At 71.4% G+C, this 57671-nt stretch carries 47 protein-coding genes and 1 tRNA gene (2 of these 48 cut by a window edge); 23 read left to right on the forward strand and 25 right to left on the reverse strand.

All coding sequences use genetic code 11. The annotated features are described in order from the left end of the window. Positions 1-39, reverse strand: the beginning of a protein-coding gene (locus ACZ67T_RS28020; RefSeq protein WP_469987750.1) for a dihydrodipicolinate synthase family protein. The gene continues 846 nt to the left of window position 1, outside the view; 39 of the gene's 885 nt are visible here — the first part of the coding sequence; the start codon lies at positions 37-39; its stop codon lies beyond the left edge, outside the window. A gap of 160 nt (positions 40-199) precedes the next feature. Here ACZ67T_RS28020 and ACZ67T_RS28025 point away from each other — a divergent pair, with 160 nt between their 5' ends. From ACZ67T_RS28025 to ACZ67T_RS28035, 3 genes are all read left to right on the forward strand, one after another. After that, positions 200-1189 carry a 2-hydroxyacid dehydrogenase gene (locus ACZ67T_RS28025; RefSeq protein WP_469987751.1) on the forward strand — a complete coding sequence of 330 codons (990 nt, stop codon included), beginning with the start codon at positions 200-202 and terminating at the stop codon, positions 1187-1189. Positions 1190-1247: 58 nt separating this feature from the next. After that, a complete protein-coding gene (locus ACZ67T_RS28030) occupies positions 1248-2606 on the forward strand; it encodes an MFS transporter (RefSeq protein WP_469987752.1) in 1359 nt (452 codons plus the stop codon). Positions 2607-2685: 79 nt separating this feature from the next. Beyond that, on the forward strand, positions 2686-3357 hold the full coding sequence (locus ACZ67T_RS28035) for a GntR family transcriptional regulator (protein WP_469987753.1): 672 nt from the start codon (positions 2686-2688) through the stop codon (positions 3355-3357). 88 nt (positions 3358-3445) lie between these two features. Here ACZ67T_RS28035 and ACZ67T_RS28040 read toward each other — a convergent pair whose 3' ends face one another. Next, positions 3446-4438, reverse strand: a complete 993-nt coding sequence (locus tag ACZ67T_RS28040; protein WP_469987754.1) for a D-2-hydroxyacid dehydrogenase — start codon at positions 4436-4438, stop codon at positions 3446-3448. Beyond that, positions 4431-5480, reverse strand: coding sequence for an aminotransferase class III-fold pyridoxal phosphate-dependent enzyme (locus tag ACZ67T_RS28045; protein WP_469987755.1), 1050 nt, complete (start codon positions 5478-5480; stop codon positions 4431-4433). The genes ACZ67T_RS28040 and ACZ67T_RS28045 overlap by 8 nt, the downstream gene beginning before the upstream one ends. 382 nt (positions 5481-5862) lie before the next feature. Between ACZ67T_RS28045 and ACZ67T_RS28050 the strand changes: the two genes are divergently transcribed. The 4 genes from ACZ67T_RS28050 (at position 5863) to ACZ67T_RS28065 (ending at position 11181) form a co-directional block, all read left to right on the forward strand. Continuing rightward, the gene (locus tag ACZ67T_RS28050; protein WP_469987756.1) at positions 5863-7239 is read left to right on the forward strand and encodes an MFS transporter; all 1377 of its coding nucleotides are present in this window, start codon (positions 5863-5865) and stop codon (positions 7237-7239) included. A 44-nt stretch (positions 7240-7283) separates the two neighbouring features. Next, entirely contained in the window at positions 7284-7949 is a 666-nt protein-coding gene (locus ACZ67T_RS28055) for an HAD-IA family hydrolase (protein ID WP_469987757.1), read from the forward strand. Between the two features lie 50 nt (positions 7950-7999). Beyond that, a complete protein-coding gene (locus ACZ67T_RS28060; protein WP_469987758.1) occupies positions 8000-9394 on the forward strand; it encodes an NAD(P)/FAD-dependent oxidoreductase in 1395 nt (464 codons plus the stop codon). 173 nt (positions 9395-9567) lie between these two features. Next, the gene (locus tag ACZ67T_RS28065; protein ID WP_469987759.1) at positions 9568-11181 is read left to right on the forward strand and encodes a PucR family transcriptional regulator; all 1614 of its coding nucleotides are present in this window, start codon (positions 9568-9570) and stop codon (positions 11179-11181) included. 327 nt (positions 11182-11508) lie between these two features. Here the strand turns inward: ACZ67T_RS28065 and ACZ67T_RS28070 are convergent. Together ACZ67T_RS28070 and ACZ67T_RS28075 are read right to left on the reverse strand one after the other, a co-directional pair. Further along, positions 11509-11582 (reverse strand) — tRNA-Pro (locus tag ACZ67T_RS28070). 130 nt (positions 11583-11712) lie between these two features. After that, positions 11713-12936 carry an RNA-guided endonuclease InsQ/TnpB family protein gene (locus ACZ67T_RS28075; protein ID WP_469987760.1) on the reverse strand — a complete coding sequence of 408 codons (1224 nt, stop codon included), beginning with the start codon at positions 12934-12936 and terminating at the stop codon, positions 11713-11715. 369 nt (positions 12937-13305) lie between these two features. Here ACZ67T_RS28075 and ACZ67T_RS28080 point away from each other — a divergent pair, with 369 nt between their 5' ends. After that, a complete protein-coding gene (locus tag ACZ67T_RS28080) occupies positions 13306-13806 on the forward strand; it encodes a DUF309 domain-containing protein (RefSeq protein WP_469987761.1) in 501 nt (166 codons plus the stop codon). 289 nt (positions 13807-14095) lie between these two features. After that, complete coding sequence (locus ACZ67T_RS28085; protein WP_469987762.1) at positions 14096-16171, forward strand: MDR family MFS transporter; 2076 nt, start codon at positions 14096-14098, stop codon at positions 16169-16171. 7 nt (positions 16172-16178) lie between these two features. Here the strand turns inward: ACZ67T_RS28085 and ACZ67T_RS28090 are convergent, their stop codons facing one another. The 4 genes from ACZ67T_RS28090 to ACZ67T_RS28105 form a co-directional block, all read right to left on the reverse strand. After that, a complete protein-coding gene (locus tag ACZ67T_RS28090) occupies positions 16179-16934 on the reverse strand; it encodes a sulfite exporter TauE/SafE family protein (RefSeq protein WP_469987763.1) in 756 nt (251 codons plus the stop codon). 88 nt (positions 16935-17022) lie between these two features. Continuing rightward, on the reverse strand, positions 17023-18543 hold the full coding sequence (locus ACZ67T_RS28095) for a long-chain-fatty-acid--CoA ligase (protein ID WP_469987764.1): 1521 nt from the start codon (positions 18541-18543) through the stop codon (positions 17023-17025). A gap of 67 nt (positions 18544-18610) precedes the next feature. Beyond that, positions 18611-18772: a hypothetical protein gene (locus ACZ67T_RS28100; protein ID WP_469987765.1), complete on the reverse strand. Its 162-nt coding sequence runs from the start codon at positions 18770-18772 to the stop codon at positions 18611-18613. A 28-nt stretch (positions 18773-18800) separates the two neighbouring features. Beyond that, positions 18801-19988 carry a thiolase family protein gene (locus ACZ67T_RS28105; protein WP_469987766.1) on the reverse strand — a complete coding sequence of 396 codons (1188 nt, stop codon included), beginning with the start codon at positions 19986-19988 and terminating at the stop codon, positions 18801-18803. 101 nt (positions 19989-20089) lie between these two features. Here ACZ67T_RS28105 and ACZ67T_RS28110 point away from each other — a divergent pair, with 101 nt between their 5' ends. Then, the gene (locus ACZ67T_RS28110; RefSeq protein WP_469987767.1) at positions 20090-20731 is read left to right on the forward strand and encodes a precorrin-8X methylmutase; all 642 of its coding nucleotides are present in this window, start codon (positions 20090-20092) and stop codon (positions 20729-20731) included. Between the two features lie 63 nt (positions 20732-20794). Here the strand turns inward: ACZ67T_RS28110 and ACZ67T_RS28115 are convergent, their stop codons facing one another. After that, positions 20795-21556 (reverse strand): cobalt-precorrin-6A reductase, encoded by a 762-nt coding sequence (locus ACZ67T_RS28115; RefSeq protein ID WP_469987768.1) that lies wholly within the window; start codon positions 21554-21556, stop codon positions 20795-20797. Positions 21557-21573: 17 nt separating this feature from the next. Between ACZ67T_RS28115 and ACZ67T_RS28120 the strand changes: the two genes are divergently transcribed. Next, positions 21574-22686 carry a cobalt-precorrin-5B (C(1))-methyltransferase gene (locus ACZ67T_RS28120; RefSeq protein ID WP_469987769.1) on the forward strand — a complete coding sequence of 371 codons (1113 nt, stop codon included), beginning with the start codon at positions 21574-21576 and terminating at the stop codon, positions 22684-22686. 215 nt (positions 22687-22901) lie between these two features. Here the strand turns inward: ACZ67T_RS28120 and ACZ67T_RS28125 are convergent, their stop codons facing one another. Both ACZ67T_RS28125 and ACZ67T_RS28130 read right to left on the reverse strand, forming a co-directional pair. Continuing rightward, complete coding sequence (locus ACZ67T_RS28125) at positions 22902-23540, reverse strand: LuxR C-terminal-related transcriptional regulator (RefSeq protein WP_469987858.1); 639 nt, start codon at positions 23538-23540, stop codon at positions 22902-22904. Next, entirely contained in the window at positions 23537-25291 is a 1755-nt protein-coding gene (locus tag ACZ67T_RS28130) for a sensor histidine kinase (protein ID WP_469987770.1), read from the reverse strand. Before ACZ67T_RS28130 ends, ACZ67T_RS28125 begins: the two co-directional genes overlap by 4 nt. A 160-nt stretch (positions 25292-25451) precedes the next feature. On the opposite strand from ACZ67T_RS28130, the gene ACZ67T_RS28135 reads away from it, so the two are divergent. Continuing rightward, entirely contained in the window at positions 25452-28409 is a 2958-nt protein-coding gene (locus ACZ67T_RS28135) for an NACHT domain-containing protein (protein ID WP_469987771.1), read from the forward strand. Between the two features lies 1 nt (position 28410). On the opposite strand, the gene ACZ67T_RS28140 is transcribed toward ACZ67T_RS28135, so the two are convergent. Both ACZ67T_RS28140 and ACZ67T_RS28145 read right to left on the reverse strand, forming a co-directional pair. Further along, positions 28411-30795, reverse strand: a complete 2385-nt coding sequence (locus tag ACZ67T_RS28140; protein ID WP_469987772.1) for a beta-N-acetylglucosaminidase domain-containing protein — start codon at positions 30793-30795, stop codon at positions 28411-28413. Between the two features lie 63 nt (positions 30796-30858). Beyond that, complete coding sequence (locus ACZ67T_RS28145) at positions 30859-32118, reverse strand: alpha-L-fucosidase (protein WP_469987859.1); 1260 nt, start codon at positions 32116-32118, stop codon at positions 30859-30861. 402 nt (positions 32119-32520) lie between these two features. Here ACZ67T_RS28145 and ACZ67T_RS28150 point away from each other — a divergent pair, with 402 nt between their 5' ends. From ACZ67T_RS28150 to ACZ67T_RS28190, 9 genes are all read left to right on the forward strand, one after another. Beyond that, on the forward strand, positions 32521-33378 hold the full coding sequence (locus ACZ67T_RS28150; protein ID WP_469987773.1) for a TetR/AcrR family transcriptional regulator: 858 nt from the start codon (positions 32521-32523) through the stop codon (positions 33376-33378). 62 nt (positions 33379-33440) lie between these two features. Next, positions 33441-34361: a beta-keto acid cleavage family enzyme gene (locus ACZ67T_RS28155; RefSeq protein ID WP_469987774.1), complete on the forward strand. Its 921-nt coding sequence runs from the start codon at positions 33441-33443 to the stop codon at positions 34359-34361. 2 nt (positions 34362-34363) lie between these two features. Further along, on the forward strand, positions 34364-35332 hold the full coding sequence (locus ACZ67T_RS28160) for a 3-hydroxyacyl-CoA dehydrogenase NAD-binding domain-containing protein (protein WP_469987775.1): 969 nt from the start codon (positions 34364-34366) through the stop codon (positions 35330-35332). Then, positions 35329-35805: a thioesterase family protein gene (locus tag ACZ67T_RS28165; RefSeq protein WP_469987776.1), complete on the forward strand. Its 477-nt coding sequence runs from the start codon at positions 35329-35331 to the stop codon at positions 35803-35805. The genes ACZ67T_RS28160 and ACZ67T_RS28165 overlap by 4 nt, the downstream gene beginning before the upstream one ends. A 188-nt stretch (positions 35806-35993) precedes the next feature. Then, complete coding sequence (locus ACZ67T_RS28170) at positions 35994-37979, forward strand: hypothetical protein (RefSeq protein WP_469987777.1); 1986 nt, start codon at positions 35994-35996, stop codon at positions 37977-37979. Beyond that, positions 37976-39475: an ABC transporter substrate-binding protein gene (locus ACZ67T_RS28175; RefSeq protein WP_469987778.1), complete on the forward strand. Its 1500-nt coding sequence runs from the start codon at positions 37976-37978 to the stop codon at positions 39473-39475. The genes ACZ67T_RS28170 and ACZ67T_RS28175 overlap by 4 nt, the downstream gene beginning before the upstream one ends. A gap of 77 nt (positions 39476-39552) precedes the next feature. Continuing rightward, the gene (locus ACZ67T_RS28180) at positions 39553-40635 is read left to right on the forward strand and encodes a TIR domain-containing protein (protein ID WP_469987779.1); all 1083 of its coding nucleotides are present in this window, start codon (positions 39553-39555) and stop codon (positions 40633-40635) included. Then, positions 40632-42914, forward strand: coding sequence for a TIR domain-containing protein (locus ACZ67T_RS28185; RefSeq protein ID WP_469987780.1), 2283 nt, complete (start codon positions 40632-40634; stop codon positions 42912-42914). Before ACZ67T_RS28180 ends, ACZ67T_RS28185 begins: the two co-directional genes overlap by 4 nt. Then, positions 42896-43426 carry an HIT family protein gene (locus tag ACZ67T_RS28190; RefSeq protein WP_469987781.1) on the forward strand — a complete coding sequence of 177 codons (531 nt, stop codon included), beginning with the start codon at positions 42896-42898 and terminating at the stop codon, positions 43424-43426. Before ACZ67T_RS28185 ends, ACZ67T_RS28190 begins: the two co-directional genes overlap by 19 nt. Here ACZ67T_RS28190 and ACZ67T_RS28195 read toward each other — a convergent pair. Further along, on the reverse strand, positions 43340-43768 hold the full coding sequence (locus ACZ67T_RS28195; RefSeq protein WP_469987782.1) for a hypothetical protein: 429 nt from the start codon (positions 43766-43768) through the stop codon (positions 43340-43342). The genes ACZ67T_RS28190 and ACZ67T_RS28195 overlap by 87 nt on opposite strands. A 174-nt stretch (positions 43769-43942) precedes the next feature. On the opposite strand from ACZ67T_RS28195, the gene ACZ67T_RS28200 reads away from it, so the two are divergent. After that, positions 43943-45739: an acyl-CoA dehydrogenase gene (locus ACZ67T_RS28200; protein ID WP_469987783.1), complete on the forward strand. Its 1797-nt coding sequence runs from the start codon at positions 43943-43945 to the stop codon at positions 45737-45739. On the opposite strand, the gene ACZ67T_RS28205 is transcribed toward ACZ67T_RS28200, so the two are convergent. The 7 genes from ACZ67T_RS28205 to ACZ67T_RS28235 all read right to left on the reverse strand — a co-directional run bounded on the left by ACZ67T_RS28205 (position 45681) and on the right by ACZ67T_RS28235 (position 52217). Beyond that, the gene (locus ACZ67T_RS28205) at positions 45681-46364 is read right to left on the reverse strand and encodes a DUF6629 family protein (protein ID WP_469987784.1); all 684 of its coding nucleotides are present in this window, start codon (positions 46362-46364) and stop codon (positions 45681-45683) included. The genes ACZ67T_RS28200 and ACZ67T_RS28205 overlap by 59 nt on opposite strands. Before the next feature lie 116 nt (positions 46365-46480). Beyond that, positions 46481-47164: a GntR family transcriptional regulator gene (locus tag ACZ67T_RS28210; RefSeq protein WP_469987785.1), complete on the reverse strand. Its 684-nt coding sequence runs from the start codon at positions 47162-47164 to the stop codon at positions 46481-46483. 92 nt (positions 47165-47256) lie between these two features. Next, positions 47257-48258, reverse strand: a complete 1002-nt coding sequence (locus ACZ67T_RS28215) for a proline racemase family protein (RefSeq protein ID WP_469987786.1) — start codon at positions 48256-48258, stop codon at positions 47257-47259. A 44-nt stretch (positions 48259-48302) separates the two neighbouring features. Next, positions 48303-49199, reverse strand: a complete 897-nt coding sequence (locus ACZ67T_RS28220) for a dihydrodipicolinate synthase family protein (protein ID WP_469987787.1) — start codon at positions 49197-49199, stop codon at positions 48303-48305. Positions 49200-49300: 101 nt separating this feature from the next. Then, positions 49301-50725, reverse strand: a complete 1425-nt coding sequence (locus ACZ67T_RS28225; RefSeq protein ID WP_469987788.1) for an FAD/NAD(P)-dependent oxidoreductase — start codon at positions 50723-50725, stop codon at positions 49301-49303. Continuing rightward, positions 50722-51054 carry a (2Fe-2S)-binding protein gene (locus ACZ67T_RS28230; RefSeq protein ID WP_469987789.1) on the reverse strand — a complete coding sequence of 111 codons (333 nt, stop codon included), beginning with the start codon at positions 51052-51054 and terminating at the stop codon, positions 50722-50724. Before ACZ67T_RS28230 ends, ACZ67T_RS28225 begins: the two co-directional genes overlap by 4 nt. Further along, complete coding sequence (locus ACZ67T_RS28235) at positions 51051-52217, reverse strand: NAD(P)/FAD-dependent oxidoreductase (RefSeq protein WP_469987790.1); 1167 nt, start codon at positions 52215-52217, stop codon at positions 51051-51053. The genes ACZ67T_RS28230 and ACZ67T_RS28235 overlap by 4 nt, the downstream gene beginning before the upstream one ends. A 266-nt stretch (positions 52218-52483) precedes the next feature. Between ACZ67T_RS28235 and ACZ67T_RS28240 the strand changes: the two genes are divergently transcribed. Beyond that, positions 52484-53842 (forward strand): aminopeptidase P family protein, encoded by a 1359-nt coding sequence (locus ACZ67T_RS28240; RefSeq protein WP_469987860.1) that lies wholly within the window; start codon positions 52484-52486, stop codon positions 53840-53842. Positions 53843-53916: 74 nt separating this feature from the next. On the opposite strand, the gene ACZ67T_RS28245 is transcribed toward ACZ67T_RS28240, so the two are convergent. From ACZ67T_RS28245 to ACZ67T_RS28255, 3 genes are all read right to left on the reverse strand, one after another. Beyond that, positions 53917-55362, reverse strand: a complete 1446-nt coding sequence (locus ACZ67T_RS28245) for a glyceraldehyde-3-phosphate dehydrogenase (RefSeq protein WP_469987791.1) — start codon at positions 55360-55362, stop codon at positions 53917-53919. Positions 55363-55615: 253 nt separating this feature from the next. Next, positions 55616-57085, reverse strand: a complete 1470-nt coding sequence (locus tag ACZ67T_RS28250) for a family 43 glycosylhydrolase (RefSeq protein WP_469987861.1) — start codon at positions 57083-57085, stop codon at positions 55616-55618. Positions 57086-57269: 184 nt separating this feature from the next. Further along, a protein-coding gene (locus ACZ67T_RS28255; protein ID WP_469987792.1) for a CdaR family transcriptional regulator crosses the window boundary here: on the reverse strand, positions 57270-57671 show its end. 789 nt of this gene lie beyond the right edge of the window; the window shows 402 of its 1191 coding nt (coding positions 790-1191); the start codon falls outside the window, past its right edge — the gene reads right to left on this strand; the stop codon is at positions 57270-57272.

Below are 57671 nucleotides of genomic sequence, written 5' to 3' on the forward strand. Positions count from 1 at the left end.
GGTGATGACGGTGGACTGCAGAGGAACAGAGTGGGACATAAGAGGGCGATCCTTTCGGGATGACGCGCACAACCGGCGGAAAGTCAGAGGATTTTCGTCAACGGTTAACCGTTGACGACTCCAGATCGTATGACTCAGGATGACCGAAGTCACGAGCCGCAGGGGTCGCCGCCGACCCCACTTCACGTCGGAGCGCACCATGCCCGTTCAGCCCGAACACCTCGTCAGCCTCTACCACTTGAACGACCTGAGCCCCGCGGAACTGCGCCGGCTGCTCCCCGGCCACCCGGATCTGCGCATCTCCGAGATCGGCCCCGACGAGGACCCGCGCCACCGCCTCGAGACGCTGTCGACGGCCACGGTCGTCCTCGCGCCGCTGGAGAAGGAGCGGCGTATCACCGCGGAGCTGATGAACGCGATGCCGCACTGCCGGCTGATCCAGTCGGTCGCGGTGGGCTTCGACGGAGTCGACCACGTCGCCGCCGCCGAGCGCGGCATCCCGGTCGCCAACCTCCCCGGCTTCAACACCGACGCGGTCGCCGACTGGACGGTGGGTGCCCTGCTGTACCTGCTGCGCCACTTCGCCCTCGGCCACGAGAAGGTCGAGCGCGGCGAGTGGGGCCCCGACGGCCTGCGCGGCCCCGACGTCTCCTCACTCACGGTCGGCATCGCGGGCTTCGGCAACATCGGCCGCGCCGTCGCCCGCCGCCTCGACGCCTTCGGCGCGAAGATCCTGGTCCACGACCCGTACCCGAGCGACCCGGACCGCGAGTACGTCTCGCTGGCGGAGCTGGCCCAGCGCAGCAACGTTCTCACCCTCCACATGCCGCTCAACGGGCAGACGCGCGGCGCCGTCGGCGCCGAACTGCTGGAGCGCATGCCGCACGGCTCGTACGTCCTGAACGCCGGCCGCGGCGGTGTGCTCGACGAGGACGCGGTGGCCCGGGCCCTGGACTCGGGCCGCCTGGCGGGTGCCGCCCTCGACGTGTTCACCGAGGAGCCGCTGCCCGCCGCTTCCCCGCTGCGCGGCCGCTCGGACGTCCTGCTCAACCCGCACTCCGCGGGAGTGACCCACACCGCGTACGACAATCTGCGGGCCTCCGTGATCGAGAGCCTCGACCTGGTGCTCTCCGGCAAGTCCCCGCGCGCCGTCGTCAACGGCGTCTCGCCGGACCAGGCCCGCGGCTGAACCTGCCGCCCGCCGCTCTCCCTGCCCCAGTCCCTGCCCCAGGAACGCAAGGTACACAGTGACGTCCACCCAGCCTGAGACCCGCCCCTCCGCCGCCGATCCCGACACTCCGCACACCACCGGCCCCCGCCCCCGCACCGGCCGGGTCCGTTTCGCCGTCCTCGGTCTGCTCTTCGCCGGCATCACGATCAACTACATCGACCGGGCCACCCTGAGCGTGGCGCTGCCCCACATCAGCGAGGACTTCCACATCTCCTCGACGATGTCCGGCCTGATCATGTCGGCGTTCTTCTGGACGTACGCCTTCGGGCAGATGCCCGGCGGCTGGCTGGCCGACCGCGTCGGACCGCGCGTCGCCCTCTTCTTCGCCAGCCTGTGGTGGGGCGTGGCGACCGCGCTGATGAGCATCGCCCGCGGCACCGGCATGCTCGTGGCGCTCCGTATGGTCCTGGGCCTCGGCGAGGCCCCCTCCTTCCCGGCCAGCGCCAAGGTCGTCGCGAAGTGGTTCCCCAAGGGAGAGCGCAGCTTCGCCTCGGCGACGTTCAACAACGGCAACGCCGTCGGCGGCGCGCTGTCCATCCCCCTGGTCGCCCTCGTGGTCGCCGGCCTCGGCTGGCGCGCCGCCTTCCTCGTGGCCGGCGGACTCGGCGTCCTGTGGGCGTTCGGCTGGTGGCTCTACTACCGCGACCCCGAGCGACACAAGCAGCTCAAGAAGCCGGAGTTCGACTACATCAAGGCCGGCCAGGACACCGGGGACGCCCCCGAGCAGACCGCGATCAGATGGCGCGACCTGTTCCGCTTCCGCCTGGTGTGGGCGATGATGCTCGGCTTCTTCTGCGTCAACTTCGTGGCCTACTTCTTCATCACCTGGTTCCCCTCGTACCTCGTGGAGACGTACCACCTGTCCACGCTCAAGTTCGGCTTCCTCGGCATGGTGCCGGGTCTCGCCTCGATGGTCGGCGGCTGGTGCGGCGGGCTGGTCTCCGACTGGCTGGTGCGCCGCGGGACGCCGGTCACCAAGGCCCGCAAGATCTGTCTCGTGGGCGGTCTGCTCGGCACCTCGGTGATCGCGCTCGCGGTGGTCTCGCCGAGCGTCGGCATGGCGCTGACGGCACTGTCCGCCTCGTACTTCTGCTCCACGTTCGCCGCCGCCAGTGTGTGGTCCCTGCCCGGCGACGTCGCCCCGACCCCCGGCCACGTCGGATCCATCGCGGGCATTCAGAACACCGCGGGCAACATCGCGGGCATCGTCTCCCCGCTGCTGCTCGGCGTGCTGATGGGCAGCAACGGCTCCTTCACCCTGCCCCTCATGACGGCCGGCTGCGTGGCGCTGATCGGTGCGGCGACGTACGCGTTCCTGCTGCCGAAGGTGCAGCCGCTGAGGCTGGACAGGTCCGGCTCCAAGACGGTGGCATAGTGGCTTTCCGTTGACCGTTGACAGTGGGGCGGGCGCACTCGAGCACGGTGCGTCCGCCCAGGGGCGAGGAGGACCAGGCGTGGACCGGCTGGCAGTGGATCAGGTACGGCAGCTGCCGCTGGGCGAGCGCGTGGCGCACCAGCTTCGGATGCGGATCGTCAAGGGCGAACTGGAGCCGGGCACGCATCTCGTGGAGGGCGCCCTGGCCGACAGTTTCGACGTCAGCCGCGGCCCGATCCGTGACGCGCTGCGCCGCCTCGAGTCCGAGGGCCTGGTGGAGTCCCGCCGACGCGGAGTCTTCGTCACCGGGCTCGGCGAGGACGACATCGACGAACTGTTCACGCTCCGCGCGTCCATGGAGCGACTGGCCCTCACCCGCACCATCGAGCGTGCCGATGTGCCCGCCGCGGCCGACCACCTCGATGCGAGGGTCGCCGTCATGGCGAAGGCGGCGGATGACAAGGACCCCTCCGCGTTCGCCGAGGCGGACCTGGAGTTCCACACCACGTTCTACCAACTCGCCCAGCACCGGCGCCTGTGGGCGGCATGGGAGCAGTACCGGCCGGTGTTCGCGGCCCTCCTGGACGTCACCAACACCCAGGACCGCGACCTGCACCCGTCGGTCGCCTCCCACGCCGACCTGGTCCGCGTGGTCCGCTCGCGCGACACGGATCAGGCGGTCGAGATGCTGAGCGAGCACATCCTGAGCGCCGGGCGTCGGCTGCGCACCAGGCTGAAGGAAGCGCAGTGACACGGCGCACCTGAGCGCTGCCCAGCCCGCTCCGCGCGGTCCCGTACGTCGGCACGCCGAGGACCGCGGGCGCGGGCCCGGGTGAGTGTCACCCCTGCGATACCGCGCCCCGTGCCTGGCGTACGTAACCGCGTGTCTTGTCGACGACATTGCGCAGGGGCCTGCCCTCGGCCCTTCGCATGAGGTTGTCGAGGAACAGGTCGGCCAGGTCGGAGCGCCAGCCGCGGATCTCCCCGGCCGTGTGCGGCGAGACGATGACGCCGGGCAGGTCCCACAACGGCGAGGGACGGGGCAGGGGTTCACGGACAAAGACGTCGAGGGCTGCTCCGGCCAGGCGGCCGTCGGCAAGGCGCCGGATCAGGGCCGCCTCGTCGACGAGGGCGCCACGGCCGATGTTGACCAGCCTCGCCCCCGCCTTCATGGCGCCCAGCACCGCCGTGTCGACCATGCCGCGGGTCTGCCGGGTCAGCGGGGCCGCGAGGACCACGTAGTCCGCGTCCGCGAGCGCGGCATGGAGGGTGGCGGGACCGTGCACGCAACCGAAGTCCGGGTCATCGTCGACCGGTGCGCGGCCCGCACCCGCCACTTCCATGCCGACCGCGCGCAGCAGCCGGGCGATGGCGCGGCCGATGGGGCCCGTCCCCCAGACAAGGGCCGTTCGGCCCGCGATGCGCTCGCTGTCCCTGGGCCGCCATTCGCGACGCCGCTGATGTTCCAGCGTGCCGGGGAGGTCCTTGGCCAGGGCGAGGACGAGGGTCAGTACGTACTCGGCGATCGGTTGGTCGTAGACGCCCCGGGAGTTGGTCAGGACGACCGCTGGGTCGTCCACCAGGGCACGAAAGAGCAGCGGGTCGACACCCGCCGCAGCTACATGGACCCAACTCGGTGCGAGCGCCGGGTCGTCGGGCCATGCCTCGGCGACCGCCTCGCTTAGGGAGTGCCAGCAGAACAGGGCGTCGGACCCCGGAAGGAGGATCGGCAGGTCCTCCTCGGTGGCGTACACGGTGTTCGCCAGGGCCTCGATACGGTCGGCGTGCGGTGGCAGTTGGCCACGGTGCAGGACGACGAGCCGGTCAGCCACGGGGCTCCGCCACCGGGATCGCCAGGTACTTGTACCCGGGGAGCGCGTCGATGCCGACGCGGCCGCGCGACTTCGGGACGGCCTCAATCACACCCTGCGGGGCCGTGTGGGTGGTGGTCATCAGGGGGTGCCTCCGCGAGAGTCGGGATCCAGTACAGGGTCGAGCAGTTGTGCAAGGTGCAGGGCTCGTGGCCGGTGAGGGCCGCCGACGTGGGCCACCGGTGTGCCATCGGGTCAACACGCGCCGCGCGATGTCGAGCTGTCCGGTGGTGCCCCGGGTCAGGCCGCAGCACAGGCCCCTGCGCACCGTGGCCGGCAGACCCGCGTCGGCCAGGACGCGGGCACTGGCCCAGGCCGCCTCCGGACGGAAGGCACGCGTGAACGAGTCGACGATCAGCAGGACCGAGGCTTCGGTGTCGGACGGCGGCGGCAGGTGTCGGCGCAGGGCCCGGCGTGAGGCGAAGCGGGGCAGCGCACGCTCGCCGGTGACGCCGCCCGCGCGCGATCCAGCGGCCGTCCGGACCGGTGAGCAGGGCGTTGACGGGACGGGCCGCCCACCGGGCGAGCGCCGCCCACCAGAGGAGCCAGTCCAGTGTGTCGTGGCTGCGCGGGCGCAGGCGCCAGGCATAGTGCCGGTGCAGGAATGCCGACGTGTACGCGGCCATGTCGACGCCCGTATCGGAGAGTCGGACGCGCAGGCCTTGCACGGCGGGCCCAGATCGAGAGCGTCGTGGACGGCGGCCGAGCGGTCGCCGCCGGGCAGCACATCGCCGAGCCGCTCGACCAGGCCCTGGAGCGGACGGTGCAGGACGGTCGTGTACTGGCCGTGGATGAGCGTGGCCACCTGCTCCTGGGCGGGGGCCACCACCTCGGGGTGGCAGTGGCCGGTGCTGGTGACGCCGATGCCGATGCCGATGCCGATGCCGATGCCAGCAGTAAAGCCCCGGCAGCGGCGCCCCTCGGCGCCGACCAGGTGAACCTCCTCGCCTCGTTCGGCGACGACCGGTGTGGCATGACGCAGGTGCTCGGACAGGTGGCTCATACGGCAGCTTTCCCAGGACGCGATGAAGGGCGGGGAACGACCTTCAGCCTCCGGGCGGGGTCACCGCACGGTCAACGTCCACGGTGTTCGGCCGGGCCGCGGGATGTGGACGGTGTGTCAACCCGGCGCAGCCTCGGCCCGGATCACGCAACACAGTGTTCCGACCGGCACCCGGAAGGCGAACACCGTGTTCATTGACGCTGCCCCCGGCCTGCACGAGTGTGATGAGCCAACCGATGAGCCACCCCCGGAACACCGGCCCGGCACCTCTCCCCTGTCCCACGTTGCCGTCGTGTTCCGAGTGACTCGCCTGCCCGCGAGCGACTCGTCGATCCTGCGCGCGTCCCGCCCTTGCCGTTCCGCGTCCCCCAGGAGCTCCAGCATGTCCGCGACTTCGACTTCGACCGACGAACGGGGCCTGTCCCTCGACGACGCACCGGTCACGTCCTTCCACCGCCGGATCACGGTGGTGGCCATGGGCGGCCCGTTCTGCGACGGCTACCTCCTCGGCGTGATGGGCGTGGCACTTGGCCTCATCACCCCGGCCCTTCACCTCGACACCCTGTGGACCGGCCTGATCGCTGCCTCCGTACTGGTAGGCGTCTTCCTGGGCGGCGCGGTGTTCGGGCCGGTCACCGACCGGTTCGGGCGCCATCTGATGTACGTGCTCAATCTGGCGGCGTTCGTGCTGTTCTCGGCGCTGCAGTTCTTCGTCACCGAGGCGTGGCAACTGCTGGTGCTGCGCCTGCTCATCGGCATCGCGATCGGCGCCGACTATCCGATCGCCTCGGCCCTCACCACGGAACTGGTGCCGCGCCGGATGCGCGGTCCCGCCCTGTCCGGCCTGGTCCTCGCGTGGTGGGTCGGGTACGGGGCGAGCTTCTGGGCGGCCTGGGCGCTGACCGGCCTTGGCGACAACTCGTGGCGCTGGATGCTGGCCTCCGGCGCAGTGCCGGCCCTGGTGTTCATGTTCCTGCGCTCCGGAGTGCCCGAGTCCCCGCGCTGGCTGGCCGCGCGGGGCCGGTTCGACGAGGCACGGCGCGTGGTGCGTGAGCACCTGGGCCGCGACGTCGACGAGGCCGAACTGCGCGCGGAAGCCGGGCTGGTCACGGAGGCAGGGCACGAGCAGCGGGGCGGCTCGGGCCTCGGCAACCTCGTCGAGATCTTCCGGCGCGGCTACACGGTCCCCGTCGTGTTCTGCTCCGTCTTCTGGATCTGCCAGGTGGCGCCCGCCTTCGCGGTGCGCTCCTTCCAGCCGCAGATGCTCTCCGCCCTCGGTGTGGAGAGCACGTACGGGGCGAGCGCGCTGATCACGACGATCGCAGTGGCCGGTATCGGCGTCGGTCTCCTTGTCGTCAACCGGATCGGCCGCCGCTCACTGCTCGTCGGCAGCTTCGCCTGCATCGGCCTTTCCCTGCTGGCACTCGCGGTGCTGCCGCTGCACTGGGCATTCCTGGTGGTGGCGCTGTTCGCCGCCTTCCAGTTCTTCGAGGCGGCCGGCAGCGGGCTGCAGTTCGTCTACCCGAGCGAGCTGTTCCCCACCGATCTGCGGGCCACCGGCGTCGGTATCGCCACGGCCATGAGCCGGGTGGGCTCGGCGAGTTCCACGTTCCTCCTCCCCATGGTCTCCGCCGACCTGGGCGTGCGGGGCACGCTCGGCATCGCCGTGGCGATCACGGTGGTCGGCCTGCTCACCTCCGTGTTCCTGGCACCCGAGACCAAGGACCTGGACCTGGCGGACGCCGGCCGCCGCGTCTGACCACTCCGAATACCCGAAGTTCCCATACCTACAGGAGAGTCACCATGCGCAAGGTCGTCAGCTTCGACTGCTACCGCACCCTCATCAACTTCGACACCCAGTCGGCCACCCACGAGATCGTCAAGGACCGTCTGGAGCAGTACGGCGTCGATCCGAAGCAGTTCCATCACGACGCGTACGTGATGCGCTTCCAGGGCGTCGTCGACGACTACCGCCCCTACCGCGAGACCGTCCGCCGCACCCTGCGCAACGTGATGCTGCTGCACGGTCTGGAGTACCGCGACGAGGACGGCGAGGCGCTCATCGAGGCGATCAAGAAGTTCAAGGCGTTCCGCGAGGTCCCGGACGCGCTGCGCCGCCTCAAGTCCGAGTACGACATCGCGATCCTCTCCAACAGCGAGGACGACCTCATCAAGTACGCGGTCGACGAGCTCGGCGTGGAGTGGGACTACGTGCTCACCGCCGAGCAGGCCGGCGCCTTCAAGCCGCTGCCGCGGGCCTTCGAGTACCTGATGGAGGCGACGGGCCGCGGCCCCGAGGACATCATCCACACCGCGCAGGGCTGGGAGTACGACATCATGCCGACCAAGCGGTACGCGGGCATGCGGCGGATCTGGGTCAACCGGTACGGGTTCCCGGGCTCGGCCATGTACCAGCCGTACGAGGAGATCAAGGACCTGTCCGAGCTGCCGGGGCTGCTCGGCGTCTGACAGGCCCAGCCCTCACCACCCCCGCGCCGCGAAAGACAAGGACACGCCCCATGACCACGACCACGGCCGGCCGGCCCGCCCCGGTCAACGGCCGGATCTCCCACTGGTTCGCCGAACTGCCCACTCCCCGCGCCCCGTTGCCCGGCGACCGCGACGCCGACGTCTGCATTGTCGGTGCCGGCATGACGGGACTGTGGACCGCGTATTACCTGAAGAAGGCCGACCCTTCACTGCGGATCACCGTTCTGGAAGCCGAGTTCGCCGGTTTCGGCGCCTCAGGGCGCAACGGCGGCTGGGCCTCCGGACTGATCCCCGGCGCCCGTGAGCGACTCGCCGAGCAGTACGGCCGCGAGGCGGTGCTCGACTGGCAGCGCGCCATGAACGAGGCCGTCGACGAGATCATCGCTGTCGCCGCGCGCGAAGGCATCGACGCCGACATCGTGAAGGGCGGCACGCTGCGGGTGGCCCGCACCCCGGCCCAGGCCACCCGACTGCGCCACAAGACCGAGGCGGACCACGCATGGGGTGTCACCGACACGGTTCTGCTCACTCCGTCCGAGGCCGCAGCGCGCATCAACGTCGACGGCATGACGGCGGCGGTCTACACGCCGCACTGCGCCCGGCTGCAGCCCGCGTCCCTGGTGGCCGGGCTCGCCGCCACCGTGGAACGACTCGGCGTCACGCTCCACGAACAGACCCGCGTCACCGCGATCGAACCGGGTCGCGCCGTCACCACGCATGGCACCGTGAAGGCCCCCGTGGTGCTGCGCGCCACAGAAGGCTTCACCGCGGGGCTGCCCGGGCTCAAGCGCGCCTGGCTGCCGATGAACAGCTCGCTCCTCGTCACCGAACCGCTGCCCCGTTCGGTGTGGGACGACATCGGCTGGGCGGGCCGCGAGACCCTCGGCGACACCGCGCACGGCCACCTGTACGCGCAGCGCACCGCGGACGACCGCATCGCCATCGGCGGGCGCGGCGTGCCCTATCGGTTCGGCTCGCGCACCGACGACGCGGGCCGCGTCGACGACCGCACGATCGCCCAACTCACCGACACCCTCCACACAGTGCTGCCGCAGACGGAGGGGGCGCGGGTCGATCACGCCTGGTGCGGCGTCCTGGCGGTGCCGCGCGACTGGTCGGCGACCGTCGGGCTCGACCGGGAGAGCGGGCTCGGCTGGGCGGGCGGCTACGTCGGTCACGGTGTGACCGCCACCAACCTCGCCGCCCGCACCCTCACCGACCTGGTCCTGCGCCGCGACTCCCGGCTGACCCGGCTGCCGTGGACCGGGCACAGCCCCGGCACCTGGGAACCCGAGCCACTGCGCTGGCTCGGCGTGCGCGGTCTGTACGTCGCGTACCGCCTCGCGGACCGGCACGAGGCGAGCGGCCGCAGTCGTACGTCGCCGATCGCGACGGTCGCCGACTTGATTGCCCGGCGTCCCTGAAGCTCGTGGAGACGTGAAGGCCGCTTCGGCAGAAGGGAGTTGAGGCGGTCTACCCCCAGCTCACAGGGCCCACACCACAAGATCACCTCTTGCGCGGTCAGCGCTCCGCCACGCACAGTGGTCCGCAGGCCCGTGCCGGAGCGCTCGGCACGCCCACTCAGGAGGCTGCCCTCATGCCGTTCCTCACGGTCGCTGACGTGCTGCGGCTGCCCGTCATCGCAGCCGGACTCCCGCGGGTCGCCGCCGGGGAGGACCAGTTGGACCACATCGTCCGATGGGTCCACGTCACCGAACTCCTCGACCCGGCCAGTTTCCTGGAGGGCGGCGAACTGGTCCTCACCACCGGCATGCCGCACCCGTCCGACCCCGGCCAGCTCCGCCTCTACGTCGATCAGTTGGCGGACGTAGGCGCGGCCGGCCTCGTCGTCGAGCTCGGCCGCCGATACCAACAGGCGCCACCCGACCTGGTCGTGGCGTGCAAGGAGCGCGGTCTGCCGCTGGTCCTGCTGTCGCGCGGGGTGCGGTTCATCGAGGTCACACAGACCGTCCACGCGCTCATTCTCGACGCCCAGGGCGAACTGCTGCGGCGCGCCCAGCAGGTGCAGCAGCGCTTCACCGCACTCACCCTGCACGGCGCTGGACCGGACGAATTCGTCAGGGCGGCGGCCGAGTTCACCGGCTGCCCGGTGGTGCTGGAGAACCTCGTCCACCATGCGCTGATCTGCGCGTCGGGCGACTCCACGAACGGGCAGGTCCTGGAGGCCTGGCCGCGCCGCTCCCGCACGGCGCCGACGCCGGACCGGACCGGACCCAGCGGCCCCGAGGGCTGGCTCGTCGCCCCGGTCGAGGAACAGGGAAAGCACTGGGGGCGCCTGGTGATGCTGCCCAAGGCCGCCGGGCAACTCCCGGGCCCCGAGCACACCATGGTCCTGGAACAGACCGCGACCGCCCTCACCCTGGCCCGGCTCGCCGCCCCGTCCTCGTGGGCCCGGCGCGCCCACAGCTCGGTCCTGCACGACCTTCTCCACTGGCGCTATCGCAGCCGCACCGAGGCTCGCCTGCGAGCGGAGGCCCTGGGCCTGCCCACCACAGGCCACCGTCTCCTGCCTCTCGTCATCGACCACTCCGGCATCGCATCCACCCCCCAGGACGCCTCGGGCCCGGCCGACCACCTCGCCGAGCACCTCTCCACATCCGGTGTGAAGGCGCTGGTGGGCGAGCTGCCCGGGCAGCGCACCGGCGTGCTCCTCGCCCTGGCCCGGGCCACACCGTGGCAGCCCGTGACCCAGCGAATCGGCCACGACCTCCAGGAGACCTTCGGCTCAGGCATTGTCGTAGCCGTGGGCCCCGGCGTCACCGAACTCAGCCGAGTCACACGGGCGTTCCGCGAGGCCGAACAGGTCGCCGACGCCATCGGCCCTGCCTCACGCGACCGCCCCTTCCACGTGGCCTCCGACATCGCTCTCCCCGAACTCCTCTACTCGCTCCGTGACGACATCCGCGTACAGAATTACGTGGAGCGGCAACTCGGCGCCCTCGTCCACCACGACGAATGTCACGGCACGGACCTGCTGCCCACACTGCGCGCCTACCTCGAAGCCGCCGGCAACAAATCGATCGCGGCCAAGCACAGAGGCCTCTCCCGCCAGGCGTTCTACCAGCGCCTCCACGCCATCGCGCGCATGATGGGAACCGACCTGGAATCCGGCACCTGCCGCACCCAACTGCACGTGGCGATCACCGCACTCGACGCACTGAGCCAGACCGGGGCGGCCTCCGCGTCGTAGGTTCCCGCCGGTGGCCGTGAACCTCACCGAGGATGCGGCTCCGGCCACGCGGAAACCCGCCGCCACAAGCGCTGAGCACGGCGACGCGCAACCGCTCTGTGTCCAGCGCGTGCGCATCTTTCGCTGGGCCGTGAAGTCGGTGGGCGTGGTGGATAGACCCACCCTCGGCACGGTGAGGCTGGATCCGCGTCCGGACTGCGCGTGGCCAAACTTGCCCGCCGCTGGGAGCGTCGATCAGTCAACGGTGCTCGCGGCCCGCCAAAACAGACAACGGCCGGTTCGAGAACCTCGAACCAGCCGTTGACCGGCAATGCAAACTACTGACCGTCGGGACGACAGGATTTGAACCTGCGACCCCTTGACCCCCAGTCAAGTGCGCTACCAAGCTGCGCCACGTCCCGGTCGCGCCGCCCGGCGGGTGTTCCGCTTGGCGGCGCAGAAAGAACAATACCCCAAGCTCAGGGGTGGTCTTTGACATGCTCCTCGGGCTATAGCCCGAGGATTCTGGCCGTCCCACGGGTTGCTGTGCCGCTACGCGGCACGGCTTCCTGCTGGGATTCCGTGGCTTCCTGCTTCTTCGCGCTGTGCCAGAACGGGTGCTGGTCTTACCGGCGCTCCGCAGGCCGATGCCGCCAGTCCGGCGGCCTGTTTCACATTGATCGACGCGTTGTGGTCACGGTCGTGGATGGTGCCGCACTCAGGGCAGGTCCATTCCCTGACCTGCAGGGGTTTGGGCCCGTCGTGGTGTCCGCAGGTGGAGCACATCTGGCTGGTGGGCTCAAACCGGTTGATCTTGATAAGGGTCCGTCCGTACCTGGCCGCCTTGTAGGCGAGCATGGTCACGAACTGTGACCATCCCGCGTCATGGACGGACTTGGCAACTTTGGTGCGCGCAAGGCCCTTGACCGACAGGTCTTCCACGGCGATCGCTTGATTCTCGCGGATCAACCGGGTGGAGAGCTGATGGTGGAACTCCTTGCGCGCATCGGCCACCTGCGCATGCGCGCGGGCAACCTTGAGCCGGGCCTTGGCCCGGTTCTTCGAGCCCTTCTGCTTACGGGACAGCTCCCGCCCGGCCTTCTTGAGTTTCTTCTCCGCCCGGCGCAAAAACCGAGGAGAGTCGATCTTCGAGCCGTCGGACAGCACCGCGAAGTGGGTCAGGCCCAGGTCGATACCGATGGCCTGCTCGGTGGCGGGCATCCGGCCGGCGTCGGTGGCCGGGTCGGTGTCGATGACGAAGCTCGCGAAGTACCGCCCCGCCGAGTCCTTGATCACCGTGACCGAGGACGGCACCACGGGCAGGGCGCGGGACCACTTCACCCGCACCTCGCCGATCTTCGGCAGGTTCAGCCTGCCACCCGCAGTGATGGACCAGCGGGCGTTGGCCGTGAACCGGATCGACTGCCTCGAATCCTTCCGCGACTTGAACCGCGGCGCCCCCACCCTCGCACCCTTACGCTCCCCCTTGAGGGAAGCGAAGAACGCCTTATAGGCGGACTCCACATCCCGCAAAGACTGCTGGAGCACCACCGAGGACACCTCGCCTAGCCAGGACCGCTCCACGGTCCGCTTGGCCTTGGTGATCAAGTTCTGGGACAGCTCGGCGGCCTTCGGATACGGCAGACCCGCCGCGCGGGCGTCCTGGCGGGCACGCACCGCGTCGTTGAACACGACCCGCGCGCACCCGAACGCCCGGCTCAACGCCATGCGTTGACCCGGTTCCGGGTACAACCGGAACGCATACCGAAGCTGCATGAATGTCACCCTAGGTGCGCCCGTCCGGGCGCCGCCCCAGAAGATCGGAACTGATCACGATCGTCCTCCTGTTTGACGCTCGCGCTCAAGTCCGGCCTGTCGCGCCCGCCAATGATCGTTGGACGCGTGGGGCGGAGGCCGGGCGGGAGGCGAGCCATGATGCTGCGCACCGGCATACCCAAGGACCACACCTCCCTGCTCCACAGGGAGGGAAGCCGCGACACTCCACGTCGCGATCGCCAGACTCGCTTCACCACCTGACTGAACCCCGATGCACTGCGAATGAAACCCGGTAGCCGATGCGAGAGGCTGCGTCCGGCGAGTGGACCGCTCCGGGACTGCCGGTCGCCGGCGCGGGACAATCGAGGCATGAGTGACGTGAGCAAGGGCCGGGACCGTGACGAGGAGGGGCGGGCCCGGAACGCGCGCCCCCGCGACGGCCTCGGCCGTCCGCTGCCGTACGGCGCGGAGGGGGTGGAGCGGCAGCCGGAGGGGGTGGTGCGCACCCCCGAGGAAACGGTCGCGGAGGCGCAGGCGCTGCTCGACGCGGGCCGGCCGTTCCACGCGCACGAGGTGTTCGAGGACGCGTGGAAGTCCGGCCCCGAGGAGGAGCGCGGCCTGTGGCGCGCCCTGGCGCAGCTGGCGGTGGGCCTGACGCACGCGGCCCGAGGCAACACGACGGGCGGCGCCCGCCTGCTGCGCCGCGGTGCAGAGGGCCTCACCATGTGGCGCGGGGCGACGGCCCGACCCACCCCGCACGGAATGGACCTGACGTCCCTGGAAACCTGGGCGACAACGCTGGCCGAGCAGGTGGACAACCAGCCTCCCACCCTGGACGCAGCAACAAACGCCCCCCGCCTGCACCGATAACCACTCGCCCAGGCCCCCCACTAAGGGGCGCGGGGAACTGCGCGCGCAGCCCCCACCACCCGCAGAGGCCCACACCCGAACCCCCTCGCCCCGCCCCCACACAAAGGGGCGCGGGGAACTGCGCGCCCAGCCCCCAGTACCCGCGGCGAAGACCCCACCTCCGCACCCCGGGACAGCGGGGCGCGGGGCGGCAGCCCCGCAGAACCCTGCCCAGCACAGACGCCGCGCCCGTCACCCATAAAGCTCCGCAGGACCCGCGCGGAGGCCTGCGCGATGTGACGCTGGCCGGGTGACCACCACCGCAACGGAGACCGTGCAGCCCTCGGCGCAGCCGCCCGTGCTGGACCGGCGGCGCCGCAACGTCGTCTTCGTGACGATCATGCTGGGCATGCTGCTCGCCGCGCTCGACCAGACGATCGTCGGCACGGCGCTGCCCACGATCGTGTCGGATCTGGGCGGCGCCGCGCACATGTCGTGGGTCGTGACGGCGTACCTCCTCGCGGAGACTGTCGCCACGGTGCTGGTCGGCAAGTTCGGTGACCTGTTCGGGCGCAAGGTGGTCTTCCAGGTCTCGGCGATCGTCTTCATCACCGGTTCGTTCCTGTGCGGGCTCGCCACGAACATGCCGCTGCTCATCGCGTGGCGCGCGGTGCAGGGCATCGGCGCGGGTGGCCTGATGGTGACGGCGATGGCGCTGATCGCGGATGTCATCCCGCTGCGGGAGCGGGGCAAGTACCAGGGTGCCATCGGGGCCGTCTTCGGGGTCGCGACCGTGATCGGTCCGCTGCTCGGTGGCCTGTTCACGGACCACCTGACCTGGCGCTGGGCGTTCTACGTCAACGTACCGATCGCGATCCTCGTCGTCATCGCCGCGGCCCGCACGATCCCCGTCGTGAAGTCGGCGGTCCGTCCCGTCATCGACTACCTGGGCATCGCGCTGGTCGCGGTCGGCGCGAGCGCGGTCATCCTGGCGACGAGCTGGGGCGGGAACGAGTACGCGTGGGGTTCGCCCACCATCATCGGCCTGTTCGCGGGCGGCGTCGTCGCGCTCGCCGGGTTCTGCTGGGTGGAGACCCGTGCCGCCGAACCCATGCTGCCGATGCGGCTGTTCGGCAACCCGGTGTTCACGGTGTGCTCCGTGCTGAGCTTCATCGTGGGTTTCGCGATGCTCGGCGCGCTGACGTTCCTGCCGACCTATCTCCAGTACGTGGACGGCGACTCGGCCACGGTCTCCGGCGTGCGCACCCTGCCGATGGTGATCGGTCTGCTGCTCGCGTCGGTGTTCAGCGGCAACGTCGTCAGCAAGACCGGCCAGTACCGGCTGTTCCCCATCGTGGGCTCGCTGATCATGGCGGTGGGGCTGTACCTGCTGTCCATGATGGACAGTTCGACCAGCGCCTGGCTCGCGTCGCTGTACATGTTCGTGCTCGGTACCGGCATCGGCCTGAGCATGCAGGTCCTGACGATCGCCGTGCAGAACACCGTGGAGTACGCGGATCTGGGGACGGCCACGTCGGGCGTCACTTTCTTCCGTACGCTCGGCAGTTCCTTCGGCACGGCCGTGTTCGGCACCATCTACGCCAACGCGCTCAAGACGAACCTGGCCGACGGGATCGCCGCCGCGGCGCGGACGGGGGCCGCGCGGCCCGCGGTGATCGCCAAGGCGGCGCAGAGCCCGGAGGGGCTGCACCGCCTACCCGCCCCGGCGCGGCAGCCGGTCGTGGAGGCGTACGCGGACACGCTGCACACGGTGTTCCTCTGGACGGTCCCGGTCGCGCTGGTCGGCTTCGTCGTGGCGCTCTTCCTGAAGCAGGTGCAGCTGCGGGACAGCGCGCGGCTGGGGTCGTCCGACATGGGCGAGGGCTTCGCGTCGCCGCAGGGCGGGGACTCGGCGATCCTGCTCGAACGGTCCGTCGGCAACATCGTCAAGTCGACGGACCTGGACACTGCCCGGCGCATCCTGGCGGAGTCGGACACACGGCTCGACATCGCGGGCGCGTGGGCCGTGATGCAGGTCGAGTTCTTCACGCGGATGGTGGGGCACGCGAGCCTCGGCATGATCGCGGCCCGCCGCCGCCTGCCGCCCGAGGTCCTGGTGCCGGTCTTCGACCGCATGGTCGAGGAGGGCTATCTGACGCGTGCCGGCCACTACTTCTCGAACACGGCTGCCGGGCAGCGCGAGGCGGACGAGATCAGTCATGCCTGGGGCTCGTGGCTGAGCCGCGAGGTGGAGGCGGACCTCGGCACGCCGCCGGGCAAGGACCTGCGGGCCGCCGTGGACACGATCGCGAAGCGGCTGCTGGCCGAGGACCTGGAGCACGGGCTGCCGTCCCGCAGCCGGGACAAGGTGCTTTCCGCTTCGTGACGGTGGCTCAGCGCAGCAGGAGCTGTACCCCGCCGACGACCGTCGCCGCGATCACCAGGCGCTCGAACAGCCGCTGGTTGATGCGGTGCACGCAGGCCTTGCCGATGAACGCGCCCGGTACGACGAACAGGACGAGTGCCGCGTCGAGGAGCAGGGAGCGCCCGTTGATCAGGCCGAGGCCCACGCTGAAGGGCACCTTGGCCGAGTTGACGATGAGGAAGAACCACGCGGAGGTGCCCAGGAAGCCGAGCTTCCGGAAGCCCGCCGAGAGCAGGTACATCGACATGACGGGCCCGCCGGCGTTGGCGACCATGGTGGTGAAGCCGCCGAGCACGCCGTAGGAGCGGGCCTTCGCGCGGCCCGCGCGGCTCGCGGTCTCCTCGACGGCCGGAGCGTCCTCACGGCGTCTGCGCCACACGGTGACGGCGGCCATCAGGAGGAGGATCGCCCCGATCGACGTGCGCACCATGGCGTCGTCGGCCCACACCATGAACAGCGTGCCGAGGACCACTCCTCCCGCCACGGCCGGGAAGAGCCGCCACAGGGTGGGCCAGTGGGCGTGTCTTCGGTAGGTCAGCACGGCGAGGATGTCGCCGGCGATGAGGACGGGCAGCAGGATGCCGGTGGACTCGCGGGCGGGCAGGACCGCCGCGAAGATGGCGAGGCTGACCGTGTTGGCGCCACTGACGGCCGTTTTCGAGAATCCGACGAGCACGGCCGCGGCGGCCAGCGCGGCGAATTCCCAGAGGGTTATGGAGTACATACCGGGGACAGATGCTAGACCCATCTATCCGGCCGGCGGCAGGGGGCGCCGCATGCTGGGACGCCGGCCCCTGCGCGTGCTCCGGGCGTCAGTCGGTGTACTGGGCGCGCAGTTCCCGCTTGAGGACCTTCATGCTCGGGCCGAGCGGCAGCTCGTCGGCGAACTCGATGCGGCGGGGGTACTTGTGGCGGCCCAGGTGCTCCTTGGACCACTCGGTGATCTCGTCGGCGCCGGCCGCGCTCCCGTCGGTCTCCTTGCGGATGATCACGGCGCAGACCTCCTCGCCGTGCACGGGGTCGGGCAGGCCGATGACGGCGACCTGGGCGATGTCGGGGTGGCGCATCAGGACCTCTTCGACCTCGCGCGGGTACACGTTGTAGCCGCCGCGGATGATGACGTCCTTCTTGCGGTCGACGATGCGCAGATAGCCGTCCTCGTCCTTGGTGCCGAGGTCACCTGTGCGGAACCAGCCGTCGACGAGTGCCTCCGCGGTGGCCTCGGGGCGCCCCAGGTATCCGGTGAAGACGCAGTGTCCGCGCACGACGACCTCGCCGAGCTCGCCCTCGGGGAGCAGTTCCACGCGGTCCTCGACCTCGGCGCGGGCGATCTCCACGTCTACGCCCCACATGGGGTGCCCGATCGTGCCCGGGCGCGCGCCGAAGACCGGCTGGTTGGTGGCGGCGGCCGGGGAGGTCTCGGAGAGCCCGTACCCCTCGTAGACCGTGGCGCCGAAGGCGTCCTGGAAGTGCTCCAGGACTGCCACGGGGAGCGAGGCTCCGCCCGAGACACAGACCTTGAGGGTCGGCAGCTTCTCGGCCGCCGCGGCGGCGGCCACCAGGTTCACGTACATGGTGGGCACGCCGTGGAAGGTGTTCACGCCCTCGGCGACCATCAGGTCGATGGCCTTGGCCGCGTCGAAGCGCGGGAGGAGGACGAGGGTGGCTCCGGCGCGCCACGTCGCGTTCATGGCGACGGTCTGCCCGAAGGCGTGGAAGAGCGGCAGCGCGCCGAGCGCGATGTCGTCGCAGGACACGTCGTGGCCGTCGAAGGCGCTGACCGTCGCGTTCATCACCAGGTTGAAGTGGCTGAGGACGGCGCCCTTGGGGACGCCGGTGGTGCCGCTGGTGTAGAAGACGACGGCCGGATCGTCGGCGTCGCGGGTGAGGTACGTGGGCAGCGGCTCGGCCTCGTGCGTGAGCCGCTCCAGGTCGCCGGCCTCGCCGAGGGTCAGCATGCGCACACCGGTCGCCTCGGCCGCCGCCCCGCCGGTCTTCGCCTGACCCGGGTGGCACAGGAGCAGCGTGGCGCCGCTGTCCCGCAGGACGTGCTCGACCTCGCCGGCGGACAGGAGCAGGTGTACGGGGACGACGACGGCACCCGCGGCGAGCGCCGCGTAGTACGCGCGCGGGAACTCGGCCACGTTGGGCGCCATCAGCGCCACCTTGTCCCCCGGTCGGACCCCGAGGTCGACGAGCGCGGCGGCCTGCTTGCGGGCCTGGAGCCACAACTCCTTGAAGGTGATGCGGAGTTCGCCCTGCACGAGTGCGGCCTTGTCGGGGCGGCGGCGGGCGGACTCGGCGAGGATCGCGGCGAGGGACAGGGTTGCCATGAGGGTGGTGCTCCGTTCCGTACTGACTTCTGGTGCGGCTCTGGACCAGGTACAGCTCAGCGATGCGTCAGCGCGCGACGGCCGCCTCGACGGTGCCCTGGCCGGTGACGTCGCCGTCGTACACGGACGCCTGTCTGCCGTTGGCGGGGCTCGCCTCGACGGTGGCGTCGGCGCGCTCGGCCGTGCGGCCGACGACGGCCGCACGGCCGGTGCACCTACTGGTCATCATCTTCGAGTTCCTTGCGTTGTACGGGAGTTCAGGCGCGCTCGACGAGGACGGCCGAGCCCTGTCCGACACCGACGCACATGGTGGCGAGGCCGCGCGAGCCGCCGGTGCGGCGCATGCGGTGGAGCAGGGTGGTGAGGATGCGGGCGCCGGAGCAGCCGAGCGGGTGGCCGAGCGCGATGGCACCGCCGGTCGGGTTCACCAGCTCCGGGTCGATGCCGAGCGCGTCGACGCAGGCGAGGGCCTGGGCGGCGAAGGCCTCGTTGAACTCCGCCTCCTGGACGTCGCCGACGGACCAGCCGACCCGGGCGAGCGCCTTCCGTGTGGCGGGGACGGGGCCGATGCCCATGACGTCCGGGTGCACACCGGCCGAGGCTCCGGCGACGTACCGGCCGAGGGATTCGAGGCCGAGGTCGTGCAGGGCTTCCTCGCTGACCAGGAGCAGGCCCGCGGCGCCGTCGTTCATGGGCGAGGCGTTGCCCGCGGTGACCGTGCCGCCCTTGCGGAAGACCGGCTTGAGCGTGCCGAGCTTCTCCAGGGACGTGTCGGGGCGGATGCACTCGTCCTGTTCGACGACGACGCCGTCCGGGCGCGTGACGGGGAGGATCTCGGCGTCGAAGAGGCCGTTCTTGCGGGCCTCGGCGGCGTTGTGGTGGCTGCGCAGCGCGAAGGCGTCCTGGCGCTCACGTGGGACGTCGTAGCGCTCGGCGACCTCCTCGGCGGTCTCCCCCATGGCGAGGACGCCGTGCAGCTCCTTCATCTTCGGGTTGACCAGTCGCCAGCCCAGGCGTGTGTCGTACGTCTCCATCTTGTGCGGGAGCGCCTCGTCGGGGCGCTGGAGCACGAAGGGGGCGCGGCTCATGGACTCGGAGCCGCCCGCGAGGACGACGTCGGCCTCGCCGGAGGCGATGGTGCGGGCGGCGGTGGTGACGGCTTCGAGCCCTGAGGCGCACAGCCGGTTCACGGTCGCGCCGGGTACGGACTCGGGCAGGCCCGCGAGGAGGGCGGCCATGCGCGCGATGTTGCGGTTGTCCTCGCCGGCCTGGTTCGCGGCGCCCCAGTAGACGTCGTCGATCCGGGCCGGGTCGAGCTCCGGCACACCGGCGAGCAGTCCGCGGATGACACCGGCCGCGAGGTCGTCCGGGCGCACGGTGGACAGGGACCCGCGCAGCTTTCCGATCGGGGTGCGGCGGGCGGCGGCGAAGTGGACGGGACGCACGTGCGGCTCCTGGGGGAAAGTTAATTAGCACTGCTAGTTTTTGACTATAGACCCGGGCCCCGCACCCTGTGAAGTGGGCACCGCTGGATAGGCTCCCCGCCGTGAGCACTGCGTTCGAGTACGAGAAGTCCGGGGCGGAGATCTACCGCCGGTCCTTCGCCACGATCCGCGCCGAGGCCGATCTGGGCGGGCTGCCCGCGGAGGTGGCCCAGGTTGCGGTCCGGATGATCCACGCGTGCGGGATGGTCGACCTGGCGGGCGACCTCGCGTACTCGCCGGACGTCGCGGTCCGCGCCCGTGAGGCGCTGCGCGGGGGCGCACCCGTCCTGTGCGACGTGTCCATGGTGGCCAGCGGCATCACGCGCAAACGGCTGCCCGCGGACAACGACGTGGTGTGCACGCTGTCCGACCCGTCGGTTCCGGCGCTGGCCGAGCGGCTCGGCACGACGCGCTCCGCCGCGGCGCTGGAGCTGTGGAGAGAGCGGATGGGCGGGGCTGTGGTTGCTGTGGGCAATGCGCCCACGGCCCTCTTCCGGCTCCTGGAACTGGTGTGGGAGGGGGCGGCGCCGCCCGCCGCGGTGATCGGGGTTCCGGTCGGGTTCGTGGGCGCGGTCGAGTCGAAGGACGCGCTGGCGGAACACGCGGGGGAACTGGGCCTGGAGTACTTGGTGGTGCGGGGGCGACGGGGCGGCAGCGCGATGGCCGCCGCGGCGGTCAACGCGGTCGCTTGTGAGGTGGAATAGGTCCGGCCGCACATCCCGGAGGCGCCGCCCCCGGACCGCAGCGGTCGTCCTCCGGGCCCGGCCTCAAACGCCCGACGGGCTGGAAGTGCCCTGATTCCCCGCCCACTCCACCGCCTCCGCCACCGATCCCACCGCTGCCACTCCCGTCGGCACCTCCGGACGCCGGACCACCAGCACCGGGATGCCCGCCTCTCGCGCCGCGACGAGCTTCGGGGCCGTCGCCTCTCCCCCGCTGTCCTTCGTCACCAGTACGTCGATGCGGTGAGTACGGAGCAGCTCCCGTTCGCCTTCCGGCGTGAAGGGGCCCCGGTCCAGCAGGACCTCCGAGTGCGGGGGCAGTGGCGGCTCGGGGGCGTCCACCGAGCGCATCAGGAAGTGGACGTCGTCGATGGACGCGAAGGGCGGCAGACCCAGGCGGCCCACCGTCAGGAACGCCCGCGCCCCCAGGGACGGCAGTGCCGTCGCCGCCTCCTCCAGGGAGTTCACATGGTGCCAGTCGTCGCCCGGTGCGGGGACCCAGCCGGGGCGGCGCAGTGCCAGCAGGGGAACATGGGCCGTGGCGGCCGCCTGTGCCGCGTGGAAACTGATCGTCCCGGCGAAAGGATGGGTGGCGTCGATGAGCGCGTCCACCTGGAGCTCGCGCAGCGCGCGGGCCAGGCCATCGGCTCCCCCGAAACCGCCCGTCCGCACCTCGCCCGCGGGCAGCAGAGGCCGGGCGACCCGGCCGGCCAGCGAGCTCGTCACACGCCACCCGGGCCGGCCGTCGGTCAGGGCCTGCGCGAGGCGGCGGGCCTCGGTCGTGCCGCCGAGGATCAGTACGTGCACGGGCGGGGGGCCCTTTCATGAGTGAGGCGGGCGGGGCCAAGGGCGGACGCGGCGCCCAACTCAAGCACACCGGGCTGCGGCCCGGCTGGACGACCGGCGCCTGCGCGACCGGCGCGGCCACGGCCGCCTACACCGCGCTTCTGACCGGCGACTTCCCGGATCCGGTGACGATCACGCTGCCGAAGGGGCAGACGCCCGCGTTCGCGCTCGCGGCCGAGGAGCTGACCGGCGAGCATGCCGTGGCGGGCATCGTGAAGGACGCGGGTGACGACCCGGACGTCACGCACGGCGCGCTCGTGCGGGCGTCGGTGCGGCTGCTGCCCGCCGGGTCCGGGGTCACGTTCCGGGCGGGCCCCGGCGTCGGCACCGTGACCCGTCCCGGGCTGCCCCTCGCCGTCGGGGAACCGGCGATCAACCCCGTGCCGCGCCAGATGATGCGGGACCACGTCGCGGCCGTCGCCGAGCGCCACGGCGGGAGCGGTGACGTCGAGATCACCGTGTCCGTCGATCACGGCGAGGAGATCGCCCGGTCGACCTGGAACCCGCGGCTCGGGATCCTCGGCGGGCTTTCCATATTGGGCACGACGGGCATCGTGGTGCCGTACTCCTGCTCGGCGTGGATCGACTCGATCCGGCGCGGTGTGGACGTGGCGCGGGCCGCCGGGCGCACGCATGTGGCGGGCTGCACCGGTTCGACGTCCGAGAAGACCGTGGTCGCCGAGTACGGACTGCCCGAGGACGCGCTCCTCGACATGGGTGACTTCGCGGGCGCCGTCCTCAAGTACGTGCGCCGGCATCCCGTCGACCGGCTCACGATCTGCGGCGGATTCGCCAAACTGTCGAAGCTCGCGGCCGGGCATCTGGATCTGCATTCGGCGCGCTCGCAGGTCGACAAGTCCTTCCTGGCCGGGCTCGCGGCCGAGGCGGGCGCGGGCGCGGAGGTCGCGTCGGCGGTGGCGGACGCCAACACGGGCCTCGCCGCACTCCGGTTGTGGCCGCCGCTCGGCGACCTGGTGGCCGCGACCGCCCGCGACGAGGCTCTGCGCGTGTTGCGGGGCGCGCCCGTCCAAGTCGATGTAATCTGCATCGACCGTGCGGGTGCGGTGGTCGGGCGCTGCGCACCCCGCTGAGCATGCACTTCGGCCCCCGCAGGCCCGTTCCGGTAGCAACTACTCCGGATCTCAGGGCTGGCCCTGATGTCCCGGGCCCGCGGGCTGCCTAGAGTTGAGTTCACCGGCACCGCTCCGCAGTCGACGTACGGGGGAGCCACGGGGGCAAATCGGGGGACGACGTCGCCTTCGGAGCGGTCAGCCGGGACCTCTTCACTCCGCGCGCACGCGCGCGGTCAGGCGCGCAGGTACGTCAGCACCGCCCGCACACGCCGGTGTTCGAGCAGATCCTGTTCCAGGCGCAGTTTGCCGAAGATGTTCCGTACGTGCGTCTCCACCGTTTTTCCGCCGATGACGAGACGCTGGGCTATCGCCTCGTTCGAGTGGCCCTCGGCCATCAGGGCCAGCACATCCCGCTCTCTGCCGGTGAGGTCGTCGAGAGGGCTCGTGGGGCGGGGGGTGTTCATGAGTTTGGCCACGACGAGCGGGTCGAGGACCGTCTCGCCGGACGCCACGCGCTTGAGCGCGCCGCCGAGTTCGTCGATGTCGGCGACGCGCTCCTTGAGGAGATAGCCGAATCCCTCGGGCTGCTCCGCCAGGGCCCTGACGGTGTCGGTCGTCTCGACGTACTGGGACAGCAGCAGTACGCCCGTGCCGGGGTGCGCCGCGCGGATCGCGGCCGCCGCGATCAGACCCTCGTCGGTGTGCGTCGGCGGCATGCGGATGTCGAGGAGCACGGCGTCCGGACGGTACTCGGCGACGAGCGCGAGGAGCGGCCCCGTGTCGGAGCACTCCGCGGACACCTCGAACCCTTCGTCCGACAGCAGTCGTACGATCCCCTGCCGCAGCAGCGCCGAATCCTCGGCAACGATCACCCGCACGGAAGCTCCGCCCTGATTCTGGTCCCGCCACCGGCGGGACTGTGTACATGCAACACTCCGTCGACGGCGGCGAGCCGGTCCGCGAGGCCGCGCAGGCCACTGCCGCGCGCGCTGTCCGCTCCCCCGACTCCGTCGTCGACGGTCTCGATGACGAGCCGCCCGTCCTGGTGCGTCGCGGAGACGCTGACGGCGCGGGCACCGGCGTGCTTGGCCGCGTTCGACAGGGCCTCGCACACCGTGAAGTAGGCGGTCGACTCCACGACCGCGGCGTAGCGCCGGGGTTCGGCCGCGACGACGACCGGCAGGGTCGCCTCCCTGGCCAGCGCGGTCAGCGCGGGGCCGAGGCCCTCGCGGGTGAGGACCGCCGGGTGCAGGCCGTGGGCGAGGCCGCGCAGCTCCTCGATGGCGAGCCTGAGGCTGGACTCCGCCTCGGTCACGGATGCGCGCAGGGCGGGGTCGGGATGGTCGGCGAGGCCACGTTCGACACGTCGCAGCGCCATCAGCGCAAAGACCAGCCTGGCCTGCGCCCCGTCGTGCAGGTCCCGCTCCAGGCGCTTGCGTTCGGAGTCGGCCGCCTCCACTATCCGCGTGCTCACGTCCCTGGCGCGGGAGCGCAGCCACACGTTCTCCAGGGCGAGGCGCAGCGCGGCGGCCACCGACGCGAGGAGTTCCGGGTCGTCCAGGAGCGCGGGGTCGTGGTGCAGGAGCGCGAGTGGCCGGCCGTCCGCCGCGCCGACGGGGGTACGGCCGGGGCCGTCCACCGTCACCTCACGCCCGGAGCCGTCGACGTAGGCGCCCCGTTCCTCCCGCCACAGGCCGAGCCTCAGCGTCGGGTCGCCCAGGACACGGGCCAGCGCCTCGCGCAGCCGGGCCGGGTCGGGGTCGGTACCGACCTCGATGACGAGCCCGCTGACCTCGGCGCGCTGGAGGTGCATGCGCAGCAGTCCGCCGAGGAACGCGAACGGCACGGCGACCTGCGCGAGGTCGGACAGCAGATAGACGGCCTGCTCACCCGTGTCGCCGACGTGGCCGAACCACGGCACGACGTAGAAGAGCATGTCCCACATCAGGAAGACAACGGCGACGGCGATGCCGATCCAGGCCGGGAGCAGCGCCTGCCTGCGGGCGGCCGAGGCGTGCCGCCAGCGCTGCACCACGGCCACGGCGGCGCCGGCGGAGATGACCCAGCCGAGCGCGTGGTACACGGTGTCGACGGGGCCGAAGAGGTCGTGGGTGCCGGGAATGAACAGGGCGTTCGGACCGCAGCCCACGCAGTCGAGATACGTCGCGCCGGTGGCCTGCGCCGGGTCGAACAGGAGCGTGCGCAGCAGGCCGCCGACCGAGACGAGCCCGTACGCGAACTGGACCAGACGCCGGGTCAGGACCGTCGTGAGGCGCCCCTCGGGGAAGCACAGGATGAGGTGCAGGAGGATCGCCATGTTCAGCGCCTCCCACCAGGCGCCGAACGCGAACAGGGCGGGTACGGAGGTGCCTTGGAGGTTCCCGAGGAACCAGGTGACGCCCTCGGCGATCATCAGGGGGCCGGTCCGGTTGGCGGGCCTGCGCCGCCAGGCCACGATCCCCGCGGCCGCGTACGCCCAGCCCACGGAGAGGTCCCGCACCACGTCGCCCGCGGACCCACCGGCCCGCAGATATGCCCACGAGCCCGCCGCTCCCGATACGGCGGCGAGTGCCGCGGCCCCGGTCAGGCGCAGCCGAACCGCCCGCTTCCCCTGACTGTCCACGGCCCACACGGTAAGCCATTTGGGGGAACGGTGCGCACTCGGTGTCGCACAGCTTACGCACCGTGCTCAATGGACCCCGACCTCCTGTCCTGGCAGAGTGGCCGCCGTCCGCACATGATCCATGGGGGGGGTTCGGGTGGGTTCGCGCAGGCTGCTGTCGTTGTCGGACGCGTTGGTGCTGCTCGGCGCCGATCCGCCGCGCCTCGCGGCGCTCGACCGGTCGCTCGGCGGGGTGCTGGCCCTGGCGACGGGCGGCGTGAGCGACGGGATCCTCCGTATCGCGGACGCGGGGGGCCGGATCCTGAGGCTCGGCCGTGACGCGGTGCGCGGGGTCGGGGCGCGGCTCGGGGCGGCGGACGGGCGGGTCGAGCGGGGCGAGGTGCTGCGGGCCGCGCACACCGTCGTCGTGGTCCTCGGCTGGTTCGAAGCGCTCGCGGAGCAGGACCTTCCGTTCTCCCTCGACGCGGTGCGCATGACCCGTGGCGAGCAGTTGTCGCTGGTCGGGGCCGGGGAGACGGACGCCGGTTTCGCGCGGGCCCTCGCCGCGGTGGACGCGCCGTTCCCGGCACCGCACCTCGCGCCACAGGACGTGGCGCGCGAACTCCTCGGCTGGTACACGGCCCTGTCCGGGCGCTTCCTGCGGTTCGTGTCGGGCCTCGCGGTGTGGGACACGCTGACGCCGGCGGGCCGGGAGGCGGCGGAGCGGACCCTGACGGGTGCGCTGCCGGGTGCGGCGTGCGTCCACTACGACAACCTGTACGCCCAACTCGCTCAGCAGGCACCGGAGTTCGGGTTCTGGGCGACGCTGACCGAGCACCGGGCGACGCGGGCCGGTGTCCAGCGGGCCCTCGCGGGGATCGAGGCGCTGCTGACCGGTACGGCGTCACACGCGCGGCCGCCGGTGGATGTCGCGGCCGCTCTGGCCCGCTCCCACGAGGCGGCGCTCTCCCGTCCGGTCCTGGACGCGGCGTCGGCGCCCGACGGCATCCGCGTACCGGCCCTGGAGGAGATGTATCTGGACCCGGACTTCCGGGTGCGGCCGGTGGCCGGACAGCACGGGCCGGCGGACGAGGCGTGGTGGGAACGGGCCCCGGTGCGCGAGGACTTGACCCGCTATCTCGCCGGCGCGCTGACCTCGGCGGGGCAGGAGCGCACACCGCTGCTGGTGCTCGGGCAGCCCGGCGCGGGCAAGTCCGTCCTGACGCGGGTGCTCGCGGCGCGGCTCCCCGCGGCCGGATTCCTGCCGGTGCGGGTGCCGCTGCGCGACGTACGCGCCGAGGACGATCTCCAGGAGCAGATCGAGCAGGCGGTGCGGGCCGCGACCGGCGAGCGTGTCACCTGGCCCGATCTGGTCCGCTCGGCCGGCGGCGCGGTCCCGGTGCTCCTGCTCGACGGGTTCGACGAGCTGTTGCAGACGACCGGGGTCCATCACAACGACTTCCTGGTCCGGGTGGCCCGCTTCCAGGAGCGCGAGGCGGAACAGGGCCGTCCGCTGCTGGCCCTGGTGACCAGCCGCACGTCCGTCGCCGACCGCGCGCGCTACCCCGACGGCATGGTGGCGCTGCGCCTCGAACCGTTCCGGGCCGCGCAGATCCAGCAGTGGCTCGCGGTGTGGAACGACGCCAACGCGGCCGGATTCGCGGCGAGGGGCTTGCGCCCGCTGTCGTGGGAGGTGGTGTCGCGGCACGCGGCGCTCGCGGCGCAGCCGCTGCTCCTGACGATGCTGGCGCTGTACGACGTGGCGGGCAACGGCCTGCAGAGCGACGGCGGGGAGCCGCTGGACGAGGCCGATCTGTACGAGGAGCTCCTGTTCTCCTTCGCGCGCCGTGAGGTCGGCAAGACGAGCGGGGACATGGCGTCGGACGATCTCCTGCGCGAGCGCGCCGAGCTGGAGATGCAGCGCCTGTCCCTGGTCGCGTTCGCCCTGCTCAACCGGCGCCGCCAGTGGGTCTCGGCGGCCGAGCTCGACGAGGATCTGGCCGCGCTCCTGGGCCGTTCGTCCCCGGGGGCCTCCGGGTTCCGCACGCCGCTCGGCGCGGCCGAGGTCGCTCTCGGCCGGTTCTACTTCGTACAGCGCGCCCAGTCGGTGCGCGACGGCCACGTCCTCGCGACGTACGAGTTCCTGCACGCCACGTTCGGCGAGTATCTGGCGGTGCGGCTCGCGCTGCACGTGCTGAGCGCGCTCGTGCAGAACCGGCCCGCCCTCGCCCTCGGTGACCATCGCGTGGACGACGACCTGGCGTACGCGCTGCTCTCGTACGCGCCCCTGTCCGGGCGCCAGATGCTGCGGTTCGCCCGCGCGATGACGGCGCGGATGGAGCCGGCCGAGCGGGACAGGCTCAGCCGCGTTCTGATCCGCGTACTCGACCAGCACGAGACCCGTACCGGTGACCAGCACCCCGCCTACCGGCCGACGACGCTGAGGGTCGCGTCGCGGCACGGCCTCTACGGCGCCAATCTCGTCCTGGTCATCCTGCTGCTGACGGGCGGCACCACGGCCGCCGACCTGTTCCCCGGCTCGGCGGACCCGGTCACCGCCTGGCACCGGCACGCCCTGCTGTGGCGTTCGGCGTTCAACGAGGAGCAGTGGACGGACTTCGCCCTGTCGATGACCCTGGACCGGTCCTGGGACGCCGACGGCCGCCGCACGCTCGTCGTCGAGCCGCGGTACGGCGCGCCCGCACCGCCGGACCAGGTCGACGCGAACTGGCTCTACCGCTACCCGCGCGGGCACGGCGGGCCCGGCTGGTCCCGGCCCTACTGGGACGAGATCTGGCACAAGATGGAGGTGTCCGGCGGGACGAACGACTCCCTCGTGCGGCACGTCATGGACCCGGTGTTCGCGTGGCTGGGCCCTTCCGTGACCACGTTCGTGGCCACGGAAGGGGAGCCGGCCACCTCGCTCGCGCACGACCTGCTGCACCTCCTGCTCAGCGGCGGCGTGGAACTGACCGACGCCGAGCTGGAGTTGACGTACCGCCGGGTACTGCGCGGCATGGAGGCCCTGCCGGGCAGCCATGTCCCTCGCGTCACGGCGCTGCTGGCCACCGCCGCGGGGCGGGACGACGCGCGGCTGCCGGCGGACCTGCGGAGCGCGATCTACTCGTTGACGCGGTAGGTCAGGTCCGTGCCCTGCCGTACACCTCGACCTCCGCCATGTTCAGCTCGACGGGCTTCTCGCTCGCCAGCCACACCCGCACGTAGCGGCCGTGTGCCGTCACCGGGATCGCGGTCGGGCCGCCGGCCTGGGCGCTCTCGTGGTGGGACCACACGCCGGGCTTGGTCAGCTGGTCGGCAAGGGTCCCGGTGAAGGGCTCGTCGGAGACCAGGACGTAGTAGTCCTGGGTGCGGTCCGCGCAGCAGTCGCTGCGGTTGTAGACGTCGACGCGCTCCAGGTCGGCGACGGAGCCGAGGTCGACCTGCCACCAGGGCTGCGCCTCTTTGCCGCTGGTGGTCGAGAAGTCGAAGCGGTCGCCGTCGGCCGCCTTGGCCGCGCCGAACGGGAACCCGCCGTCCCACGCGTAGTCCGAGCTCTGCTTCGTGTCCTTGTTCAGGGCGAGCTGCCGCAGCGGCTCGAGGCCCTTCGAGGCGTCGTGCAGGTCCTGGACCTGGCTGACGAACTCGCCGAGGAACGGGTCGGCGATCTTCACGGGTCCGGGCTGGTGGTGCTCGGCCGGGTCGATGGTGATGTGCGAGGCGGCGTCGGCGGCCTTGTCCATCGCGGCACGCTCGGCGGCCGCCTTGTCCGCGTCATGGGCGTCGATGGCCTTCAGCGCGGCGAGACCGTGCGCGAGGGCCTTGCCCCACAGCGCGGTGGAGTCGAGCCAGGGTCCGGCGTCGTGCAGGAACTGCTGGTCGGGCACACCGGCGCGGAGGATGTCCGGGGTGCGCCCGATGTTTGTCGAGGTCGGTGTGAAGGAGCGGATCGCGGCCGTCGGGTCGCTCTCGTACGCCTTCCAGAATGTGGCGAGCCGTGCGCTGAGGACCGGCGACTGCGGCTGCCACGGCTTGGCGCCGAACGTGGGGGCCATGTGGTTGAGGTCGACGAAGGTCTGTACGGCGTCGGCGACGCGCGGGTCCCCGCCGGCCAGGTGCAGTGCGGACTGCCGGGCGGAGCGGGTGCGGTCGTAACCGCGGTCGTTCCATGAGAAGTCGGACATGGTGAAGACGGCGAGCTTGCTGGCCGCCTCCTGGTTCATCGGGTTGGAGACGAGGCCGCTGAGGTGCTCGGACAGGCCGGGCTCGCGCTTGTCGTAGGGGGCGAGCAGGAGGCGTCCCGAGGTCCGGCCGAAGTCGTTGACCGGGTAGTTGTCCCAGACGAACACCTTGCGCCCGAACAGCTCGGACGCCTTCTGCGCCTGGTCGTTGGTGATCTCCGGCGGGACGACGTCGGTGCCGGTCCACATCACCTCGACGTTCTTGTCGAGGTTCCCGCGGAGCTCCTGCTTGTACGCGGTGTCGGTGAGGTCGCCGTACTCGGTGGGCACCATCTGGAGCGGGTTGGCTCCGTCGTGGGTGGCGATGAAGTCCTGCTGGACGGTGTTGAGCAACCCGACCTGGGCCTTCGCGGCGGGGCCGCGCCCCGGGGCGCCGAACTTCTGCTGGTCGGCGTCGCAGTTCCACTTGGTGTAGCTGATGTCGTCGAGCGGCACGGAGAACGAGCGCACGCCCAGGTCGTAGAGCGCCTGGAGCTTCGCGGTGAGGGCCTTCACGTCGGCCGGGTCCGAGTAGCAGACCGAGCCGCCGGGCGAGACGGCGAAAGTGAAGCGGACGTGGTTGGCGCGGGCCCGGTCGACGAGCGTGCCGAGCTGGGCGAGCTTGTCCGCCGGGTACGGCTCGCGCCACTTGTCGCGGTGGTACGGGTCGTCCTTGGGCGCGTACACATAGGTGTTGGACTTGACCTCACCGAGGAAGTCCATCTGGTCCAGGCGCTCCGCCGCCGTCCAGGGCGGTCCGTAGAAGCCCTCGATGGAACCGCGCAGCCGCATGGAAGGGAAGTCGGAGACGGACGCCCCGGCGATCTTCCCCTTGGTGACGAGCTGCCTGAATGTCTGGGCCGCGTAGAACTGGCCGGTCGTGTCGGTGCCGCCGAGCGCCACGGTCCGTCCCGCGACGCGCACGGCGTAGCCCTCGTCCTGGGTGGGGACGTCGGTGCCGCGCAGGGCCTTGGCCACGTCGGGGCGGGTGGCCGGGCCGAGGAGCACGGTCAGGGGCGCGTGCCCCGACGCCTGGGTGCGGACGTCGACGTGGCGGACTCCGTGGGCGCGCAGGGTGGCGGTGAGGAGGTCGCGGGCCGGCTTGTCGGTGGTGTCGTCCACGACGAGTTCGGCGCGCGAAGGCAGGGCGATGTCCGCTCCGGCGCGCGTCATGTGCTGCGGGGTCGGCGAGACGACGGGCAGGGGCCGCTCCGTCGCGTGCGCCGATACGGGCGGGACGGCCGCGGCGGACGCGGCGACGAGCAGGGTGGCGACGGAACAGGCGTGCACGGCTCTTCGGGCTGTCATGGTGCTCTGCCTCCGAGATCGGTGTCTGTGTCGGTCGGTCGAGGGGGGTGGAGTGCAGGGGTGTCAGTCGCGGGTGTGCTCGCGGTACAGGTCGAGTTCGCCGTCGAGTTCGAGGGCGACGACGGTGCACAGGGGGTCGAGCTGGTCGTCGGTGATGTACAGGTACTCCCAGCCGGGCACCTCGCCGAGCCCGCCGACGCGCTCGTGACGGACGTCCGTGCCGGACCCGAGGACCCGCGCCGAGCGAACGGCGTTGCGTACGCCGCGCAGCACCACGTACTCGTTGGGCCGGTCGAAGAGGAAGAGGTAGAGGGTGCGCCGGTCGGCGGAGAGGGTGGAGGGGCCGTAGAAGTGGCCGTGCGGGAGGCCGCGCACGGTGTCGCGGACGGCAGGCCGGTGTTCGGCGATCCACTCGCCGAGCGCTTCGAGGCGCTCGGCCTGCTCCGGCGGGATCGTGCCGTCGGCCTTCGGTCCCACGGCGAGCAGGAGGTTTCCTCCGCCGCCGACGGTCTCGGCGAAGACGCGGACCAGCTGGCGGGGCGACTTGTGGTGGTCGTCCTGCGGCTGGTAGCCCCACGAGTCGTTGACGGTGAGGCAGAGCTCCCAGGGGCCCTTCGGCGGTTCGACGGGCACGCCCTGTTCGGGTGTCGCGTAGTCGCCGCGTCCGGTGAGGCGCCCATTGACGACGGTGTGCGGGCTCAACTCCTTGATGAGTCCGGCGAGTTCGGCCATGCGCCACTGCTCGGGGCTGCGTTCCCACTCGCCGTCGAACCAGAGCAGGTCCGGCTGGAAGAGCCCGAGCAGCTCGCGGACCTGGGCGTGGTGGAAGGCGAGGAAGGCGTCCCAGCGCTCGGGTGACTCATCACCGACGGCGGGCATCGAGTACGGGTTGCCGCGCTCGCCGGGGTCCTGGCCGTCCGGCCGGACCGTCGCATAGTCCGGGTGGGACCAGTCGAGGTGCGAGTAGTACAGGCCGACCTTGAGACCGCGGCGGCGCAGCGCGTCCACGTAGGGGGTGACGAGGTCGCGGGCGGCCGGGGTGCGCTTCACGACGGAGAGGTCGTTGGCCTGCGTGTCCCATAGGGCCACCCCGTCGTGGTGCTTGGCGGTGAGGACCGCGTACGCGGCGCCCGCCTCGACGAACAGGTCGGCCCAGGCGTCGGGGTCCCATTTCTGCGCCTCGAACCCGTCGAGCTGCGCCATGTACGTGCCGTACGGGACCCGGCCGTCGAAGAAGGACCAGGACTCGGCGACGCCGTCGACACTGTAGATCCCCCAGTGCAGGAAGATGCCGAGCTTTCCGTCCGTGAACCAGGTCTGCATCATCGGTGGTTCCCCTCCTCCTCGTCGTCGATGACGACGACCTCAGGCTCGCCGAGCGGCCGTTCATGGGGCCTGAATCCTCCGGATCGACATCGTTGTCGCACGGCGAACTAAAGCGCTTGAGTCCGGTGGAGACTAAAGCGCCGAAGCCACGTCGGCAAGGGGGCCTCGGGACTTCGAGGACGATCTGGAGCGGCGGCCCGGACGCCTCGCCCCCGTCGCGCACAAGCCGATCGGGACGGCCGCGCGCTTCATGGTGACGGCGGAGACTCACCGGTCCCGTCGATCGGGCGTTGAGCTGCTGACTGATGAACCGGTCAGCAGCTCAATACGCCAGCTGATCTGTATTGATGTTCCGCAAAGTGTTGAGATCTGCTCAACACGTGGCTAGTGTCGTCGACCGTGGAAGACGGAGCAGAGAACCGAGACGAGGTCGCCGCCCGGGTGCGGGAGGTGATCACCGCCGCCGGAGTGAGCCAGCGCGAGTTCGCCCGCCGGATCGTCATGGACCCCTCCAAGCTGTCCCGGTCCCTGAGCGGCACGCGCCGCTTCACGGCGGCCGAGCTGGCCCGGATCGCCGACGAGGGGCAGGTGGACGCGGGCCGGCTGCTCGGCGCGCGGCACCGGCCCCCGGGCCGCCAGGCGGGCGGCGCCGTCCCGGTCGAGGGCGGCCGCCCCTCGCAGATCGTGCGCGAGACGGTCCGCCTGATCGCCGAGCGCGGCTTCCACGCCGTGCGGGTCTCCGACATCGCCGAGGCCTGCGCGACCAGCACGGCCGCCATCCACTACCACTTCCCCGGCCGCGCGGAACTCCTCGAGGCGGCCGTGCGCTGGTGCATGGACGAGGACACCGCCCACCGGGCGGCGCGCACCGCCGACGCGGCCGACCCGGCCGACGAGCTGTGCCAGCTCATCGCGCTCCAGACGCCGCGCACGGCTCAGCAGCGCAGGCAGTGGGCGGTGTGGCTGGACCTGTGGGCCGAGGCGGCCCGCTCCACGGCGGTCGGCGACCTGCACGCCGAGTACTACCGGCAGTGGCGCGAGACCGTCGCCGACGTGGTGCGGCGCGGTGTCGCGCAGGGCTCGTTCAGACCCGTCGACCCGCAGGCTGCGGCGCTCGCGCTCACCGCCCTGATCGACGGCCTGGCCACCCAGGTGCTCGCCACCGCTCCCGGCGCCCCCGGCACCGACGCCGAAGCGATGCACACGGCACTGCTCGCGTACGTCGACAGCACCCTGACCGCACCCACCCCAGCATGACCTGACCCACCCTCACATCCCCTTCCCCCCAACGGCCTTCGGGTCCAAGGAGCGATGTCCGCATGCCCATGAACCAGGACGTCATCATCACCTGCGCCCTCACCGGCGCCGGCGACACCGTCCGCAAGAGCCCCCACGTGCCGGTCACCCCCGAGCAGATAGCCCGCTCCGCGGTGGAGGCGGCGGACGCGGGCGCCGCCGAGGTCCACATCCACGTACGCGACCCCGAGACCGGCGCACCCTCGCGCGACCCGCGCCTGTACCGCGAGGTCGTCGAGCGGATCAAGGAGACCGGCACCGACGTCGTCATCAACCTCACCGCCGGGATGGGCGGCGACCTGGTCATCGACCCGGACGAGCCGCTCAAGCAGCTGCCCGGCACCGACCTCGTCAGCGGCCTCGAAAGGCTCCCGCACGTCGAGGACCTGCTCCCCGACATCTGCACCCTGGACTGCGGCTCCCTCAACTTCGGCGACGGCAGCAACCTCTACGTCTCCACGCCTGACATGCTCCGCGCCGGTGCCAGGCGCATCCAGGAGCTGGGCGTACGGCCCGAGTTGGAGATCTTCGACACGGGTCACCTCTGGTTCGCCAAGCAGCTCCTCGCCGAGGGCCTGCTCGACGACCCGACCGTCTTCCAGCTCTGCATGGGCATCCCGTGGGGCGCGCCGGCCGATCCGGGCGTCCTCCAGTCGATGGTCAACATGCTGCCGGAGGGCGCCCAGTGGGCCAGCTTCGCGCTCGGCCGCATGCAGATGCCGTGGGTCGCGCAGTCCGTCGTGCTCGGCGGGCACGTCCGCGTCGGCCTGGAGGACAACCTCTATCTCGGCAAGGGCGTCAAGGCCACCAACGCGCAGCTCGTGGAGCGCGCCGTGACGATCGTCGAGGCGATGGGCGCCCGCGTCGCCACCCCGGACGAGGCCCGCCAGAAGCTCGGCCTCAAGCCCCGCACCTTGTCCGTCGCCCAGGAAGGAAACGCCTGATCATGACGTCGCACGCACCCGAGAACGTACGCCGCGTCGCCTGTGTGGGCGCCGGTGTGATCGGCGGCGGCTGGGTCGCCCACTTCCTGGCCCGCGGCTACGACGTCACGGCCTGGGACCCGGCGCCCGACGCGGAGCCGCGGCTGCGCCGCCTCGTCGACGCCGCGTGGCCGGCGCTCACCCAGCTGGGCCTCGCGGACGGGGCGTCCACGGACCGCCTCACCGTGACGGCCACCCTCGAAGAGGCCGTGGCGGACGCCGAGTTCGTCCAGGAGAGCGCCCCGGAGAAGCTGGACCTCAAGCGCGATCTGCTGGCCCGTCTGGACGCCGCGACGCCGCCCGGGGTCGTCATCGCCTCGTCCACGTCCGGCTATCCGATGACGGACATGCAGACGGACGCCGAGGGCGCGGGCCGCCTCGTCGTGGGGCACCCGTTCAACCCGCCGTACCTGATTCCGCTGGTCGAGGTGGTCGGCGGTGAGCGGACCTCGGCCGAGGCGGTGGCGTGGGCCTCCCGCTTCTACGAGGTGGCGGGCAAGTCCGTCATCACGATGGACCGCGAGGTGCCCGGCTTCATCGCCAACCGCCTCCAGGAGGCCCTGTGGCGCGAGGCCCTGCACATGGTCGCCAACGGCGAGGCCACGGTGAAGGAGATCGACGACTCCATCACCGAGGGCCCCGGCCTGCGCTGGGCGTTCATGGGCCCGATGCTGACGTTCGCGCTCGCGGGCGGCGAGGGCGGCATGGCGCACATGCTGGACCACTTCGGCCCCTCGCTGAAGTCGCCGTGGACCCGGCTCGAAGCGCCCGAGCTCGACAAGGCGCTGTACGACTCGGTGGTCGCCGGCTGCGACGACGCGGCGGCCGGCCGGACGATCGCCGACCTCGTGGCCGAGCGCGACCAGGGCGTCATCGACGTGCTGCGCGCGACGGGCCGCCTGCCCGGCGCCCGGAAGGAGGCCGGCCAGTGACGCCGCTGCCGCTGCTGCACCGCACGGTGCGCGCCGAGTGGATCGACTACAACGGCCATATGAGCGAGGCGTTCTACGTCCTCGTCTTCGGGCACGCCACCGACGCGCTGATGATCGAGACGGGCCTGCACTCCGGGTACCGCGAGTCCACCGGTTGTTCCCTGTACACGGTCGAGTCGCATCTGCGGTATCTGCGTGACGTCCCCGAGGGGGCGGCGCTCGCCGTGCGGTCCCGGGTCCTGGGCGCGGCGGCCAAGAAGGCGCGCCTCGCCCACGAGTTGTACGTCGTCGCGGCGCCGTGTGCGGAGCCGGCCGAGGACGCGCAGCCGGTCGCCACGACGGAGCTGCTCGCCGTGCACGTCGACCAGAAGGCGGGGCGTGCGGCGCCGTTCCCCGACGAGGTCCTCCAGCGCTTCACCGAGCTGACCGAGCCGGCCCCGGAGTGGGCGGGGCGGTCCATCGCCGAGGTGTAGTCGCACGGTGACGACCCGCGCCCCGACACGGGGGCGCGGGTCATCTCGGCACCGTCGTCGGCCTGTTACGTGTAAAGATCAGCCAACTCCGCGGGAAACCTGAATACTTGACGTCACGGAGTGCCTCCTGTGGCATTCTCGCTGCACTGATGCCCTGCAGATCACCGAGATACGAGGGAGCAGGGGCCGTGACGGAGCACTCGGCAGTCACCGGCGTGCGAGGGCGCGGAGGCATCGTCTCGCTCGTGGAGTCGACGCTCGCGCTCGACCGCGCCGCGGAGCGTCCGCTGACCATGCTGCTCGGGCCGCGCGGCAGCGGCACGAGCGAGCTGCTGTGCGTCCTGATGGAGCAGTTCGGCACCCAATACCCCTTCGGGTACGTCAAGTTCACCTCGGGCCAGGAGCTGCTGCCGCGGTACGCGCTCGGCCTGCTCGCCCGGCAGCTGGCCCGGAATCTGCCGAGCTACCGGCACACGGCGTTCCCGCGCCTCGCCCTCGGGCTGCTCGCTTCCGACCAGGACCTTCCGCACCAGGCCCTCACCGGCGGGCAGCGCGGCATCAGGGGCGCCCTCGCGGATCTGGAGAAGAAGGCCAAGCAGCAGCACGGCGACTATCTGGCGGCCTATCTGACGGTCGCTCAGGCCTCGATCGACGCGCCGGAGGGGGCGAGTCGCAGCGCACGTACGCTGCTGGCCGCGGCGACCGACACGTCCGCGCGGTCCTGGGCCGGGCGCTGGGACCACTCGACGGCCGCCTGGTTCGGACAGCACCGCCTCACTCACAGTTCCGACCCGTGGGAGTCCCTGCTCGAACTCAACCGCTGGCGCCACCAGGGCGACGAGCGCGACAAGCTCCGGCTCGACCAGCTCCTGTGCTCCGCCTTCCTGGAGGATCTGCGCACCTGCGTCAAGGGACTCTTCCGGCCGCGCTCGTACCTTCTGCTGCTCGACGAGACGCACACCGACCACGGCCGTGAGTTCCTCGATCTGCTGCTCCAGGCGCGGCACGACGACACCGTGCTCGGGCGGCGCCCGTGCGATCCGCTGTCCGTCGTCGCGGGCTGCAACCGGTGGCTGCCCCGCTGGGGTCCGGCGACCGGCGAGGAGTGGCCCTGGCGGCCGCGCGAGCCCGACCGGGCCTCGCTCGCCGACTGGCACGAGCACCGCCCCTCCGGCGACGGCCAGGACACCTGGTGGTATCCGCTGCGCATGCGTGACCTGGACCGCGACGAGGTGCGCATCCACGTGGAGCAGCAGCTCAACACGCATCCCGAGCTCACGCCGTTCACGACGCTCGCGCCGTTCGTCCACCGGCTCACCGGGGGGCTGCCCAAGGCCGTCCAGCAGGTCTTCGAAGTGCTCGGCGGGCCGAACGTGCCCCAGGTGCCCGGGCCGCAGCAGAACCTCTGGCTGCGCGACCTGCCGCACCGCACCGTGTCGGCCCAGGGACGCAAGCCGCTCCTCGTGGACGCCGCGCTCGACGACCTGCTCGCCGACTTCGACGCCGCGGACCGGGACCGGCTCGCCCAGTGCGCAGCCGCCGACGACCTGTTCGTGGGCGCACAGCTGCTGGGCCGCGGCGCGGAGCTGTTCACGGACATCCGCAGCCGCTGGCTGCTGAGCGCTCCCGGCACCCTGTCCCTCCATCCCTGGCTCCGGCGGATGCTGCTGTGGCACCTGGCCGGGCGGGCCGGCGCCTGGGACACCGCGCACGAGGTCCTCGCAGAGCATTACGCGAGCGGGGAGCAGCGCGTTCAGGAGCTCTACCACCTTCTCGCGCTTGAAAAGGTCGACGAGGTCGCCGAGTACCTCGTGACCCTGCGCAACACGGCTCAGACGGAGGAGTGGCTCAGCGCCTTCCACACCATCACCGCGGCCCCCAACCGGCTCGCCCACCCCGGCGGCCCGCTGGAGCTGCGGGCCCGGCTCGCGCCGTCCGACCCCGGCGACCAGGTGACCGTCCCCGCCGTGATCCGCGACCTGGTGGTGGCGCGCTGGCTGTGGAGCGATCCGCTCACGGATCCCGGCAGGCAGCTCAGCCCGGTCCTCGCCGACGGCTTCGTGCACCTGTCCCGACTGTGGAGGAACTACAACGTGGCTCTGGTCAACGAGGCGGAGCGCTACCGGCTCACGACACCCACCCGAACGTCGCCGATACTCGGGAGCGGGACATGAGCCCGCTGGCCCTGCCGCGGTGGCGTGAGTGGTCGTGGCGGACGGTGAAGCTGGTCGCGGCCGCTGTGGCGCTCGCCGTGGTGCTCTCCGTCACCGCATTCGTGATCGTCGACAAGGTCTCGGCCGCCCGCGCCCGCTGCGCCGACGGTGTGACGCATCTGGACCCGGACCGGGAGTGCGTCGGAGTCACCGACGGCTCGTACGCGTTCGCCGGACATCTCAAGCGGGTCGAGAAGAAGATCGAGGAGGAGAACAGGCGGGTCTACGACCACCGCGGCACGGAGCCGTACGTCACCGTCGCCTACCTCACCTCCTTCACCGTCACCGACGACGACAGCAACTCGGAGGACTCCGTACGGCACGAGCTCGAAGGCGCCTACCTCGCGCAGGTCCGGCACAACACGGGCGACCTCGCCGCGTCCCCGAAGATCCGGCTGCTCGTCGCCAACACCGGCAGCAACGCGCGTCATTGGGAGCACACGGTCGACCTGCTGATCGCCCGCAAGAGCGCTCCCGACCGGCTCGTCGCCGTGGCGGGCCTCGGCCCGAGCACCGGACCGAACGTCAAGGCGCTGCGCAGACTGTCGGAGAACGGCATCGCCACGGTCTCCAGCATCATGACGGCGACCGACATCAAGGGCATAGAGGGGTTCGTGCGGGTCGCGCCGACCAACGCGGACGAGGCACGGGCGGGCGCCGCGTATCTCAAACGGCAGAAGAACAAGTACCGCACCGCCGTCGTCATCCAGGACGCCGACAAGGACGACCTCTACGCGTCGACTCTCGGTGCCGCGTTCAGCGCGGAGTACCCGGACAAGGACCACCGTCTCGTCGCGGACCGGATCACCTACGACTCCTCGGTGCCGTCGGCCTGGCCCAATGAACTGCACTACACCGCAGAGCAGTTGTGCGGCGAGCGGCCCGCGGTGGTCTATTTCGCGGGTCGGGGACGTCATCTGTCGCACTTCCTGAACGCGCTCGCCAACCGGACCTGCCAGTCGCGGAACTTCACGGTGCTCACGGGCGACGACACGACGAACCTGACGCCCAAGGAACTCGACGCCGCCGCGCGCACCGGTGTGACCATGCTCTACACGGGACTGGCCCACGCGGACATGTGGCGCAACGACCCGGGCGCGGTGTCGGGCCCGTCGGCCGGCAGCTTCCAGCCGGGCGGGACCCTCGACAAGTGGTTCCCCGACGACGCCCGTTACGACGGCCAGGACATCATGGGCCACGACGCCGTGCTCACCGCGGCGCAGGCCATCCGCATGGCGTCCAACTGGCAGGGAGAGGTGACGGGGCGCTCGGTGGGCCGGATGTTCCTCCAGCTCGACGGGGACCGCAAGGTGCCCGGCGCGAGCGGTTTCCTGTCGTTCAAGGACAACGGGGACCCGCGCGACAAGGCGGTCCCGGTCCTGCGGCTCACACCGAAGGGCGAGTCGGAACTGGTCGACGTGTCGGCCCCGGGCGGCAGACCGGCCACGGGAGGGTAGGTTTCCACGGCAGTCGACCCGGCTTATTCTCAGGGGTGTTGAGCAGGCCGACCTCGGAGCCGAGTTTGCGAGGGCGTGTGGATCCATCCGCGTTTTTCTACACGAGCTGCACCCGTGGCGACGGCTGGCCCGCGCTCACCCGGTTCCATGCCGATCTGGAGTACCGGCTGCGGGCGCAGGAGGGGTACGGCATCAGCGGCGCGCTCGGCGCGGCGATGAACCCCGACACGGCGCCGAGCAGCGCCATCACCAAGGCCGGCGTGATGGTCGCGCTCTACTCCCCCAGATACTTCCTGGACCGCGGCTGCGGACTCGAATGGGCCGTCATCCAGTCCCGGATGCGCCGCCGCGCGCACATCGAGGGCGTCCAGGTCCCCGGCTGCCTCATACCGGTGTGCTGGAAACCCGTGGCCGAGCGTCGGATCCCGCAGGAGGTGCGCCGCTCCGGGTCGTTCCCCGGGCCCGGCGCCTTCGACTGGCTCAGGGAACGGGGTCTGGAGGCCCTGGTCTCGTCGTCGGACCCGGGCGCCGACGAGCGGTACTACGTGTTCGTCGAGCAGCTGGCCAAGAGCATCCTGGAGGCCGGACGCGCCGGGCTCGAACCGCTCGAGGCCGGCGAAGCGCGCGACATGCTCCCCGCGTTCGGCTCCGCGCAGGGCGCGAGCAGCTCGGGCCGGCCCCACTTCAGGGTCCCCGAGCAGCCGCGTCCCCGGCCCGAGAGCGCCGCCGATGAGCCCCGGTCGGTCGCGATCAGCTATGTCGGCGCCGACCAGGCCTGGGCCGACTGGATGGACGACGTGCTCCGCGAGGAGGGCCACACCGTGCGGCAGCGGCGCTGGCGGGTCGGGCTCGAGACCCTGTCGCAGACCGTGGAGCGCGCCCGCGACGGCGCCGACCGGGTCGTGGTCGTCTTCTCCCGCAGCTACTTCGACGCCGGGAACACCGCCCCCACCGACTGGGAGGCCGCCTTCACCCCGCCCGCTTCCGACCCGTCCTGGCTCGTCGCCGTACAGATCGACGCGGCACCCCGGCCCCTTCTCGTCCGCGGTGTCCGGGTCCTCGCCCTGGAGAGGTCCGGACCCGATCAGGCCGAACGGCTCCGCGAAGGGGTCATCGGCACGGAGGGTGCGCCCCACGACCCTGCGGGAGGAGCACGTTGACCGGGCCGAGACGTTCCGCCACCGATCCGCCGCCGGTATCGAACCTTCCGGTCCAGGCCACCTCGTTCGTCGGCCGTGACGAAGAGATCCCCGCCATCCACGGCCTGTTCGAGGACCACCGCGCGGTCCTCCTCCACGACCCGGCCGACCGGCAGCACGGGTACGGCAAGTCGGAGACGGCCATCACCTATTGCCACCGCTACCGCATGCGCTACCGCGTGGCGTGGTGGTTCGACTGCTCCCACGAGAGCGATCCCGCCCGGCTGCGGCAGCTGATCCAGCGTGGCACGGACGAGCTGCACACCCGGTACCGCGAGGTCCTGCGCGTCGGGAGGATCCCCGAGCGCCCCGACGACAAGTGGCTGCTCCTGTACGACAACGTGGCCGATCCCGACCGTATCCAGGATCTCTTCCCGCCCGGCGACGCGCGGATCCTGGTCACCTCCCGGCCGCGGGGTTCCGCCTGGGACGAGGCCGCCCGGCTGCCCGTCGGCGACCTCGCCCCGTCCGAAGTGGCCAGCCTCTTCCGCCAGTTGGTCGAGATCCGGCAGCCCGTGGCCGAGGATCTCGCCCGGACGTTCGCGGGACATCCGCAGCAGATCATCTCGGTGGCCGAGCAGATACGCCGGGGCACTCCGCCAGCCACGTGCGTCGCCCTGGCCGACGCCGTACGGCTCGCGCCCGCGCCCGCGCGGCCCGCACCGCCGCAGCCGTCGGACCATGTGCGGATGAGCGCCCAGGACCGGGAGACCCTCATCGACACGCTGCTGTCCTCGCCGGTCTGCCGGGACCTGCCCAGCTACCGCGCCTGGATCAAGGCCATCGACCGGCGGACGGCGGTATCGTCCAGCCTGCCGTCGGAGACGGAGACCATCCGCACGCGCGTCGTCGGCCTGGTCTCGATCGCCCTCAGCCGCGACGCGCCCGACGTCCTGCTGGCCCTCGCCAAAGCCTTCGAGGACAAGGCGGGCCGGCACGAGGCGCAGCTCGTCCGGGCGCTGATCGGCCCGGCGGCGGCGAACTGGAACGCGAACAAGGAGCCGATACGCGCAGTGCTGCCCCAACGCCCCGCCGATGCCCCGTTCTTCTTCACCAGCTACGCGAACCGGGAGGACGACCAGGACCACGTGGCCGAGTTCCACGAGCAGCTCGAACACGAACTGCGCATCAAGCGCGGCCGCAACCTGACGAGTACGGGTTTCCTGGACCGCCACAGTCTCCAGCTCGGCCGCACCTGGCGGGAACCGATGGTCGAGGCGATCCGCTCGACGCGGCTGCTCGTCGCGCTGATCACCGCGGACTACTTCGAGAGCGAGTGGTGCCGGCGGGAGTGGGCCGTGATGATGGAGCGCGCCCGCCGGGCCGGGCGTTCGCCCGGTGACGAGCCGGTCGCCATCCTGCCGCTGTTCTGGGTCAAGCCGCGCGGAACACTGCCCGAGGATCTGGCCTCCATGCAGTACAACTCGCCCGCGCTGTTCGGCGGGAGCAAAGCCCCGGACAACCTGATCGACCTGCTGCGGGAGGACAGGGAGAAGGCGGCGGCCTTCATCCGCAGGCTCGCCGAAACCATGATCAAAGCGGCGGACCGCGATCTTCCGGTGCTCGACGCGGAGGCCGTACGGGACATTCCGCTCGCTTTCAGCGAGTGGGGCACAGAGGACACGTCGCTGTCGGGCTCCACAGCGGGCTCGGGTTCAGATCCCGGCACGGGCGGTGCTCAACCGCATCCGGATCCGGATCGGCAGCCGCCGCCGGAGCCCGCACCGGAACCGGAACCGGACCGGGAACCTGAGCCCGAACCGGAGCCGGAGCTGAAACCAGCACCAGCCAAGCGTGAGGCCAAGCCCCCCGCGCCCCTGCCAGAGCCGGCCCCCCGCCTGTCTCCCGACCAGCCCGTGACTCCTTCACGCCCCACCGAACCCGCGCCCCCGACCGTCCCTGCTCCCCCGGCGGCCTCCGACAAGACCCGGCTCATCGAGGCGCTGACGACCGGCCCGCTGCGCGAGTCCACGCGGTACACCTCCTGGGTCGAGGCCGTGCTCCGGGACGTCGCCCCGGAGCGCCGTCCCGCGGTCACGCAGTTCGTCGACCCGCTCAGAAGACGGGTGCACCTGCTGGTGAACTTCGCCTACGACCAGTCGACCCCTGACCTGTTCCGCACCATGGCCCGGGCCCTCGCACTGGTCGACCCCGGTGGCCCGGACGCCCCCGACGAGACCGTGACCGCGGTGCACGGCCTGGTGGACCGTATTGTCGCGGCATGGCCTCAGCACACGTGACCCCGAACCGAAGACCGGCGCGCGACTGCCCGTTCTGCCGCATCGCCGCGGGTACGGGACCGGCCCGCCTGGTCAGCGCGGACCCCGAAGTCCTCGCCTTCCTGCCGCTGCGCCCGGTCCATCCCGGTCATGTCCTCGTCGTGCCGCGGCGCCATCTGGAGGACATCTGGGAGCTGGACGAGGACACGGCAACGGCCGTGAGCAGGACGGTGCTTCGGGTCGCGCACGCCGTGCGTGCGGTGTTCCGGCCGGACGGGCTCAACGTCATCCAGTCGTCCGGCGCGGCCGCGACCCAGACCGTGCCGCACCTGCACGTCCATGTGGTCCCGCGGTTCGCGAACGACCGGATGGGCCCCATCTGGCCGACCCCGGCCGACGAGTCGCCCGTCGCCCTGGACGACGCGGCGAGCCGGCTGTCCAAGGCCCTAGAACAGGACGACCAGGGCGATGAGTTGGGCCAGGGCGAGGCCACCGTAGAAGAGAGCGACCGTCAGGGAACCCGCGGCCCGTAGCGTGCCGGCCCGCTCCGCGCCGGCGCTCGCGTCGAGGCTGAACGGCTCTATGCCGCTGCCCGGCCGCCGCACCTTGTCGTAGAGCCGCCTGAACAGCCGCTCCTTGTACAGGAAGTACCCGTCGAGCAGCCAGAACGCCACGATGGGAACGAAGCCGGTGGCCGCCACCGTCCGGCTCCCGTTCCCCGCGGCGAAGGCGAGCAGCGCACCCATCAGGGTCAGCGCCCAGCCCTTGATCAGGAACGAGTTGTTGCCCATCCGTGCGACGACGGCCTGGATCAGTTCGAGGTGCCTGATCTGCCCGTCGTCCAGAACGGTCCGGCTCGCAGGTTCCCCTGTCACGGCATTCCCCCTTCGGGCGGAACCCTACCCAGGAGCACACGGCGCCGTTACCCCCGTCACTTGTCGGCCCGCACTGGCCGAAATAAGCAACTGCTTAGTACGCTGAGGGGGCGGTGCCCGCCGGCCCCGTGCTTCGGTACCGTCCGTCACCATCAGTGCGCCTGGAGTAAACGCATGGCATCCCTGCTGCTGTCCCGCCGCGATCTCGAGTTCCTGCTGTACGAATGGCTCGACGTCTGCGCGCTCACCTCCCGGGAGCGGTACGCGGACCACTCCCGCGAGACCTTCGACGCGGCGCTCGAGCTGAGCGAGCAGATCGCGACGCGGCACTTCGCCCCGCACAACAAGAAGAGCGACGCGCAGGAGCCCACCTTCGACGGGGAGCGGGTGCACATCATCCCCGAGGTGAAGGAGGCGCTCCGGGTGCTCGGCGAGTCGGGGCTCATCGCGGGTGCCATGGACTACGAGGTGGGCGGCGGGCAGCTGCCCTCGGTGGTCGCCGACGCGTGCTTCGCCTGGTTCCAGGCCGCGAACGTCGGCACGTCCGCGTACTCGTTCCTCACGGTGGGCAACGCCAACCTCATCCTCGCGCACGGCTCGAAGGAGCAGATCGACACCTTCGTACGCCCCATGGTGGAGGGCCGCTTCATGGGCACGATGTGCCTCTCGGAGCCGCAGGCCGGATCGTCGCTCGCCGATGTCCGTACGCGGGCCGAGCGGCAGGACGACGGGACGTACCGCCTCGCCGGGAACAAGATGTGGATCTCCGGCGGCGAGCACGAGCTGTCGGAGAACATCGTGCACCTCGTGCTCGCCAGGACCCCGGACGGGCCGGCCGGCGTGAAGGGCCTGTCGCTGTTCATCGTCCCCAAGGTCCTTGTGGGCGAGGACGGTTCACTGGGCGAGCGCAACGACGTGGTCCTTGCGGGCCTCAACCACAAGATGGGCTACCGGGGCACGACGAACACCCTTCTCAACTTCGGCGAGGGCGCCCACCGGCCGGGCGGCGCGGCGGGCGCCGTCGGGTACCTCGTCGGCGAGGAGAACCGCGGGCTCGCCTACATGTTCCACATGATGAACGAGGCCCGGATCGGCGTCGGCCTCGGCGCCACCGCCCTCGGCTACACCGGCTATCTGCACGCCCTCGACTACGCCCGCACGCGCCCGCAGGGCCGCCCCCTCGCGGGCAAGGACCCGGCCGCCCCGCAGGTCCCGATCGTCGCGCACGCCGACGTCCGCAGGATGCTCCTGGCCCAGAAGGCTTACGTGGAGGGCGCGTTGGCGCTCACCCTGTACTGCGGCCGGCTCCTCGACGAGCAGCACACCGGCGCCACGCCCGAGGCCCGCGCCGAGGCCCGGCTGCTGCTCGACGTGCTCACCCCGATCGCCAAGAGCTGGCCTTCGCAGTGGTGCCTGGAGGCCAACAGCCTCGCGATCCAGGTGCACGGGGGCTACGGCTACACGCGCGAGTACAACGTCGAGCAGTTCTACCGCGACAACCGGCTCAACCCCATTCACGAGGGCACGCACGGCATCCACGGTCTCGACCTGCTCGGCCGCAAGGTCGTCATGGACGGCGGAGCCGGGCTCCGCCTCCTCGTGGAGCGTGTCACCGCGACGACCGCCCGCGCGGCCGAAGCCGGCGCGGAGGCGGCCGGGTACGGCGTCCTGCTCGACACCGCCGTGCGCCGTGCCGTCTCCGTGACCCAGCGCGTGTGGTCGACGGGCGACCCGGAGACCGCCCTGGCCAACGCGAGCGTGTACCTCGAAGCCGTCGGGCACGTCGTCGTCGCCTGGATATGGCTGGAGCAGCTGCTCGCGGCGGCGCCGGGCACGGAGGCCGTCCACGAGGGCAAGCGCGGCGCGTGCCGCTACTTCTTCCGGCACGAACTGCCCAAGACCGAGGCGCAGTTCAGCCTGCTCGAGTCTCTGGACCGGACGGCTGTCGACCTTCCGGAGGACGCCTTCTGACCGGCCGATCGGTGCTCCGGCCCGTCCACCGGAGGAGGGATACGGAGCAGACGGCAGCGAACGCGCACCACGTCGAGACGAACTCCCACCGCCACAGCGCGACACACACCGCCGCGCCCGCCGCGACCAGCACACCGAGCAGCACGAGGCCGCGCTCGGCGGACAGGAGCAGCGAGCCGACCGTGGCCAGGAGGTACCCGGCGACCAGGAGCCCGGGGTGCGGCAGGCCGAGGGCGTACCCCACGGTGTGACCGCGGATCTCGGCCGTGACCGTGCGGGTCGCGAGCGCGTACGCGAGTCCCGCCGCGGTCACGGCCCCGGCCGCGAGCGGGATCAGCAGCAGCCCGCGGGCGCGCCGGGGCGCCGCGCACACCACCCCGGCGGGCACCCACAGCGCCAGGACCGGGAGGGCGATCACGGCCCAGGCGACGGTGGCGGGACCCGTCCCGCCACCGGACCGCCACAGGACGGACTCGACGATCTGATGGGCGCCGAGCAGCAGCGGCAGCGCGGCCATCGGCAGGTCACGGGGCCGTCGCGCGCGGACCGTCCGGGCGACGCAGGCGGCTCCCACGGCGGCGATCGCGCTGCCCGCCACGAGGTCGGCCGTCGCGCTCCAGCACATGCCGCATCACCACGGTTCCGGGTCGTGTGCGCCGACGCCCGTCGCCGTCCGCAGTGCGGCCACGCTACGACGCCACGGGCCGCCGCCCGCCGCGCCGACACAGGAGCGGCGGCGGCTCACCTCGCCCAGAGTCCGCGTACGTGCCCGAGGTGGCGGGTCATGACGGCGCGCACGGCGTCCTCGTCACGGGCCACGAGGGCGTCGAGGATCTCCAGGTGCTCCTCGGCCGACGCCTCCAGCCGGCCCGCCTCGACCAGCGCGTTCAGCCCGTAGAGCCGGGAGCGTTTGCGCAGGTCGCCGACCACCTCGACCAGGTGCTCGTTGCCGGAGAGGGCGAGCAGCCCCAGATGGAACCGGATGTCCGCCTCGACGTACGCGATGAGGTCGCCGGCCACCGCCGCGTCGACGATCTCCCGCGCGACCGGGCGCAGCGCCTCCATCGCCGCGAGGTCGGCGGTGGTGGCGAGTTCGGCCGTGGTCGGGATCTCGATCAGCGCGCGGATGTGCTTGTACTCGTCGAGCTGCTTCTCGGAGACGGCCGTGACCCGGAAGCCCTTGTTCGGCACCGCGTCGACGAGGCCCTCCTTCGCAAGGTCGAGCATGGCCTCGCGCACCGGCGTCGCGGACACCCCGAAGCGGACGGCGAGGGTCGGCGCCGAGTACACCTCGCCCGCCCGCAGCTCACCCGCGATCAGCGCGGCGCGCAGGGCGTCGGCGACCCGCTCGCGGTAGCTGCTGCGCGTCCCGCCGAGGCTGGGCAGGGAGGGAGCCGCGGACGGGGCGCTGCGCCGGTCGGCCATGGGGTGGTCCTCCTAGGTGACATGTCACGTTCCACAAGTATCCCGTGGCACGTGGAGTGCTGCGGGACAGGTCTGACGCTGCGGACCTGGTGCTACAGGACGAAGCCCGCGGGAAAGGGGTCGTCCGGATCGAGCAGGTACTGGGCCGTGCCGGTCACCCACGCGCGGCCGGTGAAGCTCGGCAGCACCGCCGGGGTCCCGGCCACCTCGGTGGTGCCGAGCAGCCGGCCGGTGAACTGGGTGCCGATGAACGACTCGTTCACGAACTCCGTGTGCAGCGGCAGTTCACCGCGCGCGTGCAGCTGGGCCATGCGCGCGCTCGTTCCCGTACCGCAGGGCGAGCGGTCGAACCAGCCGGGGTGGATCGCCATCGCGTGCCGGGAGTACCGGGCGGTCGACCCCGGCGCGTACAGATGGACGTGATGGCAGCCGCGGATGGACGGGTCCTCGGGGTGTACGGGCTCGTCCTTCGCGTTGATCGCGTCCATCAGCGCGAGGCCCGCCGCGAGGATGTCGTCCTTCCGCTCGCGCTCGAAGGGCAGGCCGAACCGGTCGAGGGGCAGGATCGCGTAGAAGTTGCCGCCGTAGGCCAGGTCGTATGTGATCGTGCGTCCGTCGGCGAGCGTGATCTCGTGGTCGATGGCCACGGAGAAGGACGGCACGTTCCGCAGGGTGACGGACTTCGCCGCGCCGTTCTCCACGGCGACCTCGGCGACGACGAGTCCGGCGGGGGTGTCGAGGCGGATGGTGGTGACCGGTTCGACGACCTCGACCATGCCCGTCTCCACGAGGACGGTGGCGACGCCGATCGTTCCGTGCCCGCACATCGGGAGGTAGCCGGAGACCTCGATGTAGATGACGCCGTAGTCGCAGTCGGGCCTGGTCGGCGGCTGGAGGATCGCGCCGCTCATCGCGGCGTGCCCGCGCGGCTCGTTCATCAGGAGCTGCTTGATGTCGTCGCGGTGCTCACGGAAGTACAGGCGGCGTTCGTTCATCGTGGCGCCGGGGACGGTACCGATGCCGCCGGTGATCACCCGTGTCGGCATGCCCTCGGTGTGCGAGTCGACCGCGTGCAGGACGAGTTTGCTGCGCATGGCGGAAACTGCTCCCTTGGAGTGGATGCGGTGGGGTCCGGGGGTCAGACGAGACCGGCGGCGACCGCCTGTTCGGTGGCGGCGCGCACCGCCTTCTCCTGGTCCGGCAGAAGGGGCATGCGCGGCGGGCGGCAAGGGCCTCCGTGGCGGCCGATGATGTCCATGGACAGCTTGATGGCCTCGACGAACTCGGGCCGCGAGTCCCAGCGCAGGAGCGGGTGGAGCTGCCGGTAGAGGGTGGTCGCGGTGGTGAGGTCGCCGGACACGGCGGCGCGGTACAGCTCGACGGACGCGGCGGGCAGCATGTTCGGATAGCCGGCGATCCAGCCCTTGGCACCGGCCAGGGCGAGTTCGAGCAGGACATCGTCGGCACCGATCAACAGGTCCAGTTCGGGGGCGAGTTCGGCGATGCGGTAGGCCCGTCGCACGTCTCCCGAGAACTCCTTGACCCCGCGGACGAACCCCTCGCGGTGCAGTGTCGCGAGCAGTTCCGGCACGAGGTCGACCTTGGTGTCGATGGGGTTGTTGTACGCGACGACGGGGAGGCCCGCCTCGGCGACCGCCTCGTAGTGGGCGAGGACGGAACGCTCGTCCGCGCGGTAGGCGTTGGGCGGGAGCAGCATCACGGAGGCGCACCCGGCGTCCCTGGCCTGCTCGGCCCAGCGGCGGGCCTCGGCGGAGCCGTAGGCGGCGACACCCGGCATCACGCGCTGCCCACCGATCGCGGCGACGGCCGTCTCGACGACCTTCGCCCGCTCCTCCGGTGTGAGCACCTGATACTCGCCGAGCGAGCCGTTGGGAACGACTCCGTCGCAGCCGTTCTCCACGAGCCAGGAACAATGCTCGGCGTATTTCCCGTAGTTGACGGAGAGGTCGTCGTTCAGCGGGAGCGGCGTGGCTACGAGAACGCCGTGCCAGGGACTGCGCTCGGACGTGGTCATGGGCGGTGTCTCCTCTGTTCCTGTGGCGTGTGACATTGCACTGATGGCTACGGTCTGATGGCTACGGGCTGATAGATCCGGCCGCCGGAAGGGCGTGCGGCTCACTCATCGGACAGGTCCTCCCCCGCGCGGGCGAGCACTCCCAGCGGGACGGGTCGCGCGAACGGCCTTCTGGACGGCAGCGGTTCGCATCCCGCGAGCCCGGCGACGGCGGGTCCGCACATGCGGCCCTGACACCAGCCCATACCGGCCCGGGTCAGCAGTTTCACGGTGCGCGCGTCCGTGGCCCCGAGCTCGCCGACCGCCTCACGGATCGCGGAGGCCGGCACCTCCTCGCAGCGGCACACGACGGTGTCGTCGGTGACCTGCTCGGCCCAGTGCGCACGCGGTGCGAAGACGGCGTCGAGGGAGGCGATGAACTTCCTCGTCCTCGTCCGGGATTTGGCGGCGGCCGCCCACGTACGCGGATCGGGTTCGCGGCCCGCGAGCCGTGCAGCGGCGGAGCACCCCGCGGTGTGCCCCTCGGCCAGCGAGAGAGCGGCGCCGCCGACGCCGGTGGCCTCGCCCGCGGCCCACACTCCGTGGACGTCCGTGCGTTGCTCTTCGTCCACGGCCACGGCCGGCCCTTCGAGACGGCAGCCGAGCGTCTCGGCGAGGTCGGTGTGCGGCAGCAGGCCGTGGCCGACGGCGAGGGTGTCGCAGGGGATGACCTGCCCGGAGCCGGCCGCCACTCGCCCGTCACGGTCGAGCGCGGCGACGGTGACGGCTTCGAGCGCGCCGTCGCCGTGCGCTTCCACGACAGCGTGCCGGGCCTTCAGCCTCACGCGCCGACGCATCAGTCGGGCTGCGTACCCGGCTCCTTCGACGAGCTTGTCCGGGTGGGCGGAAAGCGTCCTCGCGTGCCGGGCGGCGTCCTTCACCCCGGCGGACTCGACCAGTGCGGCGACCTCCGCACCTGCCGCGGCCAGTCCGGCGGCGACCGGCAGCAGCAGCGGTCCCGTGCCCGCGACGACGGCCGTACGGCCCTGGAGCACGAGTCCGCCCTTGAGCATGGCCTGCGCGCCGCCCGCGGTGATCACGCCCGGCAGGGTCCAGCCCGGGAAGGGCAGCACCTTCTCGTAGGCGCCGGTCGCCAGGACGACGGCGTCGGCACGCACCACGGACGGCTCTTCCTGGGCCGGGCCGTGCAGCGCGTGGACGAGGAAGCCGGATGCTTCGTCCAGCCGTTCCACGCACCACACATGATGATCCGTCAGGTGTGTGATGCGGCCGGTCGCGATCTGTGCGGCCAGGCCGTCCCGCAGCCGCTCCCAGGTCCGCCACTGATGGTGCAGCGCCTGCGGGCGACGGGCGCCGAGTTCCTCGGCGGGCTGGCGGTAGAACTGGCCTCCCGCCTGTGCGCCCGCGTCGATCAGGGTCACGCGGCTCCCGCGGACGGCCGCGGCGAGCGCGGCGGCGAGCCCCGCGGGTCCGGCACCGATCACGGCGAGCGTGTCCGCCGTGCTCTGAGATGCGCCACGCTTCATGGCCCTTCCCCCTCCGTCGCGTCGCCGTGCCCGGTGCCGTGCTGCGTGCGGATGTCGTCGCCGGGTTCTGCCCGTACGAGGCAGGCCCGTTGGTTGGGGCGGCCATTGACGGTCACGAGGCAGTCGAAGCAGACGCCGATGCCGCAGAAGACTCCCCGTGGCTCGCCGGCGCCGCGCGTGGTGCGCCAGGCGGTGACGCCCGCCGACCACAGCGCCGCGGCGACGGTCTGCCCGGGAAGCACCGCGATCCGCGCCCCGTCGAAGGTGGCGGTGTGCGCGGGTCCGGGCTCGGCCCTGACGAGATCCAGTGGTGTGCGCTTGCTGTTCACGAGGCCTCCTCGGGGAACCGGTCCGGGCGGAAGGGCGCGAGGGCCGGATCCGCCCTTCCGCCACCGAGCGCTCCGGCGATCAAGTGCCCGGTACCCGTGGCGAGTCCGATGCCGGCGCCCTCGTGCCCGCAGGCGTGGAAGAGACCGGGCACGCGTGCGTCCGGTCCGATCGCCGGCAGATGATCCGGCATGTACGGGCGGAACCCCAGGTAGGACCGCATCACGCGGACGTTCTCCAGGAAGGGGAACAGCCGTGCCGCGCCCGCCGCGAGCGACCGTACGACGGGCAGCGAGAACGTGCGGTCGAAGCCGACGCGTTCGCGGCTCGCGCCGATCAGCACAGGACCGGCCGCGGTGCCCTCGACGACCGGTGAGGTCTGCAGTGCGGCGGAGTCGCTCGCGACGTCGGCCACGTAGTCGGCGGCGTACACCTTGTGCCGGACCACACGCGGCAGCGGCTCGGTGACCAGGACGAAGCCGCGCCGCGGCAGCACGGGCAGCCGGACCCCGGCGAGTGCGGCCAATTCGCCGCCCCACGTGCCCGCCGCGTTCACGACGGCGGGGGCGTGGATCTCGCCGCGGCCGGTACGTACGCCTCGTACGGAACCGTCCGCCGCCCGGAGCACCGCGCTGACGGGCGCGCCGGTCAGTAGCCGCGCCCCCGCCGAGCGCGCAAGGCGTACGAGGTGCGCGGCCGCCAGCGTGGGCATCACCTGGGCGTCCTGCGGATAGTGGACGCCTCCCGGCATTCCCGGGGCGAGTTTCGGTTCGAGTGCGTACAGCTCGTCGGCCGTGACGGCGCGCGCGTCGACACCGGAGTCGCGCTGCTGCGCGGCCAACTTCTCCAGCGCCGCCAGGCCTTCGGCGGACGACGCCACGACCACGCCGCCCTTGGCCTCGAACTCGACGGCCCCGGCCACGCCCGGTTCGGCGGCGAGTTCGGACCACAACCGGGCGGAGAGCAGGGCGAGTTCGAGTTCGGGGCCGGGTTCCTTGTCGGAGACGAGCAGGTTCCCCTCGCCCGCACCGGTGGTCCCTCCGGCCACGGGGCCGCGGTCCACCAGGACGACGGAATGCCCTGCCCGCGCCGCGTAGAGGGCGCAGGCCGCGCCCACCATTCCGGCGCCGACCACTACAACATCGCAGGTCAGCCGCGTAGTCACGGCTGTACTATGTCACATGTTCCTAAGCGGGCCAAGGGCTACTAGGCTGACGGGCAGCTCAGCCGAAACCACTGCGGAACCCACCGGAAGCAGCTGGATCACACCGGAACACAGCAGAAGGGTGCATCGTGTCCTCCTCCGAGCCCAGGCCACAGCCCGCGACTCAGGCGACGTCACAGCCCACGACTCAGCCCGAGGCCCAACCCCGGCCCAAGGGACGCAAGAACGGCCTCTACGCGGGCCTCTCCGACGAGCTCTCCGCCCTGATGAGGACGGGCTGGGCCGACACCGAGCAGCGCGACCTGCGGCCCGACGAGCAGGCGCCGCACGCCGCGCGTCGCCGCACCGCCCTGTCCGCGCGATTCCCGGGCGAGCGGCTGGTGATCCCCTCCGGCAAGCTCAAGATCCGCTCGAACGACAGCCATTACCCCTTCCGCCCCTACTCGGCGTATGTGCATCTCACGGGAGATCAGGCGCGCGACAGCGCCGTCGTGTTCGAGCCGCGCGCCGAAGGCGGACACGACATCCACCTCTATCTGCTCCCCCGCGACAGCCGGGACACCGACGAGTTCTGGACCGGTATGACGTCCGAGCTGTGGATGGGCCGCCGCCGCAGCCTCGCCGAGTCGGAACTGGTCCTCGGCCTGCCCTGCCGCGACATCCGCGACGCCGCCGCCGAGCTTGCGGCAGCGCCCGGGGCGCCGACCCGCATCGTCCGCGGCCACGACCCGGCACTCGAGGCCGCCGTGACGACGGACGCCGAGCGCGACGCCGGGCTGGAGGAGGCCCTGTCCGAACTGCGCCTGGTCAAGGACGCGTGGGAGATCGGCGAGCTGCGCAAGGCCGTCGACTCCACGGTGCGCGGATTCACCGATGTCGTACGGGAGTTGGCGACGGCGATCGCGACCTCGGAGCGCTGGATCGAGGGCACCTTCTTCCGCCGCGCCCGCCTGGAGGGCAACGCCGTCGGCTACGGCTCGATCTGCGCGGCCGGCGAGCACGCCACGATCATGCACTGGGAGCAGAACGACGGCCCGGTGCGGCCCGGCGAACTCCTGCTCCTCGACGCGGGCGTGGAGACCCACACGCTGTACACCGCCGACGTGACCCGCACGCTCCCGATCAGCGGCACGTTCACGCCGCTCCAGCGCAAGATCTACGACGCGGTGTACGAGGCCCAGGAGGCGGGCATCGCGGCCGTGAAGCCGGGGGCGGCCTACCGCGACTTCCACGACGCGGCCCAGCGCTGCATGGCGGGCAAGCTCGTCGAGTGGGGCCTGCTGGAGGGCGACCCGGAGCGGGTCTTCGAGCTCGGTCTGCAGCGGCGCTTCACCATGGCGGGCACGGGCCACATGCTCGGCCTCGACGTCCACGACTGCGCCGTCGCGCGCACGGAGTCGTATGTGGGCGGCCCGCTGGAGCCCGGCATGGTGCTGACGGTCGAACCCGGCCTGTACTTCCAGCCGGACGACCTGACGGTGCCGGAGGAGTACCGCGGCATCGGCGTGCGGATCGAGGACGACATCCTGGTGACGGCCGACGGCACGGAGAACCTGTCGGCGGGCCTGCCGCGGTCGGCGGACGAGGTCGAAGCGTGGATGCGCACGCTCACGGGCGACCGGTAGACGTCACGCCCTTGCGAGAACAGCCCCAGGGGGCCCGGCCGTCGGAACGGCCGGGCCCCCTGGGGTTTCAAGGCTTAAGCAGTCGGGACCGGGTACGTCGGGTACTCGACCCCGGAGACGTGCTGGACGACGCGGATGACCTGGCACGAGTAGCCGAACTCGTTGTCGTACCACAGGTAGAGGATCGCGTTGTCGCCGTCGACCTTCGTGGCACCGGCGTCCACGATGGAGGCGTGGCGCGAGCCGACGAAGTCCATGGAGACCGCGTCGGGGGCCGTGGTGAAGTCGATCTGGCGCTTGAGCGGCGAGTTCAGCGAGACGTCGCGGAGGTGGTCGAGGACTTCCTCGCGGGTGGTCTCGCGGCCCAGGCGCAGGCTGAGGATCGCGATCGAGACGTCCGGGACGGGGACGCGGATCGAGCTGCCGGTGATCGGCGCCTTCAGGTCGGGCAGCGCCTTGGCGACGGCGGAGGCGGCGCCGGTCTCGGTGATGACCATGTTGAGCGGCGCGGAGCGGCCGCGGCGGTCGGCCTTGTGGTAGTTGTCCAGCAGGTTCTGGTCGTTGGTGAACGAGTGGACGGTCTCCACGTGACCGCGCAGCACACCGTACTCGTCGTCCATCGCCTTCAGCGGCGGGACGATCGCGTTGGTGGTGCAGGACGCGCAGGACAGGATCTGCTCGTCCGGCTTGATCATGTCGTGGTTGACGCCGTGCACGATGTTCGGGACGTCGCCCTTGCCCGGAGCGGTCAGGACGACCTTCTCGACGCCGGGGCGGAGGTGCTTCGAAAGCCCCTCGCGGTCACGCCACTTGCCGGTGTTGTCGATCAGGATGGCGTCGTTGATGCCGTACGCCGTGTAGTCGACCTCGGACGGGTCGTTGGCGTAGATCACCTTGATCTCGTTGCCGTTGGCGACGATCGTGCTGTTCGCCTCGTCGACCGTGATCGTGCCGTTGAACTGGCCGTGGATGGAGTCGCGGCGCAGCAGCGAGGCGCGCTTGACGAGGTCCTGCTCGCCACCGCCTCGGACGACGATGGCGCGCAAGCGCAGACCGTTGCCGGAGCCGGCCTTCTCGATGAGCAGGCGGGCGACGAGGCGGCCGATGCGGCCGAAGCCGTAGAGGACGACGTCACGCGCCTGGCGGCACTCGATCTTGTTCTCACCCGTGGCGCCGGAGACGGCCTCGGCGGTGAACTCCTCGACCGAGAGACCGCGGTCGTCGGCCCGGTGCGCCTCGGCGAGCAGGCCGATGTCGATCTGCGACGGACCGAGGTCGAGCGCGGCGAGCGCCTGCAGGAACGGCATCGTCTCGGTGACCGACAGTTCCTCGCCGGCGATCTGGCGGGCGAACCGGTGGGTCTTGAGGATGCTCACCACCGACTTGTTCACCAAGGAGCGGCTGTGGAGCAGGACGGTGACGTCCCGCTCCCTGTGCATCTTCCCGATGATCGGGATCATCGACTCCGCGATCTCCTCGCGGTTCTTCCAGTTGGTGAACGAGTCGTCTTTGACAGTCACAGGTTTATCTTTCGAGCTAGGCGGCGCTCATATGCTAACCCGCCCCTGTTTTGATCGTTCAGACGGTCCCCCGAGCGGGAGCGGGCCCCACCAGGGGAGCGCGCCCACCACGCCCCACCGGCGCCGCTCAGCCGCCCGGGAGTCCGCATAATCGGACGGTTTCACCCCTTTTATCGCCCCTCATGCCGACCCTGATGTGCGCCGGGTATGCGATCGGCCCCACCCCGCTTCCGCGACGGGCAGCGCAGCCGCATCAGTCGACGAAGACCTCCGCCCGGTCGACGCTCACGAACGACGCGGAGGACTGCGCGTTGTGCTGACCCGCAACCCTCACGCGCAGGGTGTGCTGTCCGGGCGGGAGCTTCGGGCTCAGGTACTGGACCGTTTCCCCGGTGCGGATGGCGCCGTAGAAGTCGACGCGCTGTTCCGGCCCGCCGTCGACACTCAGATCCGCGTACCCGTTTCCCACGTCGCGTACCGACAGCAGGGCGATGCGGGTGCCGGTGAAGGTGAAGGTGGCCGAGGCGTCGGTCCGGTCGCTCCAGTGGTCGTCGCCCCAGAAGCACTGGGCCGCACAGCCGGTGCCCGAGTTCCAGGTGCCGCCGTAGGTGACGGTCCCCGGCCCGTCGGAGCGCCCGTCGTCGTTGATCCAGTAGTTGCCGGCCCCGGGGTCCCCCGACGGCAGGTCCTGCGTGGCCCCCATGGCGAGCGGCCGGCCGAAGTCCGGACTGCCGTCCGCCTTCCAGCCGAACTTCTGGGCACGCGTGGTGCGGTTGCCGTAGGTGAGGGCACTCGTCGTCTTGGCGTGGTAGACGATCCAGTCCTCACTGCCGTCGGGCGACTTGAAGAAGGCGTGGTGGCCCGGCCCGAAGACTCCGTGGTCGTCGGCGCGGGAGAACACCGCACCCTGGGCTTGCGTCCAGTTGCCCGGCACCAGCGGATCGGCCGTGTCCGGAAGCGACATCATCCAGAGCTGGTAGTCCGGCTTGCCGGTGTCGCACGTCGAGTACGTCATCCACGTACGGCCGTTGCGGTTCAGGAACTCGGGTCCCTCACGGACCTCCGGACAGCCCCCCGCGCCGTCGATGGCCACCGCGTCGCCCGAGATCGTGTACGGGTTGGACAGCGGTGCGATGTTGAGGCCGTTGTGCTGGTACTGGTTGATGCCGCTGTACGCGAGGTAGAGCCGTCCGTTGTGCTGCAGGATGCCCGCGTCGATGGCGAAGTCGTTCGCGTGGTTGGGCGGCGCGAGCTTGCCCTTGAAGTGGTAGGGGCCCGCCGGATCGTCCCGGTCCGACTCCAGGACGTAGAGGCGGTGGTGGTCGTCCACGCCGTCGTCAGCGGTGTAGTACATGTACCAGCGGTCACCGAACCGGTAGAACTCCGGAGCCCAGATGTCACGATTGCGCGAGCTGTCCGTGTCGGTCCACACCGTGACCGGCTCGGCCGTCAGAAGAGTACTCAGGGACGGGGAGCGCCACATCCTGATGCTGTCGCCCTGCATGGTCGTGAGGTAGTAGTTGCCGTTCCAGTACGTCATGTACGGATCGGGGCCGCTGTTCAGCGGATTGCGGAACCCGCCCGAAGCGGCGGCGGCAACCGCGCTTGGCGCGCCGGGCGACGGATCGGCCGACGCCGGAAGGACACCGCCGACGAGTGCGAGGAGCGCACCCAACGCCACGACGGCCCGGCGGATGGCGCGGAAAGTGCTCGGCAGGGACATGGGCAGCCCTTCGAAGGCGGCTCCCCGGAGGGAGACCGGCACGGGAGCGCGAGGTCATTACATCGATGTAAACCTGTGGCGTCACCGTAGGGACGGCTGCGACGGCTGTCAATCACCCGGCAGTTCAAGGGACTTGGGACTTCGGGCCATCTCCCGGCCGGGCGCGGCCCGGGGGCCGATCGCCTCAGTCCGACTGCGGCGACGGCTCCGTCCGGCAGGCCAGGTACAGAGCTATGCCCTCGGCGGGTTCGCGGACCGGGCGGCCGGAGAGCCGGGTGATCTTGTCCAGGCGGTAGAGCAGCGTGTTGCGGTGGATGTGCAGCAGCCGCGCCGCCCCCACCAGGCTGAACCCTCCCTCCGCCCAGGCGATGAGGGTCTCGCGCAGCTGTGGCCAGTCCGGCGCTTCGGGCAGCGCCCCCAGCACGGCGTCCCGGAAGCGGCTTCGGGCCTGTGGCGGCACGGAGGCGAGCAGCTGAGGGACGCGGACCTCATGGGCGGCGAAGACACTGCGGGACGCGTCGAGCCGCGGCCCGAGACGGAGGGCCGCGGCGGCGTCCTGGTATGCGGCGTGCAGGGCGGCCGGGCC

Source organism: Streptomyces sp. NPDC107517 (genome assembly GCF_055582645.1).

Bases quoted from the DNA above. Each gene is read 5' to 3' on its own strand.
- ACZ67T_RS28025 (WP_469987751.1), top strand. From the start codon at position 200: ATGCCCGTTCAGCCCGAACACCTCGTCAGCCTCTACCACTTGAACGAC.
- ACZ67T_RS28045 (WP_469987755.1), bottom strand. From the start codon at position 5,480: ATGAGCCACCTGTCCGAGCACCTGCGTCATGCCACACCGGTCGTCGCC.
- ACZ67T_RS28050 (WP_469987756.1), top strand. From the start codon at position 5,863: ATGTCCGCGACTTCGACTTCGACCGACGAACGGGGCCTGTCCCTCGAC.
- ACZ67T_RS28055 (WP_469987757.1), top strand. From the start codon at position 7,284: ATGCGCAAGGTCGTCAGCTTCGACTGCTACCGCACCCTCATCAACTTC.
- ACZ67T_RS28060 (WP_469987758.1), top strand. From the start codon at position 8,000: ATGACCACGACCACGGCCGGCCGGCCCGCCCCGGTCAACGGCCGGATC.
- ACZ67T_RS28065 (WP_469987759.1), top strand. From the start codon at position 9,568: ATGCCGTTCCTCACGGTCGCTGACGTGCTGCGGCTGCCCGTCATCGCA.
- ACZ67T_RS28075 (WP_469987760.1), bottom strand. From the start codon at position 12,936: ATGCAGCTTCGGTATGCGTTCCGGTTGTACCCGGAACCGGGTCAACGC.
- ACZ67T_RS28080 (WP_469987761.1), top strand. From the start codon at position 13,306: ATGAGTGACGTGAGCAAGGGCCGGGACCGTGACGAGGAGGGGCGGGCC.
- ACZ67T_RS28090 (WP_469987763.1), bottom strand. From the start codon at position 16,934: ATGTACTCCATAACCCTCTGGGAATTCGCCGCGCTGGCCGCCGCGGCC.
- ACZ67T_RS28095 (WP_469987764.1), bottom strand. From the start codon at position 18,543: ATGGCAACCCTGTCCCTCGCCGCGATCCTCGCCGAGTCCGCCCGCCGC.
- ACZ67T_RS28100 (WP_469987765.1), bottom strand. From the start codon at position 18,772: ATGATGACCAGTAGGTGCACCGGCCGTGCGGCCGTCGTCGGCCGCACG.
- ACZ67T_RS28120 (WP_469987769.1), top strand. From the start codon at position 21,574: ATGAGTGAGGCGGGCGGGGCCAAGGGCGGACGCGGCGCCCAACTCAAG.
- ACZ67T_RS28140 (WP_469987772.1), bottom strand. From the start codon at position 30,795: ATGACAGCCCGAAGAGCCGTGCACGCCTGTTCCGTCGCCACCCTGCTC.
- ACZ67T_RS28145 (WP_469987859.1), bottom strand. From the start codon at position 32,118: ATGCAGACCTGGTTCACGGACGGAAAGCTCGGCATCTTCCTGCACTGG.
- ACZ67T_RS28155 (WP_469987774.1), top strand. From the start codon at position 33,441: ATGCCCATGAACCAGGACGTCATCATCACCTGCGCCCTCACCGGCGCC.
- ACZ67T_RS28160 (WP_469987775.1), top strand. From the start codon at position 34,364: ATGACGTCGCACGCACCCGAGAACGTACGCCGCGTCGCCTGTGTGGGC.
- ACZ67T_RS28175 (WP_469987778.1), top strand. From the start codon at position 37,976: ATGAGCCCGCTGGCCCTGCCGCGGTGGCGTGAGTGGTCGTGGCGGACG.
- ACZ67T_RS28190 (WP_469987781.1), top strand. From the start codon at position 42,896: ATGGCCTCAGCACACGTGACCCCGAACCGAAGACCGGCGCGCGACTGC.
- ACZ67T_RS28200 (WP_469987783.1), top strand. From the start codon at position 43,943: ATGGCATCCCTGCTGCTGTCCCGCCGCGATCTCGAGTTCCTGCTGTAC.
- ACZ67T_RS28205 (WP_469987784.1), bottom strand. From the start codon at position 46,364: ATGTGCTGGAGCGCGACGGCCGACCTCGTGGCGGGCAGCGCGATCGCC.
- ACZ67T_RS28210 (WP_469987785.1), bottom strand. From the start codon at position 47,164: ATGGCCGACCGGCGCAGCGCCCCGTCCGCGGCTCCCTCCCTGCCCAGC.
- ACZ67T_RS28215 (WP_469987786.1), bottom strand. From the start codon at position 48,258: ATGCGCAGCAAACTCGTCCTGCACGCGGTCGACTCGCACACCGAGGGC.
- ACZ67T_RS28220 (WP_469987787.1), bottom strand. From the start codon at position 49,199: ATGACCACGTCCGAGCGCAGTCCCTGGCACGGCGTTCTCGTAGCCACG.
- ACZ67T_RS28225 (WP_469987788.1), bottom strand. From the start codon at position 50,725: ATGAAGCGTGGCGCATCTCAGAGCACGGCGGACACGCTCGCCGTGATC.
- ACZ67T_RS28240 (WP_469987860.1), top strand. From the start codon at position 52,484: ATGAGGACGGGCTGGGCCGACACCGAGCAGCGCGACCTGCGGCCCGAC.
- ACZ67T_RS28250 (WP_469987861.1), bottom strand. From the start codon at position 57,085: ATGTCCCTGCCGAGCACTTTCCGCGCCATCCGCCGGGCCGTCGTGGCG.